This window comes from Prosthecobacter fluviatilis, assembly GCF_055388355.1.
The window spans coordinates 3,100,859-3,158,529 of sequence record NZ_AP043782.1 but is presented as its reverse complement, the minus strand read 5'-3'; the positions used below and the strand labels follow the sequence as shown (position 1 = coordinate 3,158,529).

The window sequence follows — 57,671 nt, the reverse complement described above, 5'->3', positions numbered from 1 at the left end:
GAAAAAAGCTACGAGGTCTATCAGCGCAAGTGGGATGAAAAGCGGTTGTATGCCATCAAGAACGGCGGCCTGAGCGACCACTACGACTACCCGCTTCAGGTGGTTCATTTTGGGCATGATCTGACCTTCGTGGCTCTCAGTGGTGAGACATGCGTGGATTATTCACTCCGCCTGAAGCGCGAGTTCAAGGGGCCCGGAGCATTGTGGGTCGCAGGCTACAGCAACGACATCCTCGCCTACATCCCTAGCAGACGCGTGCTGCTGGAGGGCGGCTATGAGGCCTTTCGTTCCCTGATGTACTGGTCCAACCCGCTGCATCCAGACAAATTCGCGGACACCCTTGAGGAACGCATCATCTCCACGGCGCAGAAGATGATGAAGTAATGGTTCGCCTCGGCAGGTGAAGATCAGGCGTTCGCTACAAATACTTCCTTGCATCGGTGCGGCATTCTTAGCCATGCTGTGCGCATGATCCGTTTTCTCGTTGTTCTCAGCCTCTGCCTGGCCGCCACCCTCCACGCCGAGGAAAAACGCCCCAACATCCTCTGGCTCATCGCCGAAGACTTCGGCCCGCACCTCGGCTGCTACGGCGCCAAGGAAGTCTCCACCCCGGTTCTCGATGCCCTCGCCGCCAAAGGCATGCGTTTCACCCGTTACTACACCACCGCCCCCGTCTGCTCCGCCAGCCGCTCCGCCTTCAATACCGGCATGTATCAGACCACCATCGGCGCGCACAATCACCGCTCCCATCGCGATGACGGCTTCACCCTGCCCGCAGGCGTGCAAGTCATCAGCGAGCGCATGCGCGAGGCTGGCTACTTCACCGCCAATGTCAAAGACCTGCCTCCCGAGGCCGGATTCAAAGGCAGCGGCAAGACCGACTGGAACTTCCAAGGGCCCGCCAAACCCTTCGACTCCTCCAATTGGGACGACCTCAAGCAGCACCAGCCTTTCTACGCGCAGCTCAATTTCCAGGAAACCCACCGCACCTTCCACGCCCCACCCCACGCCGATCCCGCCAAGGTGGAGATCCCTCCCTACTACCCCGATCACGAAGTCACCCGCAAAGACATGGCGCAGTACCTCGACGCCGCCACTGAGCTTGACCGCAAGATCGGCAAAGTGATGGAGCTCCTCCAGCGCGATGGTCTCATGGAAAACACCGTCATCTGCTTCATGGGAGATCACGGCGCCGCTCACGTCCGTGCCAAGCAGTTCTGCTACGAGGAAGGGCTGAACACCCCTCTCATAATGAGCTGGCCCTCCGGCATCCCTGCGCCTGCAGGCTACGAAGCAGGAAAAGTCAGCGATCGACTCCTCATGTCCATCGACCTCACCGCCACCACCCTCGGCTGGGCCGGCATCGCCAAACCCGAGGGCATGCAGGGCAGGGTGTTCATGGGGGCTGCAGCCGAGCCCGCACGCGAGTACGTCTTTGGCGCACGCGATCGCTGCGACGAGACGGTATTCCGCTTCCGCACCGTGCGCGATGCACGCTACCGCTACATCCGCAACTTCACCCCTGACCGTCCCTTCCTCCAGCACAATGCCTACAAGGAGAAGCAGTATCCCGGGTGGAACCTCATCAAGGAACTCGCCGCTCAGGACAAGCTCACACCCGCCCAGGCCGCGCTAGCCGCTCCCACCATGCCCGAGGAGGAGCTCTACGACCTTCAGGAGGACCCTCATGAGATTCACAATCTCGCCAAATCAAACATCCCCGAGCACCGCGCCGCCCGCGAGCGCCTGAGCTCCGTCCTCAGTGAATGGATTGAGCGCACGAATGACCAGGGAAGAATCCCTGAGCCTGAAGAGGTGGCCAAAAACGAAGGCCGCACCAAGGAGGCCCCTCCGGCCAAAAAAGGAAAGGCAAAGAAGAAAAAGGACTGAATGCGGAATTCAGAATGACGAACGCCCCGGCTCTGCCATGCTGCGCGCCGTGAAGCTGCTACCCAACCATCGTGCGCATGACGCACAGCACCTCATCCAGCGCTGGCGCATGCTCGCGCGCAGCGCAGGCTGCAGGGTCAAGGTCCTCTGCGTGGTCAAAGACATGCCCGTCATCGTGCTTGAGTCAAAGGCAGCGCAGGCAGGAGCACCGGCCATCTACCTCTCCACGGGAGTGCACGGAGACGAGGCTGGCTCTGCCTGGGGCTTGCTCGCCTGGGCGGAGAAGCATGTCGCCACCATCAAGACCGGCTCGTTCCTGATCGCCCCCTGCCTCAATCCGGTGGGGCTCATTTTAAATACGCGGATCGACCATCGCGGCTTCGACATCAACCGCCGCTTCCACATGTCCGACGACGAGATCTGCGGCCCCTGGCAGCAGTGGATCACCGGCCGCGCCATGCGCTTCGGCCTCTGCCTCCATGAAGATTACGATGCCCAGGGCATCTATCTCTATGAGCTCAATCAGGCGTCCCAGACCACGGGGCATCAGATCATCGAGCGCTGCGCACGCGTCATCGGCCCTGATCCGCGCAAAAGCATCGACGGCCGCCGTGCCGACAGGGGCGTCATCCGCCGCCGCAATCTCCCCACCAACCTGCCCGGCATGCCCGAGGCCGTGGAGCTTCATGTACGTGGCTGTCCGGTTACGCTGACCTTCGAGTCTCCCTCGGAGTTTGCCCTCGACAAGCGTGTCCAGGTGCAGGTGCGCTTTGTGGAGGCCGCCTTGTCCATCTTGGGCTGAAACCATGCGCGCCACTCTGCTCCAGCGACTTCTGCTGCTGACGCTTCTTGTCGTCGGCAGCAGCTGCGCATCGGTGAAAAAAATCACCTCAGGCCGTGGCGTGCTGTGCGCTGACGACTGGGTCAGCTACGATGGCAAGACCATGCCATGGAAAGCCTGGCCCGTTCCAGCAGGCACAAAGCCTCGCGGCGTGGTCATCGCCGTGCATGGCCTCAGCGGGGCCAAGTCGGACTTCTGGTATCTCGGCGAGCAGCTTCCGCTGCGTGGCTACACCGTGTACTCCTACGATCTGCGCGGGCAGGGAAACGACCCCGTCGTCTCTGAGAGGGGAGACATCCAGAGCGCCAAAACCTGGCAGAAAGACCTCGCCACCTTCCATGCTCTCATCAGGCGCAGGCACCCGCGCACCCCGGTCTTTTGGTATGGCGAAAGCCTCGGCAGCCTCATCGCTCTGCACACAGCCGCAGACCTGCTCGGCAACTGGTCCGACCCCGACGGCATCATTCTCGCCTCTCCTGTGGCCGGGCTGCGCATGACGCTCACAGGTTTCCAGCGTTTCGTTCTCGAAACCGCCGCACGGCTTTCCCCGCGCTCGCGCTACTCCCTTGGAGAGCTGGCGGGTGTGGACGAGTCCAAGATCCAGGTCACCTCCCACTCCACCCACGGCGGGCAGATGGCCGTCACCCCGCATCACGTCAGCGCCTTCTCCCTGCGCCTGCTTTCCTCCATCGGCGGCATGCTCGATGCCAATGCAGAATCAGCCCGTCGCCTGAAGATGCCGGTGCTCTTTGTCGCCTCGCCCAATGATGTCATGTCCTCGGCAGACCAGATTCAGAGTCTCTTTGCGCAGATCCGCAGCCGCGACAAAAAACTGCTCTGGTACACGCGTTCCTACCACCTCCTGCTGCACGATGTTCAGCGCCAGGAGGTCGTGCACGATGTGACCCGCTGGCTCGACCGCCACATAGAATGATCATCGCCGCAGAACCGTCATGACGCTCGAAACCGCCATCCTTGACGCGCTCGCCCGCAGTGCGCTGCCATTAAAAGCCGCTGATATCTCCAAGCTCATCAAGCCCGCGCTAGGCAAAGCCGCCTCCCCCAAAGCCGTGGCTGCCGCACTGGACGCTCAGGCCTCCACCGGCTCGCTCACTCGCATCCTCGCAGGCACTGCCGCCAAGCCGCAGCCTCTTTTCACTCTTCAAAGTCCAGAGGACGCCACCGCCGCCTTTTTGAAAAGCTGGGTGCACGCCTCCGCCAAAGAACAGCCTGCAGCCAAGCTCCAGACCAAGCTGCCCGTGGGTTTGCAATCCTTCTTTGAGGCCGCCCTGGCGCAGCTCGCCTCCGCAGGCGATGCCTTCGTTCAGACTGGCGGCAAGAGGCTGATTCACGCCCGCAGGCCACGCCCCACACAGACTCTCAGCGCTGCCCAGCGCATCGCTTTGCAGAAAATCCTTCAGACGGTGAATGGCGCACGCTCTCAGCCTGCATCGCTGGAGGACTTGCTCGCCTGGCTGGATCAGGAGCCACCCTCCACGCCCCCTCCACAGTCCACCTCCGTCATCGCGCCCTCGGAGTCGGACCTGCAAACCTGGTACGAGCTCGACCGCATCCGCTCCTCCACCATGATGATCCCCATCCCTGCCACCTTCGCCCGCTACCAGGCCTGGGCCGCAGAATGTGGAGGCGTGGCTGACATTCAGGTTTTCCGAAGGTTTATCGAGAAGCTTTACAACGATGGCCGCCTCCTGTTAGAACCCTGTGAACGACCGCAAGACCTCCCGGAACATGAGCGCGCCCTGCTTGTCCCGATGTCTCTCGGTCCTCCCGGCTACTCCTGGTGCTGGCTCTCCTGACCCAGCGCTTTTTCCTCCCGAATCTTAAACCGACTCCCGAGACCATGTCCCTGTATGCTGCTCTAAATCCCTTCACCTCCACCAGTGTGGGCGAAAACGACTTGTGGAACGCCGCCTCCTTCATGGACGTGCCACACATCCATTCGGTCCCTTTTGACTCGCTCCGTGTGGTGGAGGACCAGGTTCGCGCTCAGCATCGCAGCCAGGTCCGCTTTGTGCGCGGTGCGGGCGGTTCTGGAAAGTCTCACCTCTTCTCCCGGCTGCGTCGTGAGTGTGCCGACAGCATTTTTTACGCTTATGCGCCGAATCCGCCGCTGCAGCCCGAGGCCTTGGAAAATTTCATCCTCTCCCGCTTTGTCAGCAGCATGCGCCATCCCGCCCGCAGCAGGGAGGGCAGGGAGGCCCCCTACAGCCAGCTCCGCCTGCTCGCCTATGCTCTGCTCAAGCCCGTCGTCGAGCAGGACTTCACCTTTCCCCAGCTTCACGAGGCCTGGGCCTCGATCAGGCTGGAGACCCGCAAGGACATGATCCACCAGGCCGTCCAGCTTCTGGAGGCCGAGCATCCCATGGTCCCTCGCAGCATCCTGCGCTGCCTGCTCAACATCCTGAGAGACGACAAGGAGCATCTCGCCGCGCAGTGGCTCTCCGGTGCCGCTTACCTCACCGAGGCCGAGCTGAAATACCTCGGTGTCGTCGAGCCTCTCGCCCGGGCGGAGATGGGCATCGTCATCCAGCTTTTTGGAAAGCTCGCCGCCCAGGCTGGCGCCCCCGTCGTGCTCGTCCTCGACCAGCTTGATCTCGTCGTCACCCAGCCGCAGCTCGATGAAATGCAGCGTCTGCTCTTCGCTCTCATTGATCAAAGCCAAAACTGGGTCGTGCTCATCGGTCTCGTGGCCGAGCGCTACGCCGCTTGGGATGCCGCGCTCACCCAGGCCCTGCGTGGCCGCGTGGGGGTTCCGGACTCCAATGCCCCGCTCGGCTTCCGCCTCCCGGTCATCGACGTGCTGCCCATCGCCAGTGAGCAGAAGCGTCTGCTGCTCAGCTGCCGCCTCGAAAGTCCCCCTCTCGTGGAGCAGCGTAAAAAAGACGGCATCACATCCTCCATCCATCCTTTGCAGGAGGAAGACATCGCGCGTCTCACTGCCGGTGGGGCCATCTCACCGCGCCATCTGCTTGCTGCGGCGGCAGAGGTTTACGCCATGCGCACCAGCACTTCGTCGCTGCCGCCGGAGGTGGTCGCCGCAGTGAGTGTTCAGCCAGTGGTCGCCCTGCCGCCTCCCGTGCCACAGCAGGTCATGCCTGCTCAGTTCAGAGCACCTGTGGCGGTGGCAGTTCCGGTGGCGGAATTCGCCGCCGCTCCTGCTCTCGCTGCCATCCCTGCGCCTTCCGCAGTTCAGCTGCCACCGCCCCCCGCTTTTCTTCCTGCCGTTTCAGTCGTGCCACGTCAGAGCCTCGCAGAAAAGGTGGACTCCCTCCTCCAGGACGCCGTCCAGGCGGCCAAGGCCGAGGCAGGCTCCCCGAGCGCCATCGACCTCGGTGAGCGCACCCGCGACCTCATCGAGCTCATGGTCGCTCCCACCGTGACCATCAGCGAGGGCGATATCCGCAAAACCTATGATAACTTCGACGGTGCTGACCGCTGGTTCCAGTGGGGCGGCAGTCAGGTGCGTGTTGTCACCAGCGATGCCATGCGCGGCAGTTTCATCGCCGTGCTCGAGCGGCTCAAGGAGGCCGCTGGAGACACGCTGCTTCTTCGCAATGACATCGCACCCGTCTCCGGCCAGCTCACCATGGAGCTGCTCAATGCCTTCAAGGCAAAGAACATCTTCCATCACATGCCCGCCTCGGAGGCCGCCGTGCTTTCGGCCCTTGGTCGCATGCTGGCCGCTCAGCGTGAAGGCTCCTACGACCAGCTCGCCACCGAGCCTCCTGCCACCAGGGAAAACGTGCTCGCCGCTCTGCGCGGACACCCGCTGCTTCGCGGTCTTAGGCTTTGGGACATGATCCAGAAGGCCCATGCCCCCAAGGCCGCGCCTCCCGCGCCTCCGCCCACCTCCGTGCTGTCCTCCATCATCCGGCAGCCCGCACCCGTCGTCGTCGCCGCCCCTCCCGTCGTGGCCGTCGCACCACCGGCGCTCCCTGTGGCCAGACCGCAACCTCCGCCGCTGGCCGCTGGCATGGTCAAGCCCGTGGCCAAACCGCCGTCCGCGCCCATGTCCAAGCCAGTCGCCAGGCCCGTCGCACCGCCCACGGCCAAGCCGCCCGCGCCCCCTGCAGCCAAGCCGCCCACGGTCATCGCACGCCCGCCCATGACCAAGCTGCCCCCTCCCTCGCACGGCACCGCCGCCTGAGTCACTTGGCATGCTTTTAAGGCTACAAAGCCATGGTGCGTTACGTTAACCGCGCACCATGAAAGCATTCGTCGTCCTCCTGCTCTGCACCTTCGCGTTTCAGCTTTTTGCAGCGGAGGCAAAACGTCCCAACATTCTCTTCATCTACGCCGACGACCAGTCCACCAAAACGGTGGGCTGCTATCCCGGCTCCTGGCCCTGGGTCAAGACGCCCAACATCGATGCCCTCGCTCAGAACGGTGTGCGCTTTCATGCCGCCTACCTCGGCTCCTGGTGCATGCCCTCCCGCGCCACCATGCTTACCGGGCGCTTCCCGCATGGCATCGAGTCCATGTCCATGGAGGGCAAATACCCCGGCAGCACGTACGATCCCAAACAATGCCCTTTCATCCCCGCAGAGATGCGCAGGCAGGGCTACCACACCGCGCAGATCGGCAAATGGCACACCGGCACCGACACCGGCTGGGGCCGCGACTGGGACCACCAGATCGTCTGGAATCGTCCCCTCCATCCCGAAAACGCCGGCGCCTACTATGAAACGCAGATCATGAGCGTGGACGGCAAGGAGCAGACCATCGAAGGCTATCCCGCAGACAACTACACGCAGTGGTCCGCAGACTACATTCGCGGCAAAAATCGCGACACCGCCAAGCCCTGGTATCTCTGGGTCTGCTACGGCAGTGTCCACGGTCCCTCCACGCCCGCCAAACGCCACAAGGGCACCTACAAAAACGCCGAGGTTCTCCTCCCCACCGACATTTTCCCCCCACGCCCAGACAAGCCCGACTACCTCAACAAGACTCAGGCATGGTTCAAAGGCTCCGACGGCCACCCCATGGCAGGAAAAGGCGGCGAAGCCTTTGGCGAAAGCAAACGGGGCAAACGCTTCGACGACTGGGTCCGCCAGGTCAACGAATGCGTCCCCGCCATCGATGAAGGCGTCGGCCAGCTCATCGCCGCGCTCAAAGAATCAGGGCAGTACGAAAACACCCTCATCATCTACACCGCCGACCAGGGCTTCTCCATGGGAGAGCACGGCTTCCGCACCAAGCTCGCGCCTTATGACGCCAACTACCGCTCTCCGCTCATCATCAGCATGCCCTCCCGCTTTCCCTCTGGCAAAGTCTGCGCCGCCTCCGTCAATGCTCCTGATCTCGCCGCCACCTTTCTCTCCATCACCGGCGTCAAAGTCCCCTGGCAGACCCACGGTCGCGATCTGATTCCCCTGCTCGAAAAACCCGAAACCGCATGGCCGCACCCCTGCTACTACGAGCACATGGGCAACGAATACGGTTCCAAAGTCAGCCAGACCATTCTCACCGGTGCCAAGCAGGACAACCATCAAGGCGTTCCCCTCTACAGCGCCGTCGTGCAGGATCAGTTCAAGCTCGTCCACTACCTCGACGGCGTCTCCGGCCAAGAACTCTACGACCTCAAAAACGACCCCGATGAACTCAAAAACCTCATCAACGATTCCTCCCAAGCCAGCCGCATCAGTGAACTCCGCACCGCCATGAAAGCCGAGCTCAAGCGCACCCAGGCCGGCTTCATCGACTTCGTGAAGTAGCCCTGTTCCTGCGGAACAGGGAGGCCCTCCGCTTCATCCCAAGCCTCCTCGAACAACCTCAGTCCTCTCCCAGCATTGTGCCCCCCAAACCTGCACCGACATCGTGAAATAAAGCACGGCCCCACTCCGGATCGTAGGATGGGTGTGACGACAGCCCGCCCGTCCACCAGCGCCCTCTCATGCTCACATCATACTCGCCCGTCCAGCGTGAAGTGGTCCGCACTCTCCGAGTGCGGTTCTCGAAAGTCGCCTCCGCAGAAAACCAGCTCAAACCCATAGCTGCAAACCAATCTCTGCGAAATACGCTTCCATTCTATTCGCTCCCGAACCCGCACCAGCTCCAACGGGGCTGAGGATTTAGCCCAGGGCGCTGCGCAGCAAGCCCTGGGTCAATCGCGCAAGAACCCGGGGCAGCAAACCCGGCGCTCTGCCGCACCACGCCGGGTTCCAGCAGCGTCTGCACCGAGTTCCGCAGCATGCTTTTGCCGCGGACATCCAAGCGCACATGGTATGATCGTAGTCTCCGCAAATCATGGCAGTCGTCTCTGACATACAGACCCGTTTACGACTGCGCATCGTGTAAACCTCAAGGCTTCAGCTGCAGCTTCTTCCCCGGCAGCAGAAACATCCTTCCCGCCTCATTGCAGATCAGCAGGTTTGGCCCATCACCACCCAGCATCGTGCCCACAGCGCCTGTCTCATGCGCGCCACCGGGCTGCACCACCTTGCCCTCCTCATCCTGAAACGTCAGCGGCCTCGCAAAGCGCATCGCTTCATTCGTTCCGCTGTTCAGCATCACCAGCGGCGTGCCCAGCGTCTTCTTCAGCTTCGCAGGCAGCGCGGAATCCACCAGCTTCCCCACCAGTCCGCCCACCACCGGGTTCTGCCCCAGCGCCGCCATCGGGTAGCCCGTCTCACGATCAGGAATGCAGCACACACGTCCCGTCCCGATCACAAAATCCAGTTTTCCATCCTGGTTCCAGTCAAAGAAGTCCAGCTTGCAGCGCCCGCTCATTCCACCCACGCCGCCGCTCGCACCTATTGGCTTCCCATCCTCCAGCAGCAGTTTCCCGCCGTCCTCCACATTGGAGTCATCGATCCGCCAGTACAGGTGGAACTGATCATCCCCGTCCACGATGGCCAGTGCCACACGCTCACCCACCTTCGCCAGCGCCGCACGGCACCGCCACATGCCGTGCAGATCCATCCCGTCACAATAGATCGGATGCGCCGCCTCCAGCTTCGGCTCCGTCTTCGTGCCACGATTCATGTAGATCATGTAGTTCCCCGTGATGTCACCCGTGATCAGATCCGGCAGCTCATCCCCGTTCCAGTCGATCACATTCGGCGAGAGGTACCCCCATCGCGCTTCCTGCAGCCCCTGCAGGCTTCCCGCATAGCCCGCTTGCACCTGAATCTCGCGCCCACCCGCCTTCACGCGCGTCGCGGGTAGAAACGTCGGCGCCTCGTTGCTGCCGGTGTTTTTAAAGAACAGCACAAACCCTTCCGAATTTCCCGCCAGAATGTCCAGCACCCCGTCCCCATCCCAGTCCACCGTTGTCGGAGAGGGCAGCGTGCCGGCATAAAGGTCCGCGTTTTCCTGCAATACCGAAACCGGCTCCGTAAAAATCGGCACCCCTGCTTTCGTAAACTTCCCCGTGAACCGGTAAAAATACAGCGATCCCTCCCCACACGCGATCAATCCTCCGCCATACGCGCACACGCTCGGGTTGATGCTCGGATGCCGCAGCGCATTCCCATCCTCACCCGCGATCAGCCGCTTCCTCTCCAGCTCAAATCCGCTCGGCGCTGTGTTGTGATAATGCACCAGATTCCCCTGCCGCGATCCCGTCACCACATCCCGCTCGTGTCCTTCCCCCAGGTTGATCGCCGTGATGCCATGCATCGAAAAATACACCTCGTTCTTCGTCGCCGTGATCTGCCTCGCCTTGCCGTCCGCCGTCACTCCCATCAGATAGCGATATCTCAGCTCTCCCACTGCAATGCCCGATGAGTTGTACGGCCGCCACTCCTCCGTGTTCGGGCTCCCCTCCGCTCCCTTTCCGCCGTTCGACATCTCAAACGCCAGATCATATCCGCCATCCGCATTCACCAGCACCCCCAGGCTCCCAGGCGATTTCACCGCGCCCGGCAGCTTCGTGCGTTTCGTTTCCCGAAACTCCACCTTCTCCCGGTCAAACTCCGTCGTCACCACCTCATCCTTGTCGATCCATAGCCCGACGATCGCACCATCCTTCCCCTGAAACACACTCCCCTTGTCCTTAAACGCGCACTTCACCTCCACCGGCTGTGCAAACACCGGCGCTCCCGTCTCAGCGGTGTCCACCCAGCGAAACAAATGCACCGCCTGCGGTCCGCCGTAGCCCGCCACAAACAAATCATCCTCTCTCCCCCCAAACACCTTCGCATGCCCCAGTACATGGTGGTTCAGATTCACCAGCGCCAGCGGCCCGCGCCCATTCTTCGCCGCCGATGCCAGCGCCTTCGTTCCCTTGGGCAGATGAGGTTCAGCAGCCAGGCAGGCAGTGGCAAGAAAGGGGAGAAGAAAAAGCAGTTTCATTTCAAATTAAAGTCACCTCAGACCAGAGTCCTTGGCAATCGCCCCTAACGCTCCGTCTTCCACCCCGTTATCCAAGATTATCCCTCGTCACAGGCACAATCTTGAACCCCGCATGCGCATCTTTGACTCGAAGCCCTCACGCTCACTACACTCCTCATTTCGTCCTTCGAATAGACTCGTGCCATAATGCATTGAAAACGGGTCTGTTTTGGAGCCAATGAAAGTTCGGCTTCTGTAGTAAAGACGTTGTGTTCAGGTGGCGATTCCAAGGCAAATCAGGCAGCCAGTGCTCGCGTGCCTGCCATACGTAGGATGGGTGTGGCGACAGCCCGCCCGTCCATCAGCGTTCCGCAAACATCGGTGCTTGCGAACACCCTCGTGGTCGGGTGATATGGCGGAGAGCGCATTGGAGCAAAGAAACGGTTGCGACGCCAAACACATCCAGCCTGTTGCCGGATGTGCCACGCCGCCCATGGCGGTTGATCCTCTCCTAACCAGTGCGCTTTCGTATTGATCCCCACATGCTCTTGGCACTGCACATGTCGTGCGTTGCTTCAAAATCTACTTCGCAGTCCCCGGCGGCGTCAGCTTGCACGACTGCCACGCCAGAAACCGCCACTTGCCTTCCTCAAGCCTCCATACTGCCAGAAAGGCCAGCGTTGGTTCCAGGGTGCCTGCCTCCGTCCCAATCTTCAGCTTCGCGCTCCCCGTCATCAGCGCGATCCCCGGTGCTGGAAACGTAAACTTCCTCTCCACATAGTCGATCTCCTGGTACTTCGTCTTGCCCGCCACCAGTACATCAATAAACGACGTCTTTGTGTCCACCACACCCGTCGAATGAGCGTAGCGCAGTTCATCCGAAAAGATGGCTCCCAGTTTGTCACGCTCCGGCGCTTTCATCGCCGCCACACGCGCATCATCCGCCGCCTGCACCGCGGCCACCGGCGCCTCTTCGGCAAAGGAGAGGATTGAGATCAGGCAGATGAGAGAGGTCAGCAGTGTCTTCATGGTTTGGATGTTTGGGAGGTTAGTTGTTTCACAATAAAATTCCAGATGTCGTCATACCCTTTGGTGGGATGACCCGGATACTTCACATGGCAGACGGCCCCTGCCGCAAGCGCCAGTTTCTGAAATCCGACAGCCCATGCCGGCGAGTGCACATCGTAGTTGTTCTGCGTCAGGGGCTTGTGCACTTCAGTCTTCTTCCCGTTGGTGTCGATCTTGGTCTCCACGATGTCCTCCGGCTTGGTCATTCCCCACTCGTTCTCAAAATACATCGGCGCGGCATTCTGGCTCAGCAGCCAGTCCGGCGACCACTTCTTGATGACCGGCAGCAGTTCATCGCGGCGCTTCAGAGATTCCTCAAAGCTGCAGCCCAGTGCCGGTGCGCCCCATTGCACTCCTGGCACCCATTCCTGCATCCGCTTCGGGTCGATCGTCGGCTGGCAGCGATACGCCGCCACGCACGTCACCAGTTCCGGTGCCTGGCACCCCACATACAGCGCCGGCAGCGCCCCCTGCGATCCCCCGCCCAGCGCGATTCGCTTCGGATCCAGCTTCCACCTCTCCGCATTCTCCACCACAAACTTCACCGCGCTCATCGCATCTTCCAGCACATACGAGATCGGCTCCTTCACCTTGTCCGCCGTCGCATCCTCCATCGTCCTCACCTCCACCGCGATCACGGCAATCCCATGCGGAAAAAAGCGGTTCACATCCACCGCGTGTTTGGACGCCTTCCAGATCCCGCCAAACCAAATTAGGGCGGGGAAGGGGCCCTCTCCCTTCGGCGGCACATGAATGTCGATCAGCTGATGCGCATGCGCTCCATACGGCACGTCTGCATGCGTCGGCTTGGGCGGCTCCGCCCCATGCGCTACAGCCATCGCAAACGCGGCAATCAGTAAGCAAATTCTCATGGCTGTTTCGCTTGGGTTTTCTTCAGATACTCAGAGGGCGTCATAAACTGAACGTTCTTCGATTTCAGAAACTCAATGATCCCGGTAAACCCCGCCCAGCGCTTGTCATCCCATTGATCAGGATGTCCCTGCAGCACCAGCACCTCCTTCTTCGCCGCCTTCGCCTCATAGAACGTTTTAAACTTCTCCAGGTCTGGCACAAACGTCGGGTTCTCCAGTGCCATCACACGCGGGATGCTCAGCCGCTTGTAGTACTTCGGCTTCTCAGGTCCATACAGCCAGATCGTCACCTCCGGCACCAGCTCCATCGCTTCATCCGTCGCCTCCGTGGTCCCGCTCCAGTGCGGGCCAAAGGCCGGCAGTGTGAATCCCAGCTTCTCCTTCGCCAGCTTTTCCCCCTTCGCCAAAATCGCCCGCTGCTCCTCAGCCGTCCCATGCTCAAACTCACCCGGCTCGCTCGCTGTCTTCATGTGGTAGCCGTGCATCCAGAACTCAATCTGCCCCGCCGCCTGCACATCCTTCAGCCACTGAAAATACATCGCATTGTCCTTCTCCAACGACTCCGTGATGATCCCAAACGACCCCTTGATCTGATTCGCCACCAGATAGTCATGCACCTTCAGCCACCGGTCTGAAACCGGCTTCGTTCCCACCCTTCGTGCAATGACATCATCCAGCTTCAGCAAAATGATCTGCTGGGCTTGTGCTCCGCAGGTGAGGAGCATCCAAAAAACAGCGCAGTTAAAGAGAAGGGTCCGAAGCATGGTGCAAAAAATCAAGGCGCTCAGTGATCGGCGTGTTTCAAAACAAAGTCCACCAGCTCCCGACACTCAAAAAATGAAGGTCCTACCTTGTGCCCCTCTCCAGGAATGACCTTCACCTCGATCTGCCCCCCGCCTGCCTTGTACCGTTCCTGCAGAAGCGAGGTGTTCAGATCCAGAGGCACCACCACATCCGAATCCCCGTGCACCGAAAACATCGGCACCTTGTTCGCCAGCAGCCCCTGCAGATTGTCCACCGGATTAAACTCCCTCAGCCTCGCATTCAGCTCCTCTTCAGACAGGCCGTAGTCAGCCAGCGTCTGCACCTTCGAGTTCTTCATCGGCCAGCTTGCCAGATTGCACACCGGATAAATCCCCACCCACGCACGCACCTTGTCCGGATTCCGAAACGCCCACGCCAGCGTCATCATCCCGCCCCGGCTCTGGCCCAGCAGAATCGGCTTTGGCGAGTAGCCACGCCTCACCATCTCCTCATAAAAAAGCGAAAACTTCGCCGTGCTTCCTGGCGCACCCCTCACCTCCCCCAGATCATAACCCGCAAGGCTGATCCCCGCCTTCATGAAGGCATCGAAATACATCTTCCGTCCCGCCAGAGACACGCCTTTCAAAGTCGGCGCATACCACACCCACGGCTTCCCTGGCGCTGATGCAGGGGCCGCATAGAGGAATGCCTTGTTTCCTTCGACATCAAAAGTATCCGCCATCCTCGGCAGATTGTCCTGTGCTATCGCAGACAGTGTGAGACCGGTGACTAGGGCGAGAAAAATACGGGTGTTCATACAAAGAGAGATCAAGGCAGGGTTTTCAGCCAAGCGAGATTTAAAACATAATGGTTCTTGCTGGTGATGAGCTGGATGTTTCCATCGCGTGTCTGCGTCGCAGAGAGGTAGCCGCACGGCTCCGCCATTGTGTCACTGAGCGTGAACATCACTCGGTCAATCCCATTCACAGACTGCTCCTTGCCTCCGGGTGTGATCAGCCGGCGTACCGGCCACGACTTGCCCTCATCAAACGACACCGCCGCAAACATTCCGTATCCCTTGAACTCTCCTGCCTTGGAGGCAAACATCATCCCCTTCCGGTTCTTCCAGTCACGCCATTGATCCGTAAAGCTGCACAAAAGAATGCCCCCTTCTTTCAGGCGGATCATCACCGCACGTTGCACGCTGCTGATCGCCGGAAATTCACTGGCGGCATAGCTCCAGGTCTTCCCCAGATCGCTGCTGTAGCTGATCGGAGTTTTCATCTCAAACTTCGCCTGATCCTCAGGCGGATCATTGCGGCTGAACGCCATCAGCCGACCGTCATTCAGTTGCACGATCGGCGCATGAATTCCGGGATGGCGGAATCCTTTGCCACCCGGCCTGAAGTCACTTGCTCGCTTCTTTACATCGTTAAAGCCCCACGTCTTGCCCTCATCACGGCTGAAGACCAGGCTGCACTGCCTCGAATCATGCGTGATGACCATCGTCCCATCTGCGAGTCGGATCATCTGATTGCCAAACTCACCACCCGGCTCCAGCAAAAGAGGCACAGACCAGCTCGCGCCGTTGTCTGTCGAAGTCCTCACCAGGTTTTCATCACGACCTTTCACCAGATGGTACAAGGTCGATTTCCCATCCCACCAGATCTTCGGCCCATGGTCGTTCACATCCGCACCATCCCAGAAGGGCGATGCCGGTTCCCATTCGCTGGCACCGCGCCGCAGACGGCTCGCTACATTGCAAAGCTCCGCGCCTCCTTCATCCACGCAGGAGTACCACACCGCCAGCAAATCACCGTTTGGGCACTCCGCGATTCCAGGGCTGTGATTGTGACTGAAATAAAGCGGTCCAAACGAATCCTTCTCGATCTTCACATACGGCTTCGGCCCCATAAAGACCGGCCTCTGCTGCTTTGCCGGCACAATCTCCGCCACCTCCTGGCTCACCTTCTGCGCATTCAAAGGCGGCGGTGCAGGCGACAGCATCTTGCCCGCAGGCATCTCCCCCATCACTACACGAAACCCCACCCGGTTGCTGCCAGTCTGCGGCAGCCAAGCCGCGCGGTTCGCCGAGCGCAGCATGCGCACAAAGCTGGAATGATGCCCGCCTCGGAAGACACGGAAATCCCCCGCACTCCGTCCCAGCGGATCCGTCTGCTCACCTGCTTCATAAGGCCCGTGCCAGTCCAGGCACCATTCCGCCACATTCCCATGCATGTCATGCAGCCCCCAGGCATTCGCCGCCGTCTGCGCCACCCGCAGTCCGGTCTTCGCCCCTTTGCGGTAGGGCGGTGGCATCGTGCCAGTCGTGAAATAGCGCTCCGCATAGCCGATGTCGCTCCACCACGGCTGAAAGCCATCCGGCAGGCTGTCGCCGGTATGAAACAGCGTCGTCGTTCCCGCCCGGCACGCATACTCCCACTCCGCCTCCGTTGGCAGCCGGTAGGTCTTGCCTTCTTTCTTCGAGAGCCATTCGCAGAACTTCACCGCCTCATCCCACGTCACACCACTCACAGCGGTATCATCAGACTCCTTCGCATGAAACCCCGGCACGTATTGCCGGTACTGCCCCACAGTCACCTCGGTCACGCCCATTTGAAAAGCCTGCGTGATCACCACCCGATGCGCAGGCTTCTCATCCCAGTCCGCATCATCAAACTTCTCCGGATGCTTCGTCATCTTGTAATCCGCCGCCGGTCCATTCTGCCCCATTACAAATGACCCCGCCTCAATGCGCACCAGCTTCATGCCGATGGAGTTCGTGATCGTATCCGCTGCCAGCCCCGTGAATGAGGCAAGCAGGAAAGCCGCAAGGCAGGCAGGTGTTTGGTATCTCATGTCAGTCATCATGTGTGATTCTCCCACTAGGGCTTCGTTTTCCCCCGGCTCTTCTCAAAAGCCTCCTCCATCAGCTGCGGCTCCCGCGTGTGGTGCACACCACCCTGCGCGTCCGCCAGTCGGTTGATTACCTGTTTCAGTTTGCTGCCTTCACTCACCAGCTTTCCAGCCTTGATGTCAGCCTCCGTGACCTTCGCAAAGAGGATCTCCTGCTCTCCCAGTTCATAGCGCCCTCGGTCATACGTCACATAGATAAAACCATTCGCTCCCTCAGTGCCGTCGGGGTAGCTCACGTGCTTGCGCTCATCCAGTAAGAGCTTGTGTGGCCAGCTCTTGCCATCGTCCTCAGACAGCATTGCCGTCATGCGGTCACGTCCGCGCGGCACATCATTCACCACCATCAGCAGGGCGCCGGATTTGAGCCGCCGCAGAAAGAAGCGCGTGTTCACCCCGCGTTCCTTCGTAAACGGCCCCTCGTTCACCCAAGTCGCTCCATGATCAAATGACTCCGCCTGCGCAATCCCATACGTCGTCCGCGCCATCATCAGCAGGCTGCCATCCTTGCGCTCCACCGCCATATGCTCCGCAAAGGACACATCCTTCACGCTTAGCTTCGAGAAAAATTCAAAACTCTTTCCCTGGTCGTGCGACACATAAAACTGCGTTCGCGTTCCCTGTTTAACCTCCTGGCTGTTGTCGATCGGCCGCAGCCAGGCTCCGTTGGACAGCACCGTCGGCTTGTTCAGCCCCAGCCCAAAGCCCGCAAACACAGGCGCATTCCACTTGGGCATCGGGTCATCAGGGTTCTCACAGCAGAATCCCCACTCCGAGCGGATGCCATCCGCATGTTTCACCTTCAGAATGCGAAACACAAACCACCACAGCCGCCCCTGCGGATCGATCCACACGTGCGGATCCCCCGTGCTCCCGTCAAAGAAAGTCGTTGGATCATACACCGCCACTGGGTCCGACCACGTCACTCCGTCATCGCCACTGGTCACCAGCAGCGCGTAGTTCCCGTTGCTCCCTTCGCTCAGCGGCCCCGCATACCACGTGGCCCACAGGCGGCCCTTCGCCGTTCGCTCGATGCTCGGTATGCCCTGCCACGTCCGCAGTCTTGGAAAATACCTCGGCCCCGGATCCACCTTGATCACCGGCGGCGTCTTCGCGGTGATGCCATAATCATCCGCCGAGAGCACCGCTGTCTTGGGCGTCTCCGCTGAGACGGTTGCTGCCACGAGGGCAAGCAAAATCAGAAAAATAGGTTTCATCGTCAGCTCACAGCTTCGTCCCGTTCATCTTCGTCCACGGGCTCCACGCCCCCATCGCATGCTGCAGGATCTTCCGCTTCCAGATCTTGTTCATGCAGAAGGCATACAGCGTGTCCTTGTCCTTTCCGCCGATCGCCACTGCCGTCACACGGCTGCGGTCCGGCACAGGCAGAATGATCTGCGTCGGTCCATCATCCGCACTGATCTGCACCCCGCTCTTCGTTGCAATGAACTGCCGTCCCTCGATCGAGTAGCACAGGCATTCCGGCCCCGCGTCGTCATCCCAGTCCGCCACATGCAGATGGAAAAAGCGCTCCTTGTTCTTCAGCGTGCCATCGTCATTGATCTGGTAGCTGTACGCCCACTTCGAGTGTCCTTCAGCCACAGACAGCAGCCACTGGTCAGGCCGGTACGCCATCCCCGTCGCAAACTTGATCCCCCTGTCCAGCAGTGTCTTCTTCCCGTCCTTGATCAGCCACACCGTGCCCTCTTCCCTCGGCTTCTCACCGTTGGTCGTCACGTACAGGTTGCCGTTCGGCATTGCCAAAATCGAATGCCCCAGAATGTCCTCCATCACCACGCTGCCAGCTCCAGTGGCATCAAAAGACATCAGCTTCCCCGACTTCTCCGAGATCGTGTACACCTTCCCATCCACACCCACGCTCACACAGTGCGCATTCACATCCTTCGCGAACTCGCTCACCTTTCCGTCCAGTTCAATGCGGTGGATCTTGTTGTTGCTTGTGTCCGCAAAGTACACCTCCCCCTTCTCATTGCATGAAGGTCCGCGCGTGCTCTTAAAGCCCTCCGCCAGCAGCTCCCATCCTTCGCCGGGAATGATCACCTCTTGCGCTCTCGGCGCACTCGGTCCCGCCTTCACACGTTCCGGCCAGCCCTTCCACAGAAAGGCCATCGCCTCCAGATAGTTCTCTGCATACCCCGCCACATGGCGTCCTTCGATGCTCCGAAACTGGTAGTCATACCCCGAAAACTTCAGCGCCTTGTCCATCTCCAGATCCAGCAGATACCAGTCGCCCGCGCAGTTCTCCATGTCATGCGTCGCTGTCGTCAGATACGCACGGATCGGCTTCGCTTCAAACTTCCGCACCATCGTCGGAAACTCATGCCCGCCACGGAAGGCCACCCAGCTCCCGCTCGCCGCATACACCCTGCTGAAGGCCTCCGGCCTGTGCCAGGCCGCTGTAAAGGCCGCGATGCCCCCGCTGCTCCCGCCCGAGATACATCGGTCATTCCCATCCGTCGAAAGATTCAGCCCAAACTCCTTCGCCACAAACGGCAGCAGCTCGTCGTGTAGAAAGCGCACATTCTCATCGCCCACACCATCATACTCCAGATCGCGATTCCGCCGGTCCACCGTCCCCTTCATCGGCGCTGGCAGCGTGCCCGGCTTCACAAAGACGCCAATCGTCACCGGCATCTCCTTCGTCGCGATCAGCGTCTCCATGAAGGTCTTCTCGCGTGGATTGTACCCGTCGGTCTTCACATACACACACGCAGGCTTGGTGCCGTCATACTGCGCCGGGATAAAGACCGTCACATCACGCACCGTGCCCGGAAACACCTTGCTCTGGTTAAACTGCGTCTGCTTGATCGTCCCCGGCAGAATCTCCTCCGGCTTGATGGCCACCGGCACATACGATGGCGCAGCCGCCTCTGTCGCCGCACCCGCGATCCCCGTTCCCGCCAGCGCTTGAATCTGCCACTGCAGATGCTGATCGCCCGGCCTGTGCTGCCAGAGGTCGATCTTCGCCCCGGCCTCCTTCTTGCCTCCTAAATGATCCAGCCCCATGCCCGGCGCATGCTTGGGTTCCAGCGCATAGCTCCCGTTTTCCTGCTTCGTGATCGACCACAGCTGCGCGTCTGATTTTCGATCCTTTTCTACAATGATCCTCTCTCCGTTTTTCTTGCCATCATTCGCCACCGTCAGCACCAGCTCCTTTTGCGCCACAGGCATCAGTTGAAACCACCCATCCCCATGCGGCTGAATGACCCACTTCTGATTCGCCTCACCCTTCGGCTTTTGAATCGAGACAATGCTTCCGGCTTTGGCCCCCTCGGTTGCCTCCAGCACATACTCCGGCGCACTCACAGGCACGAGCTGAAAAGCTCCCCAGTCCTCGGCTCGGGTCACGGTGGTAAAGGCCGCCAGCAGCAGCGCGGCTCGTGTGGTAAATCTGATCATGGTATGTTGCGTTGGGAGTGATGATGAAAGGTCAAAGCACATGGCTCACAGAGACCGAGGCTACTTTGTCGGCGCCTCCACCGCCACATCCGCTTCAGGCACCAGCACGATCGGCACGTCCGCACCTTTGAGGTGTTTGTCGAAAAAGTTCTGCATCAGCTGGATCACGGCAGGTTTGCCAAACGCAGGCCCGCCATGCCCGGAGCCCGGCAGCGTCTGCAGCCACGTCTCCACCCCCTGGGCCTTCAGTGCGTCGGCAAACTCCACGCTCTGCGCATACGGCACCAGCGTGTCATGCGTGCCATGCAGGATCAGGAAAGGCGGGTTGTCCTTGCTGATGTAGTGCACCGGACTCACGGCTTCTGACTTCGGCTTGTCATCCAGCCTCGTTCCGATCAGCTCCGAATACGGATCCTTCGGCGTGTTAAACTCAAAGATGTTCTTCACATTTTTGTCCTCCGCCGCCTGCTGCACCACCGTGCTGAAATCCGACGGCCCAAAGATGTCGCACACCGCCTGCACCCGGTCAGACTGCTCCTCATTCCCGCCAATTTTAGGAAACACATTTTTCCCGCCCGCCGTGCCCACCAGCGACGACAAATGCCCGCCCGCCGAGCCGCCGATCACCCCCACATGCTCAATATCCAGATTGTACTTCCTGGCATGCGCACGCAGCCAGCGTATCGCCGCCTGGCAGTCCTGGATCTGCGCCGGAAATTTCGCCTTCTGGCTGAAGCGATACTCCACGCTCGCCACAGCATACCCCTTCAAAACCATGCCCGCCACCCCGCATGGAAACTTGCTGCCTCCCATCCACCCCCCGCCATGGATGTGCACGATCAGCGGCATCGGTTTCTCCGCCGCCTTCTCAGGCAGGTAAAGGTCCAGTTTCTGCGCCTCGTCTCCCTGCGGAACGTAGGAGATGTCTTTCTCCATCTTGATCCCCGCCGGCAGGCTCGGTGCCTTGCTCTGCGCAAACGCAGAATCACACGCCAGCAAAGCAGCACAGGCTGCGACAATCACACGGCAGGTAGCCGGGGAGAAAAAAAGAGTTTTCATGAGTGCTACCTCAAACGCTCCACATCGCCCTTCCTAGCGGAAAAGCGGTCGAGTTTCCCCAACCTGCCGCACTGCCCGGCGCGGAGTGGTCCGCACTCTCCGAGTGCGGCTTCCATCCTGTCATGGCCAGCATCCGCAAAACTCTCTCATTTCCCCATTGGAGCCGTCCAAAACGTACCCTCGATCGCCCGGTCATCCTCCTTCGGTCCATTGTAATAATACACCGTCAGCACTCTGCCATCTGGCCTCACCAAACTCCGCGGATACCCCAGATCCCCGTCAAACCCATCCTCCCGCAGCACGATCTCCGGCCCCCACGTCACCCCGCCATCCTCGCTGATGCACGCCCGCATGCCCGAGGGCTTGTGGCGGTAGCCATAGCTGAAGGCCACACGTCCATCCTGCAGCTGCACCAGGGCGGGTGGATTGCCTCCCATCTTGGTCACCGCCTTGCCAGTCATCGTCCACGTCTTGCCCATGTCCGCGCTGCGCCACGCCTCGATGAATCCCGACACCTTCGGATCAGACCGCCGGATCATCGTCAGCAGCGTCCCATCCTTCAGCTTCAAAGACGAAGGCATGATCGCATACCCGCCTTCCACCGGCTCAGGCCCGATCAGCGACACCAGTTTCCAGCTCATTCCGCCATCCGTCGTCCTCGCGCAAAACACACGCCCCTCCTTGCCATCGTTTTTCTTGCCACAGCTCCCAAACATCAGGCAGTCGTGCTTGCCCAGAATGATCAAATCCGTGCGCGTGCAGATGCGGTCCACTCCCTCCACCGCAAACGAGTACGGCCCCTGCCATGTCTTGCAGCGGTCCAGGCTCGTGTAAAACCACGAGGGGCCTGCATGCAGGCTGCCAAAGCGAAACATCAGCACCGAATCCGGTGCGGTGAAATCAAACGGCGCAGTCAGCGGCGCAGGCTTCGCCTCCTTGCTGGGATCTGCAAACGGCAGGTTCTCCTCCGTCTTCCACGTCTTGCCACCATCCACGCTACGCGCCTGGATTTCATAGCTCGGCTTCGTCCGGTCGATCCGGTGATCCGTCGTCGTCTGCTTGTACCACGTGGAGGTAAATCCCACCACCAGCTCATCTCCCCACTGCCACAGCCCACGATTGGCAGGCCAGCCACCGTAGCGCCCCGGCTCCTTGTAGATGATCACATTTTGTTTTTGATCCGCAGGCAGCGCGAGGGTGGGTGCCGCCGCTTTCTTCTTCGCGGAGTCAGCGATCTCCAGTTTCGCATCGTCAGCGGCAAAGACGTTCAGGGTCAGGATCGGTGCCACAAAGAGGGCACGGAGGATGGGATGGGGGTATGTCATAAAGCCTTTAAAAAAGAAGGTGGAATGAACTGCGCTGCGTCGCGCCGCTCCTCACGGAGCCGCCGGTTTCAGGTCTGGCAGGCTCAGCTTGCCAAAGCGGATCGCACGCCGGTGGCGCTTGGCATCTCCGCTGTCCCACACCGCACGAAATTCACCCGGCCCCACCTCGATCAGCGTGGGGTAGGAATTGTGAATGCCTTCATCAAAGAAGTTCTGCTCCGGCCCCCACGCGCCATCAGCGCTGCCCACCTTGTATCGCAGCGCCATTCGGCTGAAGGTCGGGCCGTCATTGTACACATACAGCAGCCTGCCATCGCCGCTGCGGCCATACCAGGCTTCTGAAACAGTATTCCACAGCTCCGGCTCTTCCTGTGCCACGCTCCAGGTGCGCCCGCCATCCGCGCTGCTGCTGGACCACGCACGCGGCGGATTCAGTGCTCCTCCATCCATCAGCTTCCCCTCGGGCACTCCCGTCGAGGTGCGCATCACCATCTTCAGCCGCCCCTGCTTGGCATCCATCACCGCGATCTGCCCTTCATGTAAAAAGGCCTCTTTCCCCTTCGGCAGGGGCACATAGCCGCCCAGGTGCCAGTCCAGCAGGCTGGTGCTTCGAAGCACAAAATGCTCCCTCGTGCCATGCGGATCAGCACGCCGCGTGTTGCGGTGCGCGGGCATCACATACACCGGATGCCCGTCTTCCTCGATGCGTCGGATCTCCCCCAGGATCACCAGAGGTCCCGTGTAGTGCATCGCCAGCTCCACCGGATTCCACGAGCGCCCCCCGTCACCGCTGTACGCTGCCGCCAGGTGCGAGTCCTCGCTGTCCGCATAGTTCAGCGGGCACCTCATCGCAAAGCACCACAGCACCTCCTGTCCTGGTGGTTTGTACAGCACCGCATTGCAGTAGCCAAATTGCATGGCCCCATGCCGCTCCGTGCTGTCAAAGATCGTGCTCGGAATGCTCCAGCTCTGTCCGTCGTCGGTGGACACCACCGCATCAATGCTCCCCATGTCCGTCTTTCCGGCGATGCCCAGCTGGTACGCTGCCACCAGATGCTTATCCTTCCACAGCGCCAGGCTCGGCTGTCCCAGCAGCGCTGCCCGCGGCTCCTGTTCGGCGGTGCGTATCACGCGCACGTCACGCACATCTCCCGTTTCTGCCGCGTAGAGGCACGGTAGCACCATGGACAGGCCGGTGGCAAGGAGACAGCTTTTCATGCGATGAGAGCGAATTGTGGTGAAGGGTGCGTTTCTGTTCTGTCGCGTTTCAGGTCATCCTTTCGACTGCGCACTCCACAGGCTGAGATGGCGAAACTGCGCCCCTTCACCGCGCGCCACCATGCCGATCCGGCCCTTGCGGTCTTTGAAGCGCTCATGCCGCGCTTCCAAAGTGTGATCATCTACTCGCGCCAGCCAGCGGTCACCGCAGACTTCGACGGTGATGCGGTGCCACGCCTCAGGATCGAGCTTCACTTCGATCTTCGTCAGTTCCTCACGGCGCGTTTCCTTGGCGATCCCGCTCATCTTTTGAATCCAGATGGCCGTAGGCGTGATCACGACACGTCCCTGATGCAGGTTCGGCTTGTTCGTGTCACGGCACACAAACCCGATCTGCGGCGAGGCTCCGAGTTTGAATTCACCAGTCAGCACATAGTCTCCCAGCTCCACCAGATGCTCGCACACCGCCTCATGCCCGTTCGGGCGGTTCTTGCTCGGCCCCTCCTGCTTCGCATACGCCGCACCATCCACAATGCTCCACGTGCCGATGCCTGCTCGCCAGCCATCCATGCCAGGCTGCCCTTCCTTCGCAAAGGACTCGGGCCGGTCAAATTTCTCAGCAGCCACCAGTTCTGTCGTCTGGCAGATTTGGGTGGCAGGCGCAGCAGGCGTTTCGGCCGCCGCTTGCTGCAGGCACATCAGTGCCAGGAGGAGGGAAAGAGATTTCATCAGGGGCGGTTCAGGGATTCAGCAGATGATTGCGGCGTGCCTTCCAGTACGCCGCCAGGTGGTAGACGATCCCGCAGCTCGAATTATGCGCGTAGTCAAACCGCCGCAGTAGATCCGCCAGCGCGGTCTGCTGCGCTGCGGAGAGCGCGCCGGGCTCGACCATGAGAAGGATCAGTGCGGACTCCCCGGCTTCACGCGTGATGTGCCAGATCTCGCGAAACGGCCCCCACTGCGGATTCGGGTAGCCTTTTTGATTCTTCCACTCAGGCACTTTCCGCCAGTCCGGCCCGGTCATCCGCATTTCATCCGCACTCTTTTTGCCAATCTGCGCACGCACGCTGTCAAAACGTTTCGCCGCCAGGTCGCGCACATGCATCATCCGTTCATAAATCGTGGCCTTCAGCGCGGCATCCGGCTCCAGTTCATGCAGCACCTCCAGCGAGCACTGCATCTGCAGCAGCGCATAGGCTGGCTTGTTCTCGCCAGGTGCGGCTGATTGCGCGATGGCCTCTGCCGCATGGCGCCTCCAGGCTTCACGGTAGCGCTCTTCACGCGTCACATCCCATGCCGCCGCATAAATCATCGGCAGCCTTGCGGCTTCATGCGCCTGCACATTCCACATGCGGCAGATGCCCAGCGGGCAGCGCGTCCCATCCGCACGGCAGAAATCATAGTCATTCTCCGGCGTCACAAAGGCCAGCATCCGCTCCGCCACGTCTCCCAGCACCACACGGATCTCCTTCTTCATCGCCTCATCCGCCAGCGGGCTGCGGTAATACTGCCACAGCCCATGCACAAAGTGGGTCACTTGGTCACGCGACGAATTGATGTAAACACTCTTCGCATCCTCCGGGCACACATTGCGCGCCACAAAGCCCCGCACCCCATGCACAGTGGTGCACAGCTTCAGCCCCGCAAACACACTCGCCGCCTTCTCTCGCAGTCCCTCCTCGCCTGTCACGGCAAAGCGGTCGCACAGCACACTCAGCATCGCCCCGCCCAGGATCGCGCCATCCTCCATGCCCGTGCTGTATCCACACGGGTTCGGATACTGCCTTTTCACCTCTTCAGCCGTCGGCAGATGCGCCTGTTCCTTGCCCTTGTCGTAGCTGCTCAGGTAGTCGCCAAACGTCTGCACCTGCGGCAGATAAAAGCGGCTCCACGTGACATCCCATGCCTGTGCAATCTGGGTGGAAAGCCCCGGCTCCTCAGCGGGCGCAAGGCTCGCACAGGTCGTGGCAAAGATTAAAGCTAAAAGCGGGCGTGGTTGCATGCGCACGGTGAATTACTGGGGCCACTTTCCGTCGACCATGGGTTTCAGCTCCAGCTTGGCCGGATCAATCACCACATGCTTCGCCTTCTGGCGCTTCCACGTGTATGTCATGTGCACCAGCCCGTCGCTCGTCTGAATGATCGCCGGATAGCTGAATTCCTTCTTCGGCTCGTCTTCCAGCACAAGTGCCGCTTCCCAGGTCTGCCCATCCTTGCTCACCGCCAGGTTCAGCGGGCTGCGGCCTTTGGCGGTATGGTTGTAGATCAGCAGATGCCTCCCATCCTTCAGCGTCACCGCATCCGTTCCCGAATTCGGATTCGGCAGTTCCGTTAGCGAGATCTCACCCCAGGTCTTGCCAAGGTCATTGGAGCTGATCTGGAAGACTTTCCCCTGCCGCGTCCGGCCGATGGCCTGAATCTTCTCACCACCCAGCTCCAGAATGCTCGGCTGGATCGCACTCACCTTCAGCCCGTCGTGCAGCAGTTCCGTGCGCTGCCACGTTTTGCCCAGGTCGCTCGTCCGCTCAAAGTAGATCGCCCACGCGCTCGGCTTGGTGTCAGTCTCATTGCTCGTCGGGCACAGGATGTCGCCATTCGGCAGTTGCACCGGCTTGTTCTTGATCGGGCCAAAGATTCCCTTCGGCAGCTTCTGCGCCGCCGACCACGTCTTGCCGCCATCCGTCGAGGTCTTTAGCTCACCCCACCACGTGCTGGGGGAGGGGCCCACCTTGTAAAACAGCATCAGCGGAGCATTGCGCGGCTGAAACAGCACAGGATTCCACGTCGGGTGGCGCGTGCCATCCGGTTGCACGCCATTGGCCGTTTCAACACTCTCCGTCCACTTCCCATCCACCAGTCGTGACACCCAGATGCACACATCCGGATTTTTCTCCGCCGTGCCGCCAAACCACGCCGAAACCATCCCCGTCGGCGTCTCCACGATCGTCGTCGCATGCACCGAGGGGTACGGCCCTGTGTCATAGATGTACTCCGTCTTCAGCACTCCTGGCTGCGGTTTGGCAGCTCCCAGCCATTCCCAGGAGGTCAGCTCATGCGTCCGGTCCAGCTTGTGCCACACCACCACCGCCGCCTGCTTTGGCGTGCTGCCATCCAGCACATTCAGCACCAGCTTGAAGTTCATTCCGGCCACCACCTGGCTTTCTGCACTTGCGATGCCTTCCATCTTCAGCTTCGGATCCTTCGTCTTCACCGCAAACTCCGCAGCGGCAAGCGCCTCCTTGTCTCTTGGAGAAAGGACGCTGAAACCTCCGGGTATCTGTGCGTGGAGATCGCATTGGATCAGCAGGAAGATGGCAAGGTAGAGTAGCGAGACAAATTTCATTGTGTTTGGGTTTTAAGAGATCAATCCCAGCTTCACAAGCCTTTCACGAATCATCGCCCTTTCAGGCTCACGGAATCGCTGAAACGGCTCCGCCATGTGGTCTTCGCAGATGCCCAGCAGCGACAGCCCGCACTTGATCCCCTTGATGATCGCGGACTTGTGCCTGCCCACCGTATAAATGCTCCCCGCCAGCTGCATCACCTGCGCATGCAGTTCGCGCGTGCGCTTCAAATCTTGAGCTGCGGCCGCCTGATACATTTCCACATACAGCCTCGGGTTCAGATTCGCCCCACCGTTGATGCCCCCATGCCCTCCCAGCAGCACCGCTTCCGCAGTGAGTTCCTCAGGCCCCACCAGCACGCTCCAGTCCGCACGCTGTTTCGCCACCTCAATCAGCCGGTGAAAGTAGATCATGTCACAGGAGCTGTCCTTCACCCCGCAGACACCAGGCATGTCTAGCGCCCGGCGCACCAGGTCGATCTCAAAGCTCACCTTTGTCAGACCCGGCATGTTGTACAAAAACATCGGCAGCGGCATCTCCGCCACCAGATCCTGGATGTACTCCTGCATCTCCGGCGGCGCGGCAGGGAAGTAGTAGGGCGGCGCGGTCACCACATGCGTCGCTCCGGCCTCCGCGCTGTGCTTGGCCAGGTTCACACTCTCCGTAAATGAAGTGTCCGTGATCCCCACCAGCACCGGCACACGTCCCGCAGTCTGCTTGCAGGTGCGCTCGATCAGCTCACGGCGCAGCCGGTAGCTCAGGCTCGGGCCTTCACCTGTGGTCCCGAGAATGAACAGGCCGGAGACACCTCCACCGATCAGATGCTCGATCAGCCGCTCCAAACCGGCGCAGTCAAGTGTGTCGCGATCACGCAATGGGGTGACGAGTGGGGGAATGATGCCGCTAAGTGGTTGGGACATGCCTGAAAAGGGACTCGGGACCGGCCTTCAAGGCAACCACTCACTGCGTTGAATGTTTGCCAACGGCATGACGATTCTTGACTCTTTCTCGCAAGAATCTCCGCATTCACGGCTTTGAAAGTTGTCCCCCAACCATGCCAGCCACCGACCAGGCAGACTATTTCTCCAAGCAAGTCGTGCGTACGCGCCGCTTTTTCCTTCCAGACTGGGAGAAGCGCCCGCATGACGAGATGCATCTCTGCCTCGTTGGCGGTGGCTGCGAGTGGTGCGCACCCGACTTCGTCGTGGACCGCCGCAGCTTTCCGTTCATGGCCTTTGAGTTCGTTTCCAAAGGGCGCGGCAGCGTCACGCTGGCAGATCAGGCACACGAGCTGGAGGCCGGCCACGCCTTTATCTTCGACTCCACCACGCCCCAGGTCATCCGCAGCGCTGCGGACGACCCCATGGTGAAGTACTTCTTCAACTTCACCGGCCAGCGCGCTCTCCGGCTGATGAGCGATCTTGATCTCCCGCCCGGCAGCGTTCTCCGTGTTGCAGATGCCTCCCGCGTGGTCTCCCTGCTGGAGGAGGTCATCGACCACGCGCTGCGCGGCGGCCGCTTCGGTCTGCGGGCCGCATCCGCCGCACTCGAGCACGCCCTCGTTCTCTGCGCAGACTCCCGCCAGTCCGCCACCACCAAGATCGACCCCGCCTACGCCACCTACCTCCGCTGCCGTGGCCATCTCCTGCGCAATTACCCGGTGCTCAGCAGCATCGAGCAGGCCGCCAAAGCCTGCCACGTCTCCGCCGCCTACTTCACCCGGCTGTTTCAGCGCTACGACACCGAAACACCCCTCGCCTGCCTCACCCGGCTCAAGCTCTCCCAGGCCGCCATCAAGCTCCGTCAGCCCGATGCCCTCGTGAAAGCTGTCGCCGCCGAGCTCGGTTACAAGTCCGCCGCACATTTCTCGCGCGCATTCAAATCTTGGAGTGGAAGATCGCCTCGTGGTGGTTGAAATGCGAAAAGAACGTTGCATGTTCATTTGTCCACCATTTCCCTCCACCCATGCTTTCCTTCCTCAAAATCCGCAATCTGGCCCTCGTTGAAGATGTGACCTGGGATTTGGCGGCCGGTTTGATCGGAGTCACAGGCGAGACCGGCGCGGGTAAATCCATCATCGTGGGCGCCTTGAAGCTGATTTTGGGCGAACGCGCAGACCGCAGCCTCATCCGCAACGGCCAGGACGCCTGCACGGTCGAGGCCAGCTTCCACCTCAAAAACACCGCTGCCATCGACGCCGTGCTCGAAGAGGCCGGACTCGACCCCTGCCAGGATGGCGAGCTCCTCATCAAGCGCACCATCAGTGCCAGCGGGGCGAATAAACAGTTCGTCAATTGCTCCCCCGTCACCATCCAGGTGCTCAAGAGCCTCGGCGAATTCCTCGTCGATCTTCACGGCCCCCACGATCACCAGTCGCTGAACTCCCGCGAGCGCCAGCTCGAGATGCTCGACAAATACTCTGGCATCGAAGACCTCCTGGGCAAATACCAGGCCGCCTGGAAGCTCTGGCGCACCGCAGCCACCGAGCTCGATGAACTCGAAAACTCCGAGCGCGCCAGCAGCCAGCAGATCGACATGCTCAAATTCCAGGCCAACGAGATCGCCGCCGCCAACCTCAAACCCGGCGAGGAGGAGGAGATCGAAGCCCGCCACCGCATCGCCGCCAACGGCGCACGCCTCGCCGAGCTCTGCGGCAGCATCACCAGCCGCCTCAGCGAGGGAGAGGGCAGCATCATCGACGGCCTCCGCGAGCTCGGCCGCAGCATCCACGAGCTGGAAAAAATCGACCCCGCCACCGCCACCATGTTTGAAGGCTTCAAGTCGGCTCAAATCGAACTGACCGAGTTGGAAAGCAGCGTGCAGGACTACGCAGACGATCTGGAAATCGACGGCGCTGAGCTGGACAAGCTCGAAAGCCGCATCCACACCATCCAGACCCTCAAGCGCAAATACGGCCGCACCATCGCCGAGATACTCGAGTTCCTCGCCGAAACCGAGCGCAAGCTCGCCAAAATGGAAAACCGCGGCGAGGAGATTGCCAGACTGCAGCAGCTCGTCAAAGAACGCGAAGCCGATGTCCTCAAGCTCGGCAAACAGCTCTCAAAGAAGCGCACCGATGCCGCCCCCAAACTCGCCAAGGAAGTCGCCACACACCTCGCAGACCTCGGCTTCAAGCGCAGCGTTTTCGAGGCACAGCTCGCAGTTTTGCCTGCTCCCGAGCGCAACGGCCTCGAAGAAGTGGACTTCCACTTCGCGCCCAATCCCGGCGAACCCTCCAAACCCCTCCGCCTCACCGCCTCCAGCGGCGAAATGTCCCGCGTGCTTCTCGCCGTGAAAAGCGCCCTCGCCAAGCAGGACGCGGTTCCCCTCCTCGTCTTTGATGAAATCGACGCCAATGTCGGCGGCAATATTGCCGAGGCTGTCGGCCGCAAGATGGCCGCTCTGGGGGCCACGCATCAGGTCATCGCCATCACGCACTTCCCGCAGGTCGCCTCGCTCGCGCAAAGCCACTTCGTCGTCACCAAGGAAATCACTGGCAACACCACCCGCTCACAGATCCAGCCCGTCAGCGACGAGCAGCGTGTCAATGAGCTCGCACGCATGCTTGGCGGCAGTGCCGAGAGCGCGCGCGTGCATGCCCTCAGCCTGCTCAAAGGCGCTGCCTGAGCCTACACCATCAAGGCCATGCGTGGCGGGCGGCCCTTCACACGGCTCAGCGTGGCACGCAGGGCCAGTGATCCCAGCTGCGTCTGCGGATTCCAGCCCTTGGGGGCCTTCTTTGCGGCGCTGGTCCAGACCATCCCGCCGGCGATCCACTGCTGGCGGAAATCATCGTAGCTGACGCCCTTGTCGTCGTCAGTGACGCCAAACTGGAATCCGCAGCACGCGCAGATTTCCATCGATGCGCCCCCGGTGCGGTTGCGTGGCGGCTCTGCGAGCTTGTCATAGCCGCAGACGGGGCAGAAGTTGGGGTTTGTTTTCATGGTTGGTTGTTTGGAATTTTCGCAGGGCTTTGGTCAGCGTTCGAAAAAGCGAAGATGGGTTGCCTTCACTGTTTGCCCGGGCTGGCGTTGCCAGTAGCTGACACTGCCAGGCTTGAAAAAAGTCTTGGTCCTGCCGGCGTTGTTGTATGCACCAAATACGCCCGTCGCCGGATCAAAGACGCGCAGCGTTCCGTCTGTGCGGTCCAGCTTCATCGGCAGATCCTCAGTGCGGGCACGCTGGAGAAATCGCCACGCCTGGGCCGCGTACTCTTCCGGCGATTTGCTCCCGAAGTCGCGCCCATGGCGGTCATAGTGATCCTGCAGTGAGTCCAGGTGTCCCCACGTCTCGCGGGCACTCGGAGCTTTTGCCGCGGCGTCCGTCTGCTCCCTGTCCTTTTTCCCCGGGGCGATGACATCCAGCACACGACGCACCAGCGAAGGCTGGGGCGTTGCAGTCGCCGCCGCAGCTCCTGCAGTGGTGAAGGACCCTCCCGCCAGTCGCGTCCGAGCGCTGCCGACGCTGAAGTAATACGTGGTGGCCGGAGTCAGGGCTTCCAGCTTGATCGTATGCTCCCGCGTCACCGCACCTTCCGCCTTGCGGTCAAGCGCCGCAGCGGTCTGCCCGTATTGCAGTCGCGTGCCGCATTCCACATCGGTGCGCCACTGGATGGTGGCGGTGCTCTCAGTGGTTGTCGTCTGCACTGGCCCGGTCAGTTCAACAGCACGGATCAGCGTGCCACTAAGACACGCAATCATGCAGACAACCCAATGACCGAAAGTTCTCATTATAAATGTGACACTCGATGCATCTATAGTGTGACAGTCTTAAGGGAAGACCGTTCAAACAGTGAGATGCACATGCCCTTCCATTCGCTCATCTCACGTATGAGTCAATACACTCTCGCAAAACGATATGAATCGTCCTGGCTGAATAAATGTTTTACAAGTTTAGGCTAAATGCCTAATTCTTGTGCTGCTTGGCGGTGTCGCGGGAGGCGCGATCACCGGCAGCTTGAATCCTTGAGAATCAAGCAGAATACCGTCCATGCCGCTCTCCGCTCATCCATTTCCATGCAGACTCGATGTGCTCCCGCGGGTCTTTGTGAAGCGCTTCCCACTGAATAATTTCTTTAGCCAATTTAGGCTCTGCGATGAGCTCTGAGGGGTCTCCCGCACGGCGCGGCCCAAAACTCACAGGAATTTTCTTCCCCGTCACCTCTTCCGCCGTCGTGATGATTTCCTTCACACTGAACCCTCTTCCCGTGCCCAGATTGACCGCGACTGTTTCACCGCCTTTTCTCAGATAGCTCAATGCCAGCGCATGGGCTGAGGCCAGATCACACACATGGATGTAATCGCGAATGCACGTGCCATCAGGCGTCGCATAGTCGGTGCCAAACACCGTGATGTTTTCGATCTCCCCCGTCGCCGCCATCAAAATTCGCGGGATCAGATGCGTCTCAGGATTGTGATCTTCACCAATCTCACCGCTCGGATGGCATCCGCTCGCATTGAAGTATCTCAGAAACACACTTTTCAGCCCCCACGCATGGCCGCAGTCGCGCAGCACTCGCTCCAGCATCCACTTGCTCGCACCATACGGATTCACCGGCGCTTGCGGATGTGTTTCATCGATCGGGATTCTCACCGGGTCGCCATACGTTGCGCAGGTGGACGAAAAAATGAAACGTTTGCACCCGTGGCGCTGCATGGCTTCAAGAAGCGTCAGCGGTGCGGCAAGATTGTTCCGGTAATACTTCAGGGGATCAGTCACCGATTCCCCCACGTACGCAAACGCCGCGAAATGCAGCACTGCCTCCGGCTGGTGCTCCGAGAAAACTTTCTCCAGCAGCGCGGCGTCGGCCATGTCTCCTTCCACAAAGCTCACCCGGTCCAGGGGCAGCGCCTCACGATGTCCGAAGACAAGGTTGTCCAGCACCACCACACGTTCGTTTTGTTCCAGCAAATGACGCACGGTGTGCGAGCCGATGTAACCTGCGCCGCCGGTGATGAGGAGTGTTCCTTTTGACATGGGGGTAAATACAGCAGCCGTGGAGCCTGCTGCCAAACAAAGATTGTCTTAAATTCATCTGAGCAAATGATCCGGCCTCACTTGCCCTCCTGCTTCTTCTCCAGGGCCGATTTCATCACCTCCAGCTGGCTGTTCACCTTTTTCGATTCAGACGTCAGGCGCTCCATGAGCACCTTCACCACTTCACGGCTGTTCTTGTTGAAGCCCAGGATGAAGATCATGCCAAAGAACAGCAGCCACCCGGGGCCAAACTGAAATTTTTTGTTCGGAGAGGCACTCATGGCGCTTTAGGCAGCGGAACCTGCACCGGATGCATCAGGTAGGCAATCAGATCGCGCACCTGCTCCGGGCCAAAGGCCAGCAGCAGACCCTCCGGCATCATGGAAAGCGGCGACGCCTCCTGCTTGGTGATGTCCGCACGGTCCAGCGTCATCGTCTCCGTCATCGTCCGCAGCGTGATCGTGCGCGCATTCGACTCCGTCACCACCCCGCTCAGCACTCGCCCGTCCTTGTGCGTCAGCAGGCTCATGCGGTAGTCCGCGCTCACCACCCCGCTCGGGTCCGCAATGTTCTCCAGCAGATAGTCCAGATTCGCACGTCCAGATCCCGTCAGGTCAGGCCCGATCTTCCCGCCCTGCCCATACATCATGTGGCACGATCCGCAGATCGCCGTGAAGAGCATTCGCCCCTGGCTCAGGTTCGCCTTCGCCAGCGTCGCTGGCGTCAGCTGCTTCTTCACCTTCTCGATCAGCTCCTTTTTGTCCGCAGCCGACTCCCGCAGCTCGCCCCACGCCTCCACCAGCTCCTTGCTCAGCGCCTCATCTTTAAACGCCGCGATCTGCCGCGCATGGAACGCGCTCAAGTCCGCTCTTGGGATCTTGCCCGCCGACATGTCCTTCAGCAGCGCCCTCGCAAAAGCCGGGCGCGACACCAGCGTGTCGATCACCGTCGTCCGCTCCGCTGGTGCAAATTTCTTGTAGCTCGCCGCCAGCCTCGTGCCGATCTCCGGATCATCAAACAGCGCCAGCCCGCGCACTGCCGTCACATTCAGCCCCCGCACCTCCAGCAGCTGCGTGCAGATCGCGCGCAGATCATCCGGCTTGTTCTCGATCAGCGTCTTCAGCGCAGCCTCTCGCGCCGCCAGATCCGCCTTCTCATCCAGCGCCATCTTCTTCACATCATCCAGCGCCCTTCCATCGCCAAACAGGATGCTCAGCTCCTGCACGAGCTTCCTGTCCGCCTCCGCCTTGCCCGCCGTGCTGGCAAATCCATCCCACGCCTCCGGCTTCGCCGCCTTCCGTATCCCCTTAAATGCCTCCGCCATCCCCTCAAGAATCATCCCCGCCTGCTCCGCCTTCGCACCCGCCAGCAGCGCATTCAGTGCCTCCGGCTGTGTCGCCAGGCTCCGCGTCATCCACTTCAGCGTCTTCGGCCACATGCACTCCTTCGCCAGCTTCACCAGCGCCATCGGGTCCTGCTTTGCCAGCGGCGAAATGCCATACCATACCAGATACGGCAGGAAGGGGTCGTTCGCGTCCTCCGCATGTGCCAGCAGCGCCGCTCCCAGCTCCGCGCGCTTGCTCACCGGCAGCCGCTGCAGCGTGCTCGCCAGCGTCAGCCTCACAAAGCTCGACTTCTCCTCCCGCGCCATCTTCACCGCATCAAATCCCAGCTCCGGATAAACCGCTCCTTCCATCGGCCCCGGAATCGCATCCAGCGGCGAGAACTGCGTCAGCTCACGGATCGCCAGCGCACGCGCATGCTCGTCGGCCGAGTTCAGGTCCGCCTTAGGCCACGCCTTCTTCCACGCAAACGGCACCTCCGCCTTCTTTGCCTCACCATGGCTCACGCGGAAAATGCGCCCGCTCGTGCGGTGCACCCCTGTGGACTCATGGCACTCGCCCGTGTCACTCCAGTCCAGGATGAACCCGCTGCCATCCGGCCCCGTGCTGATCTCAATTCCCCGGAACCACGGATCATCGCTCAGAAACACATCCGGCTCATGCTTGCCCACATACCCGCTCCCGTTGCGCTCCAGCCGCTCCACATTTGCGCGGCGGCCATGCATGTTCAGCGTGAAAAGCTTCCCTTGGTACTCCTTCGGCCACTGCTCCGCTTGATAAATCATCATCCCGATGTGCGCATGCCCGCCGCCCAGGCTGTTCGCCTTCCCATCGCGCGATGCCGTCCAGCTCCCGCTCCGGTCGTAGTGGTAGTGATCCGCGATCGTGTCCAGCTTCTCATACACATACGGGTTCGCATTGCTCGAGTCCATCAGGTGCGCCCCGTGGATCAGGTGCCACAGATGCCCCGTCACCGTGTTGATGAAAAACATCTCCCCGTTCGCATCCCAGTCATGCCCCCACGGGTTCGTCGTCCCATGCGTCAGCACCTCCACCACTTTCTTCTCCGGGTGGTAGCGCCAGATCCCGCCCTTCATCGGCACACGCTTCTCCTCCGCCGTTCCCGGCACACCCAGCTTCCCTGGGCAAGAGTGCCCGCAGCGTCCATACAGCCATCCATCGGGCGCCAGGCGCAGCCCGTTGGCAAAGTTGTGGTAGTTGTCCTTTGCCACCGTAAACCCATCCAGCACCACCTCTGGCTCGCCATCCGGCACATCGTCATGATTCCGGTCCGCGATGAAGAGCACCTGCGGCGGGCACATCAGCCACACCCCGTCGCGTCCCACCTCCACGCTCGTCAGCATCTGCACATCCTCGGTAAAGACCTTCCGCGTCTCCGCCACACCGTCCCAGTCCTTGTCTTCGAGGATAATGACGCGGTCCTTCAGGCTCAGGTCAAAGCGCTTCGTCCGCTCCGCATACGTGTAGTTCTCCGCCACCCACATGCGGCCACGCGTGTCCCAGCTCATCCCCACCGGATTCTGCACATCCGGCTCCGCCGCAAACAGCGTCGCCTTAAATCCCTCCGGCACCTTCAGCATCTTCAGCGCCTCCCCAGCCGGCGTCGGCTGCGGATTCCCCGGATCACTGTTATACAGCGCAGGAAAATCAGCAGCAGACGCGAGCGACGAAAAGAGCAGGGCAAACAATACAGGCTTCATGGGAGCCCAAAGCCTATTGCGGACTCCCCCCCTGACAAGACCCTCCACAAATTATTAATCCGCCAAATGTGCCTCCATCGCAGCTCGCTTGTCTTGACACAAAGTCTGCGTCGCCCTCAGTCTCAACTCAACCGCCAGCCGTTTTCTGATGCACCTGCTCGCCCATGCGGCCTCCCAATTCATGATGTTGCTAGGCAAAGTGTACCTTCTCTCAGTTCCAATGGCCTTGCTTTCCGCTCTGTTGCTTGGGTGGCCGCGCCGACGCTCGTTCGCCAAATGGCTCGCCTTCGCATCACTTGTCATATCACTGCCTGTACTGGGCATTCTGCCGTTCCTGCCTTCTGTTCTTGGTGGCGATGCCGCAGGCGTGGTTTTGCTGTTGCTGGTATCCCCCTGCATATCTGCGGTAGTGTTGATCATGGTGAAACGATTGCAAAAAGGATGACTGGCAGAATTGCCCGGTAGGTTTCGATCACTCTCTGTCACATCGCCGCAGCCCAGCGCGGCGTGAACCGCTCATTCCATAGGTCGTCTGGATCCTCGCCCTCTACACACGCTGCATCATTCCTCCAGCTGATCCCCCAAGGGAATCCCAGCAGGTAGCCAGGAGGGCGCAGCCCCCTGGAAAGCTCACACCTCTCCCTCACCCAAGATCGCATACCGGAGGCATGCCAGCATCCCACACGCCTCCGTCAAATAGTCGTAAACCACTTTTAGCCCTCTCTCTGCTCATCAGCCCCAAAGGGGCGTCGGATTCAGCCCAGGGAGCAGTCGCGCAGCGACAAGCCCTGGGTCAACCGTACAAACACCCGGGGAAGCAAACCCAGCGCTTCGCCACCCCACACCAGGCCCCAGCAGCGTCTGCACTGCGTCCCGCCACGCATCTGCTCCGCAAACACCCATCGCCCTCGCCTCACCATTCGCTGCCTCCAAATCTCTCATTCGCCCCATCACCCTCTCCACTCCCACACCTCCGGCCAACAACCGTCAACGATCGTAAACAACCTCTAGCTCTCTAATTCGCTGCTCATCAGCCCCAAAGGGGCGTCGGATTCAGCCCAGGGAGCAGTCGCGCAGCGACAAGCCCTGGGTCAACCGTACAAACACCCGGGGAAGCAAACCCAGCGCTTCGCCACCCCACACCAGGCCCCAGCAGCGTCTGCACTGCGTCCCGCCACGCATCTGCTCCGCAAACACCCATCGCCCTCGCCTCACCATTCGCTGCCTCCAAATCTCTCATTCGCCCCATCACCCTCTCCACTCCCACACCTCCGGCCAACAACCGTCAACAATCGTAAACAACGGTCAACTCCCCCCTCACCCCCGAATCAGCCACACCGCCGCAAACGCCGTCAGCCAGAACAGCACATTCTCAAACACCTTCTGCGGCAGCCGCTTCAAAATCCACCACCCAATCACGACCCCCACCACCACGCACGGCATCAGTGTCACATTCGTCATCAGCGACCTCCCATTGATGATCCCCAGATCCGTGCTGAACGGCACCTTGAACAGATTGATGAAAAGAAAGAACCGGCTGAACACCCCCAGGTACTCCTTCTTCTCCAGGTGCTGCGCCAGCAGGTACACCGTCATCACCGGCCCCGCCGCATTCGCCAGCATCGTCACCACCCCGGCCAGAAACCCCATCGACCACGTGAAGACCTTGTGCTCTGTCAGCGCCAGAAAATCCTGCCGCCTCTTGTTCAGCACGTAGTTAAAGACCAGCAGCACAATGATGATCCACCCGATCACAATGCGCGCCATCGAGTTGTCAAACTTCCCCAGCAGCAGCCACCCCACCACCACCCCCGCAATCGCCGGCGGCACCATCGGCACGATCCGCCGCCAGCTCCCCCCCTTGCGGTTGATGATGAACCCCATGAAATCCGCCGCGATCAGCATCGGCAGGATCACCCCCACCGACTGCTTCGCCCCAAAGATCTGCGCCATCAGCACTACATTCAGCGTCGACGTCCCCGACAGCCCCGCCTTCGACATCCCGATGCACATCGCCCCCAGCGCCGCCAGCACAAGTTGCCAGGTGTCTGCGGGCAGGAGCGTGTGTTCAGTAAGCCAGTTCATCGGGCCCTGACGAATGCCGCATGCCACATCCCTCACAAGCCCCGATTCACTCCTCCATCACTTTTTCCCACACCGCCGCCATTCCAGCCCTGCGCGGCGGGGTCCGCACTCTCCGAGTGCGGCTCCCATCTCGTTCCTCCATCCACAGCTCTCACTACACCCATGACAGCCAGCCCGTGAAGTACGACGGGCACTCCTTGTATGATGGGGTTGTTCTGCAATCGTGATTGCGGCTAAGCTGGCCGCAGGCTGGATGCTGCGGCAGGCTGGCCCTTTACACCAACCTGCCGCAGAGCGTTCCGGGGAGCCTGCGGGCACTCAAGGCCCTTGGAGGCCGTCGGACAGCAAAGCACCCGGGACGCCAGAACAGACGGTAACTCGAACAGTTGAAAGAGCCTCCGCTTGACCTTGGTCCCGTGGAGAAGCTCGCATTGGCAAGGAAGAGTCCTCATAACCATCCATCCCATCCATCGTCATGAATGATGTCCATCCCCCGTCCGTTGTCTACGTCGGCGTTGATGTCAGCGCCAAGCATCTCGATCTCGCCGGACTATCCCGGCTCAAGCAGGTGCCTAACACTCCAGCAGGCCACCAGCGGCTGCTGCACAGCCTCCCTGCCAACGCCCACGTCATCGTAGAGGCCAGCGGTGCCTGCGAGCATGCGCTGTGGATCACTCTGCTCAAAGCCGCCGTGAAAGTCAGCCGTGTCAATCCCGCCAAGGTGCGCCACTACGCACGGGCCAATGGTCGCCTGGCCAAGACTGACGCATTGGATGCGCAGCTGCTGGTTCTCTTTGGCCAGGGGCTCTCACCGCAGCCTGACGTGCTGCCTTCGGAACAGATGCTGGAGCTGCAAAGCCTTGTCAGCCGCCGCGAACAGCTTGTCGCCGTGCATGCCACCCAGCAGGTCCAGCACCAGCAGCTGCAAAATGATGCGCTCAAAACTCAGGCCAGGCAGCTCATGGACTTCATGGAGCAGCAGATCAAGGCACTGGAAAAGAACATGGCCGTCCTGGTGAACTCAGCGGAACTGCGGGAGCGGTCTCAGCGCATGCAGCAGCTGCCCGGGGTCGGCACGGTCACCAGCGCCACCTTGCTGGCCTTGATGCCGGAACTCGGCCTGCACAGCGACGCTCGCATCTGCGCTCTGGCAGGCCTTGCACCGCATCCCTATGACAGCGGTCCGATGAAGGGCCAGCGCCACATCCAGGGTGGTCGCTGGAGAGTCAGGCGCGTGCTCTACATGACGGCCATCTGCTCCCTGAGCCACAACCCCATCCTCAAAGAACACTACAAACGTCTACGTCAACGCGGCAAACCTGCGAAGGTCGCCATCACAGCTCTCATGCGCAAAATCCTCTGCGTGCTCAACAAACTCCTCACCCAACCCAACTTCACACTTGCGTCGTAACACAGTTGCTGTCTGTCGATCAACGCGCCGCAAACACACTGACACCCGACTGACCCAGCTCATTCGGAGGCATGACGGTCATAGATGACACTCAGCAGCGCCAATCTTCCACCACCTCACCAACTCCACACCACCCTAGCAGCAACCAAACTCATATACCCACTCTTCACCTCCGCCCCCTCTGCCTCATCGCCCCTCTGCGGCAAAACCGAACGTCCCCACGTTCTCTAGACCGGAAACTCCCCCTACAGCGCCATCAGCGGTGCCGGCACCAGAAACGCATGCTGCTCCAGAAGGCTCCACGCCCCGTTCCATGACACATACGGCATGAAGTACACAAACACCGTGTACGCTACCGCCACCGGCACCATCCCCAGCCTCGCCGTCCATCGTGCAAACCAGTGCCTCGGCTGCTCATGCCTCATCGCCCGGCTCATCGCCCACCCCGTCAGCACGCGCGCAGGAAAAATGAAAGTCACAAACAGCAGGCTCGGCAGCCACGCCAGCTCCTTCGGCGTCAGCTCGATCTTCAGAAGATACAGCGGCATCGCAAACAGCAGCGTGATGAGCAGCGAAAACCAAAACGCCAGCGGTGCCCGTAGAAACAGCCGCCGCACCTCGCGCAGCTCAAACATCGCACCAAACCGCCCGCTCTCCGCAAACCGCGCCTGCAGAAACGGCAGGTGAATCGCCACCAGCAGCAGCAGCAGTCCTCCCAGTAGAGACAGCAGCACAGATCCCCCCACCGGCAGCCGCGTCGCCGCCAGCAGAATGCCCACCGGCACGATCAGCCACACCAGCGCCCCTATAAACCCGCGCAGCCCCAGCCAGAAATAAGTCGGCAGATGCAGCCCCACCACGTAGTCCGTGATCCGGCTCTGCACCCCCTCAAACTTTTGCCCCGTCCGCAACCATCGCACAAAGCGCAGCGGCTGCGGCCAGAGGAAATGCCGCAGTTTCCCCCCGCGCACGCACGACCAGGAAAGGTGCGCCAGCGTGATCACGATCACCACCACCAGCCCCGCATGCCACGCTCGCGCCACCCCGCTGCCCGGGGCGATCAGTTCCGCATCCTTCCACATCTTCGAAACCAGCCTCGCAGGCCACACCACGATCCACGTTCCCGCCGTTAGGCTTCCCAGCACCGCCGCCTTCCGCACGCCGATGAACCCATCCCGGAATCGTCCCGTCCTCGCCACCGTCCCGCTCGCCTGCAGCAGATACCCCAGGCTCAGAAAATTCAGCACCGGCACCACCGAGCACCCCGCCACCAGCACCAGCAGCGCCACAAAGCCAAACACCCACTCCAGTCCCGCCCCCACCTTCTCAAAAAAGCCCCGCCGCTTCACCATCGGCTCCGCCACTGTACTGCTGTCATTCCCGCCCTTCACCGCCAGCGGTCCACCGCTCTGAAGGGAGCGCGGGCACTCCTGCCCGCCTCCGTTCTGCAGTTCCGCATCCAGCCGGTCCGGTCCTTTTCTCTCAGCCTCCTCAATCATGCTCCCCTTTGCCCCACCATCAGCCAATGGCTGTGGCGAAGAGGACAAAAGCGTGACAGGCGGCAGCGTGAGCTCGGACATGATAGTGCGGCTATGAAAGCGCTGGGAGCACAGATAGTTGCAAATTTCCTGGAGAAACCAAAGATAACCCTGTGTGTTAGATAAGGGTTCGCTTCAAAAGCCCCCTCATGAACTCCGTTTCCTCCACCCCCAGCTGGCTGCTCTGGCTGCGCAATGCCGTCATCCTCGGTGCGCTGGCTTTGGGTGTCTGCTGGGGCGTCGCAGAGCTCCTCGCACCTCCGCTGCAGGTGTCCGGCAGTATCTCACGTCTCTCCAAAGTCACCCCGCCAGACGTCCAGCTCGCAGCCGCCAAGGTGGACGCAGAGTTCGCCAAGGACTGGGCGCAGAAGCAGCTCCAGCCCGTCGCCAGGGCGGACGATCTCACCATCGTCAGGCGGCTCTCACTCGCGCTCACCGGCAGCATTCCTTCCCTTGAGGAAATCCGCATGCTGGAGGCATTGAAACAGCCGGACCTGCCCCAGTGGTGGCTTTCCCGCCTGCTCTCCGACCGCCGCACCAGCAACTACCTCGCCGAGCGCCTCGCACGCGTGTACGTCGGCATCGAAAACGGCCAGCTCCTCATCTATCGCCGCCGTCGCCTCGTCGAGTGGCTCAGCGATGCCATCCAGCAAAACCGCCCCTACGATCAGATCGCCCGTTCCTTGATCGACTCTCACGGCATCTGGACCACCAACCCAGAAGTCAACTTCGTCTCAGTCACCCGCGAAAACAACAAAGGCCCCGACGAGGTCAAGCTCGCCGCCAAAGTCAGCCGCGCCTTCCTCGGCGTCCGCATCGACTGCGTCCAGTGTCACGACGGCAAGCTCGGCAGCACCTGGAAGCAGACCGATTTCCATCAGCTAGCCGCCTTCTTCGGTCAGGCCGACTTTTCACTCAACGGCCTCCGCGACGACCCCAAGCTCAGCTACAAAGTCCGCTACCTCGGCCAGACCGAGGAGGCCAAGGTCTCCCCCCTCGTGCCTTGGAAGCCCGAGCTGCTGCCCGCCAAAGGAGAGCCCCGCGCCAGACTCGCCGCCTGGGTCACCGCCAAAGAAAACAAAGCCTTCGCTCGCAGCATCGTGAACCGCATGTGGGCACTCCTCTTCAATCGTCCCTTGGTCTCCCCCGTGGATGAAATCCCCCTCGATGGCCCATTCCCTCCAGGCATGGAACTTCTCGCCGATGACTTCACCGCGCACCGCTACGACCTCCATCGCCTCATCCGCGTCATCGTCAGCACCCGTGCCTTCCAGATGTCCAGCCAGTCGGCGGACCCCGGTCATCCCGTCACCACCGCAGCGGAAAACGCCTGGGCCGCCTTTCCCGTCACCCGCCTCCGTCCCGAGCAGATGGCCGGCAGCGTCATCCAGGCCGCCTCCCTCAGCACCATCGACTCCGACACCCACGTTCTCTTCCGCATCAAACGCGACCTCGACGTCGCCAACTTCGTCAAACGCTACGGCGACTCCGGCGAGGACAATTTCGAAGACTCCGGCGGCACCATTCCTCAGCGCCTGCTGCTCATGAATGGAAACATGATCACCAACAACACCTCCGGAAATCCCTTCATCAACGCCAGCACCCGCATCAGCATGCTCGCCCCTGACACCGCCTCCGCCGTCGAGGCCGCCTACCTCTCCATCTTCACCCGCCGCCCCACCCCGGCGGAGGCCCGGCACTTCACCGGATTCCTCGCCTCTGCCCGCAGCCTCCAGGCCCGCAGCAACGCCATGTCCGACCTCTACTGGACACTCATGAACGCCACCGAGTTCTCCTGGAACCATTAACCCATAGGGGCACAAACCCTCCCCAATTTCTGAATTCATCATTCCTAAAAATTCGCGGTCATTCGCGCCCATTCGCGTTTTGAATTCTGATTTTGCCGGCGGTCTCAGTCCTCGAAATCCTGCACCCCCATTCCCCCCACAGCCTCAGAGCCGCCCGCCAAAGTAGCCCAGTTGCGCCGCAACTGGGACTCTCCCCAACAAGCCCCTCCACCCTCGCATATCCATCCGGGCTTTCCCCCCTCCTGCCTTTCTCATACCCCATTCTAATTTCGTCGTCTCGTCTCCTCATTCCGCCCGCGCCTGCCATGAACACCTCTCCCTGCCAAGGCCCTGACCACCTCACCCGCCGCTCCCTCCTTCGCGGCACCACCGCCGCAGGCCTCTCCTGGCTCACCCCTCTGGCCGACATCCTCGCCACCGAAGCCGCCACCGCCTCCTCCGGCAAACCCGCACGTTCCGTCATCCTTCTCTGGCTCGGCGGCGCCGCTTCCCAGCTCGACACCTTCGATCCCCACCCCGAAACCAAAATCGGCGGCGGCGTCAAAGCCATCCCCACCGCCATCAAAGGCGTCAGCTTCGCCTCCGGTCTCGAACAGACCGCCAGCGTCATGCAGGACGTCTCCCTCATCCGCTCCATGGTCAGCAAAGAGGGCGACCACGAGCGCGCCTTCTACAACATCAAGACCGGCTACCGACCCGATCCCACGCTCATCCATCCCAGCATCGGCGCCATCGTCTGCCACGAGCTGCCGGAAGCCAAAATCGAAATCCCCACCCACGTCTCCATCCTCCCCAATCAATGGCCCGCCCGCGGCGGTTTCTTCGGCGCCAAATACGACGCCTTCCAGATGTACGACCCCAAGTCCCCCGTGCCCGATGTCAAAGCACGCGTGAACGACAAACGCCTCGACCAGCGCATGGAAGGCCTCTCCGTGGTCGAGCAAGCCTTCGCCCGTGGCCGCGAGCCCGACATGGATCAGTCCAAAACCCTGCACCAGCTCTCCATGCAGCGTGCTCGCAAGATGATGTCTTCAGAACAACTGAAAGCCTTCAATGTTAGCGATGCTCCCGCCAAGGATCTCAATGCCTATGGTGACACCCCCTTCGGCCGCAGTTGCTTCGCCGCCGTCCGCCTCATCCAGGCCGGCGTCCGCTGCGTCGAGGTCACCCTCAATGGCTGGGACACCCACGCCAACAACCTCGAAGGTCAGGCTGCCCAGGTCAAAATCCTCGACGCCGCCTACGCCTCCCTCATTCGCGACCTCAAAAAGCTCGGCCTCCTCCAAAGCACCATCGTCGTCTGCGGCGGCGAATTCGGCCGCACCCCCAAGATCAACAACGTCGGCGGCCGTGACCACTGGCCCCATGCTTTCAGCATGCTCGTCGCCGGCGGCGGCTTCGCCGGTGGCCGCGTCATCGGCACCACCGACCCTCAGGGCGAGAAAAAAGAGCCCGAACACCCCGTCCTCGTCGAAGACCTCCACGCCACCATCCAAGATCTCCTCGGCATCGACTACTCCAAAGAAGTCATGACCCCCGTCGGCCGCCCTATGGCCCTCAGCAAAGGCGAGCCCGTCAAAGAACTGCAGGCTGGTGCATGATCACTTCTCCGCGCTCTCAAACGGACTGCCCTCAATGATCTGCTTTTGCTGCTGCTCCGGTGTGGCCACAGGGTCAGGATTGAGCGTCATGATGTAGGCCACCACATTGCGCAGCATCTGCTCGTCCTCGATGAAGAGCTTCGTCATCTGCACCATCTTGGCCCCGTTCACGTCGTTCTTCATCGCGCCGCGTTTCCCCGACTTAAACTTTTTAAGCTGCTCCTCCAGGTACCAGCTCTGGCGGCCAATCAACGGGGGGCTCCCGAAGGTCATCTCTCCGCTGGCATTGTACCGGTGGCATTCCATGCAGCGCTCGTGAAAGAGCTGCATGCCTTCCATCGCGTTCGTGTTGGCCAGCTCACGGTTCTGCCCAGTCGGAACCACCATGGGCATTTTTTCAACATACTCGATCACCGCCTTGATTTGCTCAGGCTGCAAGGCCTTGGCTATGGACGCCATCATGAATGACTGAGGGTCGGATGCATCATGTCCCCGGCGGCCTTCGCGCAAATTGGCAAACTGGGTGGTCATGTACCAGCCTGGCATCGCCGCGATGGATGGAGATTTCAGCTCCAGCTTCCCTTCGCCAGCAGTGCCGTGGCACTGGGCGCACACCGTCTGGAAGATCACCTTGCCATCCGTGGATTGGGTGGAGGCCACCGCAGGTGGCACTGGATCTGCCGAAAGCGCCACCCCGCCAATACCGAAGAGCATGGACGTCAGAAGATGAAGGCGGTTGATTTTCATGGGGCAAATTAACGCCGTATGTTGCACGCGGGTTACAACAATGCTGCCCGCCCACGGATTTTGCCAAATCCGACACACCCGCGGACAATTTTGTCCTACACTTGCGCCGGCTTCATGCCTGTGCCTTTCTGCCGCATGGCCTCACTCCCAGCGAACGTCGTCGAACTCACCCAGGCTCTCGTCCGCATCCCTTCGGTGAACCCGGATGGAGACCCTGGCACCGACGGCATCGGCGAGGAAGCCTGCGCCCGGTACGTCGCCGACTTCCTCCGCGCCTCCGGCGCCGAAGCCATCTTGGAAGAAGTGGAGCCTGGTCGCCCCAATGTCATTGGGCGCTTCCCGACGCAACCAGGTGCAAAACCTCGCATCCTCTTCGCTCCCCACACCGACACCGTCAGCGTCGGCGGCATGACCATCGATCCCTTTGGCGGTGAGCTTCGCGATGGCAAAATTTGGGGCAGGGGAGCCTCAGACACCAAGGGCCCCATGGCCTCCATGCTCTGGGCTCTCCACGAGATGCGCCACGAAATCCCCTCGCTTCCCGTCGAAGTCCACTTCGTCGGCTTCATGTCCGAGGAGAGCGCACAGCTTGGTTCTCAACACTTTGCGAAGCATCACGGCCGCTACGACCTCGCCATCATCGGGGAACCGACCAGCCTGAAGACCGTCTTCCGCCACAAAGGCTGCCTCTGGGCGGATGTGCACACCACCGGAGTGGCAGTGCATGGAGCCACCCCTGAACTGGGCGTGAATGCCATCGTGAAAATGGCAAAGCTCGTGCAGGCGATCGATACCGAGTTCCGTGAGATCCTTTCCGAAGCCGGAGGCGCGGATGAATGGCTTGGCTTTAGCACCATCAACTTGGGCATGGTCCAAGGCGGCACGCGGAGCAATATTGTGGCAGATTCCTGCAAATTGCGGGTGGACATTCGCACCACCCCCGGACTGCAGCGTGCAGGCGGAGCACTGGCGTTGCTGACTGAGTTTGTGCACCGGCATGACAACACCGCCAGAGTGACCGTGGCCAGCGAGGCCTTCCATCTTGATACCGATCCTTCGAACCCCTTCGTGCAGAAGCTGATCGCCGCCGGGGCCAGTTTGACCGGGGCACCTTGGTTCTGCGATGCGGCTTTCCTGGCTGCGGCGGGCACACCTGCCATTGCGATCGGTCCTGGCTCAATCGCCCAGGCGCATACCAAGGACGAGTTCATCGCCGTGCAGGATCTTGAGGATGGGGTGGCGTTTTTCCGGCGATTCCTGGCAAGTCTTGGCTGATGGGCGCAAAAAACCCGGGACTCATCAGATGAATCCCGGGTTTGAAGATGCTGAAGGTTACGGGAGAGAGGTTTCGCCCATCAGGTAGCGGTCGCACTCGCGTGCGGCGCCACGGCCTTCGTTGAAGGCCCAGACGACAAGAGACTGGCCACGGCGGCAGTCACCGGCGGCAAAGATGCCGGGGATGCTGGTGGTGTACTTGCCGTGCTCAGCCTTGATATTGCTGCGCGGGTCGCGTTCCACGTTGAGAGCGTCAAGCAGAGGCTGTTCAGGCCCAAGGAAGCCCATGGCGAGGAGCACGAGTTCGGCTGGCAGGACTTTTTCAGTTCCTGCCACCTTCTGCGGGCCGAAGTTGCCTTTTTCGTCCTTCTTCCATTCCACATCGACGACGTGGACGGCCTTCACGTTGCCGTCGGCATCGCCTTCGAAGTGGGTGGCGGTGGTGAGATAGACGCGGGGATCATCGCCGAACTTGGCGGCAGCTTCTTCCTGGCCGTAGTCCATCTTGTAGGTCTTGGGCCATTCGGGCCAGGGATTGTTGGCGGCGCGGGTGAGCGGCGGCTTGGCCATGATTTCCAGCTGGGTGACCGTGGTGCAGCCGTGGCGCACACTGGTGCCCACGCAGTCAGTGCCGGTGTCGCCGCCACCGATGATGACGACGTTTTTGCCCTTGGCGGAAATGTAGGGGCTGGCAGGATCCAGCACCGCCTTGGTGTTGGCGGTGAGGAAGTCCATGGCGAAGTGGATGCCCTTGAGCTCACGGCCCGGGATCGGGAGATCGCGCGGCTTGGTGGCGCCGGTGCAGACGACCACGGCGTCGAAATCCTTGGTGAGCTGCTCGGCAGTGATGTCGGTGCCGACGCTGACGCCGCACTTGAAGACCACGCCTTCATCTTCCAGCAGCTTCACGCGGCGGAGGACGACTTCCTTCTTGTCGAGCTTCATGTTTGGGATGCCATACATGAGGAGGCCGCCCGGACGGTCGGCACGTTCAAAGACGGTGACGGTGTGGCCCGCTTTGTTGAGCTGGGCGGCAGCGGTCAGGCCGGCAGGGCCGGAACCGATGACCGCGACTTTCTTGCCCGTGCGCCTGGCAGGAGGCTCGGGCTTCACCCAGCCTTCTTCCCAGCCCTTGTCGATGATGCTGACCTCGATGTTCTTGATTGTCACCGGGGGCTCGTGAATGCCGAGCACGCAGGAGCCTTCGCAGGGGGCGGGGCAGACGCGGCCGGTGAACTCCGGGAAGTTGTTCGTCTTGTGCAGACGGTCCAGCGCCTCCTTCCAGAGGCCGCGATACACAAGGTCGTTCCACTCGGGGATGACGTTGTTGATCGGGCAACCGCTGGCCATGCCGCTGATGAGAGTGCCGCTGTGGCAGAAAGGAATGCCGCAGTCCATGCAGCGCGCGCCCTGGTTTTTCAGGCGCTGCTCTGGCAGGTGCAGGTGGAACTCCTTCCAATCTTTGACGCGCTCAAGCGGGTCGCGGTCGGCGGGGATTTCGCGTTCGAATTCGATGAAGCCGGTTGGTTTTCCCATGGTCTCTTGTCTTTAAAAAGGTGATGTCTGTTGGTGTGTGACGCGTGATGTCGATGCTAGCTGCCGCCGATACGGGCGACGTCGCGGGCGTTGGCTTCGAAGGCGGCGTTGAGGGCGTCGTCGCCGGTGAGGCCGTCGTCCTTGGCCTTCTTGATGGCCTGGAGCACTCGCTTGTAATCCTTGGGCATCACTTTGACAAACTTGGGCACCATCTGCTCCCAGAGGGCGAGAACCTTGAAGGCTTTCTGGCTCTTGGTGAGGTCGGCGTGCTTCTTGATCAGCTCGTAGAGGCTGTCGATTTCTTCCTTGTCTTCGAGTTTTTCGAGACCGGCCATCTGCGTGTTGCAGCGGGTGGCAAAGTCGCCCTCCTCATCGAGCACATAGGCTTCGCCACCGCTCATGCCTGCGGCGAAGTTGCGTCCGGTGGTGCCGAGCACGACCACACGACCACCGGTCATATATTCGCAGCCGTGGTCACCCACGCCTTCGACGACGGTGTCCACGCCCGAGTTACGGACGGCGAAGCGTTCACCAGCTCTGCCGCGCAGGAAGAGCTCGCCGCTAGTCGCGCCATAGAGCGCGGTGTTGCCGGCGATGATGTTGTCTTCGGCGGCAAAGTCGGAACCTTCCGGCGGGTAGATGATGATGCGGCCGCCGCTGAGGCCCTTGCCGATGTAGTCGTTGCCGTCGCCTTCCAGCTCAAGGGTGACACCCTTCGGAACGAAGGCGCCGAAGCTCTGGCCGGCGGTGCCGTTGAACTTGATGTGAACGGTGTCGTCCGGCAGGCCGTGCCAGTGGCGCTTGGTGATCTCGTTGCCGAGGATCGTGCCGACGGTGCGGTTGACGTTGCGGATTTTGACGTTGGCAGTGACTTTTTCACCCTTCTCGATGGCGGGTTTGCACAGGTCGAGGAGCGTGGTGATGTCCAGCGAACGGTCGATGCCGTGATCCTGGATTTCGGTGCAGTAGCGACCGACTTCAGGGCCGACGTCCGGCTGGTAAAGCAGGTTGGAAAGGTCAATGCCGCGAGCCTTCCAGTGGTCGATGGCGTCGCGGGCTTCCAGCACTTCCGTGCGGCCCACCATTTCCTGCAGCGTGCGGAAGCCGAGCTGGGCCATGAGCTCACGCACTTCCTGGGCGATGAACTTCATGAAATTGGCAGCATGCTCAGGATCGCCGCTGAACTTGGCGCGCAGCTGAGGGTCCTGGGTGGCGACACCCACAGGGCAGGTGTTCAGATGGCAGACGCGCATCATGATGCAGCCCAGGGTTACAAGAGGAGCAGTGGCGAAACCGAACTCCTCAGCACCGAGCAAGGCGGCGATGACCACGTCACGGCCGGTCTTCATCTGACCGTCCGCCTCAACGACGATGCGGCTGCGGAGATTGTTGAGGACGAGGGTCTGGTGGGTTTCGGCGAGACCGAGCTCCCAAGGAAGACCGGCGTGCTTCACGGAGGTCTGCGGGGAGGCACCGGTGCCGCCGTCGAAACCGGAGATCAGCACGACGTCGGAGTGGGCTTTGGCCACACCTGCGGCGATGGTGCCGACGCCGACTTCGGACACGAGCTTGACGCTGACGCGGGCTTCGCGGTTGGCGTTCTTCAGGTCGTGGATGAGCTGGGCAAGGTCCTCGATGGAGTAGATGTCATGGTGTGGAGGCGGCGAGATGAGGCCGACGCCCGGCGTGGAGCCGCGCACCTTGGCGATCCAGGGATACACCTTTGTGCCAGGAAGCTGGCCGCCTTCACCGGGCTTGGCGCCCTGGGCCATCTTGATCTGGATTTCCTTGGCCTGGGACAGGTAGAGGCTGGTGACGCCGAAACGACCGGATGCCACCTGCTTGATGGCGCTGTTCTTGGAGTCGCCCTTCTCGTTGGTCCAGGTGTAGCGTTCGGGGTCTTCGCCGCCTTCGCCCGTGTTGGAACGACCGCCGATGCGGTTCATGGCGATGGCGAGGGATTCGTGCGCCTCCTTGGAGATGGAGCCGTAGCTCATGGCGCCCGTCTTGAAGCGCTTCATGATGGACTCGATGGGTTCCACTTCCTCGATCGGAATGGATTTGCGAGCCTTGAAGTCCAGCAGGCCACGCAGGGTGTAGAACTGCTTGATCTGCGTATTCACCAGCGCGGTGTACTGCTTGAAGGTCTCGTAGCTGCCGGTGCGGACCGCTTTCTGAAGCGTGTGGATGGTGAGCGGGTTGAAAAGGTGGGCCTCACCTTCCTTGCGCCACTGATAGTCGCCGCCGACGTCGAGGGCGTGCACCTGGGAGTCGCGCTCAGGGAAGCCACGCAGGTGGCGCTGGATGGCCTCTTCGGCGATGACCTTGATGTCGCTGCCTTCGATGCGGGTGGCGGTCCAGCTGAAGTACCTGTCCACCACGCTCTTGCTGAGACCCACGGCCTCGAAGATCTGCGCGCCGCGGTAGCTCTGCATCGTGGAGATGCCGATCTTGGAAGCGACCTTGATGACGCCCTTGGTGGCGGCTTTGATGAAGTTGTACACCGCTGTCTTGTGGTCCACATTGACCAGCAGGCCCTGGCGGATCATGTCATCCAGGGTTTCAAAGGCGAGGTAAGGATTGATGGCACCGCAGCCGTAGCCGATGAGGGTGCAGAAGTGATGCACTTCACGGGGTTCGCCGGACTCCAGCACGAGATCGCACTGAGTGCGGGTGCCTTTGCGGATGAGGTGATGGTGCAACCCGCCCACGGCGAGTAGCGCCGGGATGGCAGCCTTGTCAGCGCACACACCGCGGTCTGAAAGGATGAGGATGTTCCAGCCCTGGGTGACGAGCTCGTCTGCCTTGGCGCAGATGTCGGCCATGGCTTTTTCCAGACCAACAGCGCCCTGCTTGGGATCAAACAGGATGTTGATGGTGGCGGCTTTGAACTGGCCATGGGCCACGTTTTTCAGCTTGGCCAGGTCCTCATTGCTGAGGATCGGCGTCTTGAGCTCGATGAGGTGGCAGCTTTCAGGCTTCGGATCAAGCAGGTTGCCTTCAGCACCGATGGTGGTGATCGGCGAGGTGACGATTTCTTCGCGGATACAGTCGATTGGAGGATTCGTGACCTGGGCGAAGAGCTGCTTGAAGTAGTCGTAGAGCAGCTTGGATTTGTTGGAGAGGACCGCCAGAGGAATGTCGGTGCCCATGGAGCCGATGGCTTCCACGCCTTCACGGCCCATGGGGACCATGAGCTTGCGGAGGTCTTCAAAGCTGTAGCCAAAGGCCTGCTGGCGCTGCAGCATGGTCTCGTGGTCCGGCGGAGCCACAGGCTCGCCGTCCTTGATGTCTGCCAGCTTCACGAGGTGCTTGTCCAGCCAGTCGCGGTAGGGCTTTTCAGCGGCGATTTTGGCCTTGATTTCATCATCAGGGACGATGCGGCCTTCTTCCATGTTCACGATGAACATCTTGCCGGGCTGCAGGCGTCCTTTGAGCTTCACGTTTTCAGGAGCGATGGGGAGCACGCCGGCTTCAGAAGCCATGATGACGAGGTCGTCCTTGGTGACGTAGTAGCGGGAGGGGCGCAGACCATTGCGGTCCAGGGTGGCACCCATCATGGTGCCGTCCGTGAAGGCCACGGAAGCCGGGCCGTCCCAAGGTTCCATGAGGCAGGAGTGGTACTCATAGAAGGCCTTGCGCTGGTCATCCATCGACTCATGGCCGCTCCAGGGCTCTGGAATCATCATCATCATGGCATGCGGCAGTGAGCGGCCGCCCATGACGAGAAGCTCGAGCACGTTGTCGAACATGGCGGAGTCGGAGCCGCTTTCGTTGACGATGGGGAAGAGCTTCTTGACGTCTGGGAAGAGAGGGCTGGCCAGCAGGGACTGACGGGCCTTCATCCAGCTGATGTTGCCACGCAGCGTGTTGATTTCGCCGTTGTGGGCGATGTAGCGATAGGGATGGGAACGCTCCCAGCTCGGGAAGGTGTTGGTGGAGAAACGGGAGTGCACCAGCGCCAGGGCGGACTCCATGTCCGGATCCTGAAGGTCGAGGAAATACTGGCCCACCTGCTCAGGCATGAGCATGCCCTTGTAAACGAGCGTGCGGGAGGAGAGGCTGGAGCAGTACCAGAAGCTGTCTGCGTCGGCCGTGCGGATGGCGGTCACCGCGCGCTTGCGGATGATGTAGAGCTTGCGCTCAAAGGTCTGCTGGTCGGGGCAGTCTGCACTGCGCTGCAAGAAGGCCATGCGCATGAAGGGCTCGCTGGCTTTTGCCGAGAGGCCGATCATCGAGTTGTTCACCGGCACGTCACGCCAGCCGAGCACTTTCTGGCCTTCTTCTTCGGCCACTTGTTCAAAGATACGTGCGGCCGCGTCGCGCTGGGCTTTGTCTGGCGAGCAGTAGGCCATGGCAACGCCGTAGTGACCTTCTGCGGGGAGAGTGATGCCGAGCGGGGCGGTGACTTTGCGCAGGAACTTGTCCGGCACCTGCATGAGGATGCCCGCTCCGTCTCCCGTATTTTTTTCGCTGCCGACTGCGCCGCGGTGATCGAGATTGATAAGAATCGTCAGCCCCTGTTGTACTATGGAGTGAGAACGTTTGCCTTTCATCTGACAAATGAAGCCGACGCCGCAGGCGTCGTGCTCGAATTGCGGATCGTAAAGGCCTTGTTTCGGGGGAAGTCCGTAGTTTCTCATTTTTGCGTCAAAAGGGGGTCGGCACTTAGGCCATTCCAGGGAGTAAATCAACCAGCATTCTATTTGCCAAGAACACGCTTATTTTACGACTGTGAAACATTCCAAGATGTTTTTGGGGGCTGGAAGGGGTTCATCCGCCTTGCATCGGGGCGGGCAAGCCGCTAGAAAAAGCGCATGGTGCGTCTCACAATTCTCGGCAGCGGCAGTTCGGGGAACTGTGCTGTCATCTCGACGGAGCGCACCACCCTCCTGGTGGATGCCGGGCTGAGCGCCAAGCAAATCTGCCTGCGGCTGGAGGCTTGCGGCTTCTCGCTGGAGAGTCTGGACGGCATTCTGCTCACGCATGAGCACCAGGACCACACGGGGGGGCTGGAGGTGCTGAGCCGCAAACGGCAGGTGCCGCTTTTCTGCACGGCGCTGACGCAGGAGACGCTGGCGGGGAATCTCAAATTCCGCCAGACGCCCACCTGGCGGCTGATGACCACGGGGGCGGCTTTCGAATTTCAAGACCTGCGGATCGAGTCCTTCCCAGTCCCGCATGATGCGGTTGACCCGGTGGGTTTTGTGATCGCGGACGAGGAATCCCGCCTGGGGATACTGAGCGACGTGGGGTACGTGACCAACCTGATCAAGGACCGCCTCAGGAATGCCGACAGCCTGTTTATCGAGGCAAATTACGACACGCAGCTGCTGGAAAACGACACCAAGCGCCCCTGGTCCACCAAGCAGCGCATCAGCTCACGCCACGGGCATCTTTCCAATGAGCAAGCCGCCGAGCTGGTGCGGGAGGTGGCGCATCCTGGTCTCAGCCATGTGGTGCTGGGGCATCTGAGCGATGACTGCAACGACCCGGCCACCGCTTCCAGGTACATCCGCCAGGCGCTGGATGCAGCAGGGGCCGTCGATGCCAAGGTGCACTGCGCGGAGCGGCACAAGCCCACCCCGACGATCGAAGTGGTGCGCCGACGCAGCAGCGGTGTGAGTTTTTGTGTGGCGGCTTCAGCGGATTCCACCGGGCAGCTGGCCCTCTTTTAACCATGAAAAAGATCATTCTTCGCGGCCTGCTGGTTCTGGTTCTCATTGAGGGGCTATGGCTGGCATGGTGGGTTTTTGGGCGTTCTCCAGAGGCACAGGTGAGGGCGGCGCAGGCGAACCTGATCGAGGCGGTCGAAAAGCGCGACTGGAAGACCCTAGAGAGGCTGATCGCGCCCAATTATACGGATGCCTATGGCCACAACCGCGACACGGCGATCCAGGATGGGCGCAAATATCTCAGCGGATTCTTCACGCTGACCTTGAAGACCGACAAGACCACGGTCCGGGCTGCCCAAAAGCAGGGGCTGGTGACCACGATGCTGCGACTCGAAGGCAATGGCGTAGGCTACAGCCAGATGATCTCAGGGTACGTGAATCAGTTCACGGAGCCGTGGGCGTTTCACTGGAGCAATCCCGGCCGCTGGCCATGGAACTGGCAGGTGAGCCTGATCCATCACGACCAGCTTGTCATCCCGCCCCACGAATAGCGGTGCCGGGCGGCCTCATGGTACGCCGTGGCCCTTGGCGGCCTCCCAAAGGCCGTACCAGTCTTCGCGGTCCAGCCTGATGTCCGCGGCTTTGACCACGGCCTGAATGCGTTCCAATTTATTGGTGCCGATGATGGGCAGCGGGCAGGAAGGGTGGGCCATGATCCAGGCGTAGGCGAGCTGATCGAGCGTGGCTCCGTTGTATTTGGCGGAAAGCTCGGCGGCTTTGGCATGGAGACGGGCGGCGGCGGGATCTGTCTTGTCCATCAGGACACCTTTGGCCAGTGGGGACCAGGCCATGGGCAGGATGCGGTGGCGCTGGCACTGGTCTGCGGTGCCGTCGAATATCGGATCCATGTGAAGGAGGCTGAACTCGATCTGGTTTGTGACCAGAGGCTGGTCCATGCGTGAGTTCAGCAGGTCAAACTGGTGTGTGTTGTAGTTGGAAACTCCGGCGCTGCGGATTTTGCCGTCTTTGAGCAGTTTGTTCAGTCCCTCGGCGGTTTCATCCGCGCTGGTCAGCCAGTCGGGGCGGTGAACGAGGAGCAGGTCGATTTCATCAATGCCCATGAAGCGCAGAGACTTTTCGGCACTTTTGATGATGCGTGCGGCAGTGACATTGTAGTGGGCCACTTTGCGATCGGGGTGGAACTCGCAGGGAATGTAGATGCCGCATTTGGTGACGATCTCGATCTTGCTGCGAAAGGCAGGGTCCAGCCTGAGGGCGCTGCCGATGGCCTCCTCGACCTTGTAAACTCCATAGATTTCCGCCGTGTCCAAGGTGGTGATGCCCATGTCTGCGCAGGCTTTGAAGCGGCTGAGGAGGGCCTGCGGGGAGCAGTTGGCGGGGTCTGCATCGTCGAGAATGCGCCAAGTGCCGTAGATGAGGCGTGAAAACTCAGGGCCGTTGGGGGCGATTTTCTGGCGGGTGATCATGGTGGGAGGTCGATCTTTGCTGGCCTTGCCCCGTCCGACAAACAAAAAAACGGCATCTCATGCGAGATGCCGCTTCAAAATGGGAATGGAAAAAAGCCTGCCGCTTACTTCGTCAGGGCGCTGACCTTGACGGCAAGGCGGCTCTTGAGACGGGAGGAGGTGTTTTTCTTGAGGACGTTGGTCTTGGCGGCCTTGTCTGTGGCGGAGGCGAACTCGCTCAGGCTGGCGGCTGCGGCGGCTGCGTCCTTCTTGTCGATAGCGGCGATCACCTTCTTGCGCAGGGTGCGGATGCGGCTTTTCACCGTCTGGTTGTGAGCGGTGCGAGCCGTCGTTTTGCGGATGTCTTTTTCTGCGGAGCGGATGTTGGCCATAAAAGGGGCGGGGGGAAAGGGCGGCGAGAATAGGGCGACACCCCCCTTCTGTCAAATTGGAATCCTGCCCGTGTATAACCTGGCAGGTTTTGCTTGGCTCCGGCGGGCAATTCCGGTAGAACCTTCACATACCACCCATGATCGAAGTCGAAATCTACGCGCCCGGTCTCCGTTCCGAGTCCAATGTGATGCAGCTCCGCAATCAAATGGACCACTTTCCCAAGGTCCGTTACAAGGTGGATGCCCGTCATGACCTGGTCTATTTCGAGATCGACAGGCCGGGGGACATCAGCCAGATGGAGATTCACCAGATTTTCGACGCCATCGACCTGCAGCCCCGTTTTGTGGGGCAGATACCCGAGGAACTGCGTACCGGGCAGACCACGCGGCTGGCCTAGGCTGGCGGCTCTGAGAGTGCCTTGGCAGCCTGCTTCATGCGGCCCAGCACGTAGTAAACGGTCTGGCTGCGCAGGCGGACGAGATCCGCGCCGATGATGCGCGGGATGAAGTCCTGCGGCACTGCCAGCACCTGGGCAAGGGGGCAGCCATTCAGGCCGCGACAGAGGATGGTGGTGAGCGCCTTGGTCAAAGTCTGCACCCTGGGCCCCAGGCTGATGGCAAAGTGAACGTGGTCTCCGTGCTCCAGCCGTGCGTGCACTCCGACGGTGTCTGTGCATTCCGCATCATGGCGAATGTCCTCAAGGTCGAATTTTTCGCCTTGGTGGGGCGCGCAGGACTCTGCGGCGGCAGCGAAGTCGATCAAATTGTCCCGCCTCTCGCCTTCCGGGAGGGATTCGAAAAAGGAGATCAGTTCGCCAAGCGCGGGGGGATAGTCGGCCATGCCCTTATTTCTTGGCCGGTTTCAGCGCCAAATCCACCACGGGCATGGCGGAGAAGGTCTGCCACTGGGCCTCGCTCTCCGCCTGGGTGGCCACGCCATCATGAACCCAGAGGGCGTAGCGCACGCGCAGCTTTTTTTCCTCGGTGACTTCCACGGGGGTGTCCAGGCTCAGGCAGCAGCCCATCCAGCCGTCATTGCGCACATGGAAGGCGGTGGGGTTGTGCGGATTCATGGGGTGGTTCATGAGGGTGATGCCGCCGAAGCCGTCGGCGTCATTGGTGATGCGCCCGCTGTAGTCGCACCAGCGCGCGGGCTTGCGAAAAACGGCTTCCTCATTGAGCAGCCCCTCGGAGTTGAGGATGCGGCCGCCGCCATCATGCACGCCGATGCTCCTGGCCATGCGGACTGCCACCAGTCCGAAGCCGGTGGCGCCCAAGGTGGCGGTTTTGCCCTTGGGCGGGGAGAGCTCCAGATCGATGATCATGAACCAGCTTTTTGCTCCGTCGATGGGGCGGATCTCTGTGCGCCGGACCTCGATGAGCTGCACAGATTTGTCCGCCTCGCTGATCCAGTGGTTGACCATGCGCATGGAGGCGTGTTCGTCGGTGTCTTCGTAGCCTTCGCGGGAAACCTCCACATTCACGATGCGGCCCTGTTTTTTGGCGTAGTCGCCCCAGAAGTCGAGGTCGTTGACCATGTTGTGAGACACCCAGACGCTGTTGTGGTGGGAATGGGTGAGCGGATCGTGCGGGTGGCCCATGCGGGTGAGGCTCACATCCCGGGAGGCCCGGACGGGGTAGCAGAAGGGCCGCATGTCCTGAGGGTCGAAATGCATGGCGGAGAGCTCACGACCATCGAGCTGGAACGAGGTGACATGGTGGGGCAGCGGCACCGCCTGCATGCGGGGGATGGGCTTGGCGGAAGGCAGCTGGGCCAGGGCGGCTGTGGTGGAGATGAGGAGAAGGGTCGGGAATTTCAGCATTTCTTCAGAACGCGAATGCATGCGCTCATTTTCCATTCTCGGTTCTTCCATTTCGCCGGGAACTCGCCAGACTTTCGCCTCCACCCACCATGAAGCACCTACTTCTATCCCTCCTCTTCGCCACCGCGTCGTTTGCGGCCACGATTCCTGAAGCCGCCAAAGTCGGCCAGTTCTTTGCCGGCTGCCAGGCCTACAGCTTCCGCATGTACAATGTGTTTGAAGCCATCGACAAAACTGCGCAATGCGGCGGCAAGACGATTGAGTTTTACCCAGGGCAGAAGTTTTCCACGGCCAAGCCGGACGCGAAGTGGGACCACAATGCGACGCCGGAAATGATCGACGAGG

Annotated in this window: 47 protein-coding genes (2 of these 47 running past the window's edge); 18 read left to right on the top strand and 29 right to left on the bottom strand. The window is 60.9% G+C overall.

What is annotated here, in order from left to right; all coding sequences use genetic code 11:
* The 7 genes from ACZ5WW_RS12125 to ACZ5WW_RS12095 all read left to right on the top strand — a co-directional run.
* Positions 1–384, top strand: partial view of a neutral/alkaline non-lysosomal ceramidase N-terminal domain-containing protein gene (locus tag ACZ5WW_RS12125; protein ID WP_377167877.1) — the 3' portion only. It extends 1,002 nt beyond the left edge of the window; only the last 384 of its 1,386 coding nucleotides appear in the window; its start codon lies off the left edge, out of view; it ends in the stop codon at positions 382–384.
* 84 nt (positions 385–468) lie between these two features.
* Complete coding sequence (locus ACZ5WW_RS12120; protein ID WP_377167874.1) at positions 469–1,890, top strand: sulfatase family protein; 1,422 nt, start codon at positions 469–471, stop codon at positions 1,888–1,890.
* Between the two features lie 49 nt (positions 1,891–1,939).
* Positions 1,940–2,692, top strand: coding sequence for a M14 family metallopeptidase (locus tag ACZ5WW_RS12115; protein ID WP_377167871.1), 753 nt, complete (start codon positions 1,940–1,942; stop codon positions 2,690–2,692).
* Positions 2,693–2,696: 4 nt separating this feature from the next.
* Positions 2,697–3,665, top strand: coding sequence for an alpha/beta fold hydrolase (locus tag ACZ5WW_RS12110; protein WP_377167868.1), 969 nt, complete (start codon positions 2,697–2,699; stop codon positions 3,663–3,665).
* Positions 3,666–3,684: 19 nt separating this feature from the next.
* Positions 3,685–4,548: a hypothetical protein gene (locus ACZ5WW_RS12105; protein WP_377167866.1), complete on the top strand. Its 864-nt coding sequence runs from the start codon at positions 3,685–3,687 to the stop codon at positions 4,546–4,548.
* A gap of 44 nt (positions 4,549–4,592) precedes the next feature.
* Complete coding sequence (locus ACZ5WW_RS12100; protein ID WP_377167863.1) at positions 4,593–6,899, top strand: hypothetical protein; 2,307 nt, start codon at positions 4,593–4,595, stop codon at positions 6,897–6,899.
* A 58-nt stretch (positions 6,900–6,957) separates the two neighbouring features.
* Positions 6,958–8,466: a sulfatase-like hydrolase/transferase gene (locus tag ACZ5WW_RS12095; protein WP_377167860.1), complete on the top strand. Its 1,509-nt coding sequence runs from the start codon at positions 6,958–6,960 to the stop codon at positions 8,464–8,466.
* Between the two features lie 586 nt (positions 8,467–9,052).
* Here the strand turns inward: ACZ5WW_RS12095 and ACZ5WW_RS12090 are convergent.
* The 15 genes from ACZ5WW_RS12090 to ACZ5WW_RS12020 form a co-directional block, all read right to left on the bottom strand.
* Positions 9,053–11,047: an FG-GAP repeat domain-containing protein gene (locus ACZ5WW_RS12090; protein ID WP_377167857.1), complete on the bottom strand. Its 1,995-nt coding sequence runs from the start codon at positions 11,045–11,047 to the stop codon at positions 9,053–9,055.
* Positions 11,048–11,608: 561 nt separating this feature from the next.
* Positions 11,609–12,055 carry a nuclear transport factor 2 family protein gene (locus ACZ5WW_RS12085; protein ID WP_377167854.1) on the bottom strand — a complete coding sequence of 149 codons (447 nt, stop codon included), beginning with the start codon at positions 12,053–12,055 and terminating at the stop codon, positions 11,609–11,611.
* Positions 12,052–12,966, bottom strand: coding sequence for a hypothetical protein (locus ACZ5WW_RS12080; RefSeq protein WP_377167851.1), 915 nt, complete (start codon positions 12,964–12,966; stop codon positions 12,052–12,054). The genes ACZ5WW_RS12085 and ACZ5WW_RS12080 overlap by 4 nt, the downstream gene beginning before the upstream one ends.
* Entirely contained in the window at positions 12,963–13,730 is a 768-nt protein-coding gene (locus tag ACZ5WW_RS12075) for a DUF2334 domain-containing protein (RefSeq protein WP_377167848.1), read from the bottom strand. The genes ACZ5WW_RS12080 and ACZ5WW_RS12075 overlap by 4 nt, the downstream gene beginning before the upstream one ends.
* Before the next feature lie 20 nt (positions 13,731–13,750).
* Positions 13,751–14,527: an alpha/beta hydrolase family protein gene (locus ACZ5WW_RS12070; protein WP_377167845.1), complete on the bottom strand. Its 777-nt coding sequence runs from the start codon at positions 14,525–14,527 to the stop codon at positions 13,751–13,753.
* 11 nt (positions 14,528–14,538) lie between these two features.
* Positions 14,539–16,569: an SUMF1/EgtB/PvdO family nonheme iron enzyme gene (locus ACZ5WW_RS12065; RefSeq protein WP_377167842.1), complete on the bottom strand. Its 2,031-nt coding sequence runs from the start codon at positions 16,567–16,569 to the stop codon at positions 14,539–14,541.
* Between the two features lie 26 nt (positions 16,570–16,595).
* Positions 16,596–17,840 carry a sialidase family protein gene (locus ACZ5WW_RS12060; protein WP_377167839.1) on the bottom strand — a complete coding sequence of 415 codons (1,245 nt, stop codon included), beginning with the start codon at positions 17,838–17,840 and terminating at the stop codon, positions 16,596–16,598.
* Between the two features lie 7 nt (positions 17,841–17,847).
* The gene (locus ACZ5WW_RS12055; RefSeq protein WP_377167836.1) at positions 17,848–20,043 is read right to left on the bottom strand and encodes an RICIN domain-containing protein; all 2,196 of its coding nucleotides are present in this window, start codon (positions 20,041–20,043) and stop codon (positions 17,848–17,850) included.
* Positions 20,044–20,103: 60 nt separating this feature from the next.
* The gene (locus ACZ5WW_RS12050; RefSeq protein WP_377167833.1) at positions 20,104–21,102 is read right to left on the bottom strand and encodes an alpha/beta hydrolase fold domain-containing protein; all 999 of its coding nucleotides are present in this window, start codon (positions 21,100–21,102) and stop codon (positions 20,104–20,106) included.
* Positions 21,103–21,248: 146 nt separating this feature from the next.
* On the bottom strand, positions 21,249–22,427 hold the full coding sequence (locus ACZ5WW_RS12045) for a sialidase family protein (RefSeq protein WP_377167830.1): 1,179 nt from the start codon (positions 22,425–22,427) through the stop codon (positions 21,249–21,251).
* 51 nt (positions 22,428–22,478) lie between these two features.
* Entirely contained in the window at positions 22,479–23,645 is a 1,167-nt protein-coding gene (locus tag ACZ5WW_RS12040) for a sialidase family protein (protein WP_377167827.1), read from the bottom strand.
* A 54-nt stretch (positions 23,646–23,699) separates the two neighbouring features.
* On the bottom strand, positions 23,700–24,374 hold the full coding sequence (locus ACZ5WW_RS12035) for a hypothetical protein (protein WP_377167824.1): 675 nt from the start codon (positions 24,372–24,374) through the stop codon (positions 23,700–23,702).
* A 10-nt stretch (positions 24,375–24,384) separates the two neighbouring features.
* Positions 24,385–25,647, bottom strand: a complete 1,263-nt coding sequence (locus ACZ5WW_RS12030; RefSeq protein WP_377167821.1) for a hypothetical protein — start codon at positions 25,645–25,647, stop codon at positions 24,385–24,387.
* 12 nt (positions 25,648–25,659) lie between these two features.
* Complete coding sequence (locus ACZ5WW_RS12025; RefSeq protein WP_377167818.1) at positions 25,660–26,988, bottom strand: exo-alpha-sialidase; 1,329 nt, start codon at positions 26,986–26,988, stop codon at positions 25,660–25,662.
* A gap of 12 nt (positions 26,989–27,000) precedes the next feature.
* A complete protein-coding gene (locus ACZ5WW_RS12020) occupies positions 27,001–27,909 on the bottom strand; it encodes a dihydrodipicolinate synthase family protein (RefSeq protein ID WP_377167815.1) in 909 nt (302 codons plus the stop codon).
* Between the two features lie 134 nt (positions 27,910–28,043).
* Here ACZ5WW_RS12020 and ACZ5WW_RS12015 point away from each other — a divergent pair, with 134 nt between their 5' ends.
* Both ACZ5WW_RS12015 and recN read left to right on the top strand, forming a co-directional pair.
* On the top strand, positions 28,044–28,904 hold the full coding sequence (locus tag ACZ5WW_RS12015; protein ID WP_377167812.1) for a helix-turn-helix transcriptional regulator: 861 nt from the start codon (positions 28,044–28,046) through the stop codon (positions 28,902–28,904).
* Between the two features lie 50 nt (positions 28,905–28,954).
* Complete coding sequence (gene recN, locus ACZ5WW_RS12010) at positions 28,955–30,616, top strand: DNA repair protein RecN (protein ID WP_377167809.1); 1,662 nt, start codon at positions 28,955–28,957, stop codon at positions 30,614–30,616.
* Positions 30,617–30,618: 2 nt separating this feature from the next.
* Here the strand turns inward: recN and ACZ5WW_RS12005 are convergent, their stop codons facing one another.
* From ACZ5WW_RS12005 to ACZ5WW_RS11985, 5 genes are all read right to left on the bottom strand, one after another.
* Positions 30,619–30,933 carry a hypothetical protein gene (locus ACZ5WW_RS12005; protein WP_377167806.1) on the bottom strand — a complete coding sequence of 105 codons (315 nt, stop codon included), beginning with the start codon at positions 30,931–30,933 and terminating at the stop codon, positions 30,619–30,621.
* A 33-nt stretch (positions 30,934–30,966) separates the two neighbouring features.
* Positions 30,967–31,689 carry a fibronectin type III domain-containing protein gene (locus ACZ5WW_RS12000; RefSeq protein WP_377167803.1) on the bottom strand — a complete coding sequence of 241 codons (723 nt, stop codon included), beginning with the start codon at positions 31,687–31,689 and terminating at the stop codon, positions 30,967–30,969.
* A 271-nt stretch (positions 31,690–31,960) separates the two neighbouring features.
* Positions 31,961–32,965, bottom strand: a complete 1,005-nt coding sequence (galE, locus tag ACZ5WW_RS11995; RefSeq protein WP_377167800.1) for a UDP-glucose 4-epimerase GalE — start codon at positions 32,963–32,965, stop codon at positions 31,961–31,963.
* Between the two features lie 77 nt (positions 32,966–33,042).
* The gene (locus tag ACZ5WW_RS11990) at positions 33,043–33,246 is read right to left on the bottom strand and encodes a hypothetical protein (protein WP_377167797.1); all 204 of its coding nucleotides are present in this window, start codon (positions 33,244–33,246) and stop codon (positions 33,043–33,045) included.
* Positions 33,243–36,029 (bottom strand): PVC-type heme-binding CxxCH protein, encoded by a 2,787-nt coding sequence (locus ACZ5WW_RS11985; protein WP_377167794.1) that lies wholly within the window; start codon positions 36,027–36,029, stop codon positions 33,243–33,245. The genes ACZ5WW_RS11990 and ACZ5WW_RS11985 overlap by 4 nt, the downstream gene beginning before the upstream one ends.
* A 148-nt stretch (positions 36,030–36,177) precedes the next feature.
* Between ACZ5WW_RS11985 and ACZ5WW_RS11980 the strand changes: the two genes are divergently transcribed.
* On the top strand, positions 36,178–36,474 hold the full coding sequence (locus tag ACZ5WW_RS11980) for a hypothetical protein (protein WP_377167791.1): 297 nt from the start codon (positions 36,178–36,180) through the stop codon (positions 36,472–36,474).
* 872 nt (positions 36,475–37,346) lie between these two features.
* On the opposite strand, the gene ACZ5WW_RS11975 is transcribed toward ACZ5WW_RS11980, so the two are convergent.
* Positions 37,347–38,114 (bottom strand): sulfite exporter TauE/SafE family protein, encoded by a 768-nt coding sequence (locus tag ACZ5WW_RS11975; RefSeq protein ID WP_377167789.1) that lies wholly within the window; start codon positions 38,112–38,114, stop codon positions 37,347–37,349.
* 475 nt (positions 38,115–38,589) lie between these two features.
* Between ACZ5WW_RS11975 and ACZ5WW_RS11970 the strand changes: the two genes are divergently transcribed.
* The gene (locus ACZ5WW_RS11970) at positions 38,590–39,525 is read left to right on the top strand and encodes an IS110 family RNA-guided transposase (protein WP_377172271.1); all 936 of its coding nucleotides are present in this window, start codon (positions 38,590–38,592) and stop codon (positions 39,523–39,525) included.
* Positions 39,526–39,770: 245 nt separating this feature from the next.
* Here ACZ5WW_RS11970 and ACZ5WW_RS11965 read toward each other — a convergent pair whose 3' ends face one another.
* Positions 39,771–41,105: a DUF4013 domain-containing protein gene (locus ACZ5WW_RS11965; RefSeq protein WP_377170884.1), complete on the bottom strand. Its 1,335-nt coding sequence runs from the start codon at positions 41,103–41,105 to the stop codon at positions 39,771–39,773.
* Between the two features lie 107 nt (positions 41,106–41,212).
* On the opposite strand from ACZ5WW_RS11965, the gene ACZ5WW_RS11960 reads away from it, so the two are divergent.
* Together ACZ5WW_RS11960 and ACZ5WW_RS11955 are read left to right on the top strand one after the other, a co-directional pair.
* Positions 41,213–42,871 (top strand): DUF1549 domain-containing protein, encoded by a 1,659-nt coding sequence (locus tag ACZ5WW_RS11960; protein WP_377170886.1) that lies wholly within the window; start codon positions 41,213–41,215, stop codon positions 42,869–42,871.
* A gap of 305 nt (positions 42,872–43,176) precedes the next feature.
* Complete coding sequence (locus ACZ5WW_RS11955) at positions 43,177–44,472, top strand: DUF1501 domain-containing protein (RefSeq protein WP_377170888.1); 1,296 nt, start codon at positions 43,177–43,179, stop codon at positions 44,470–44,472.
* On the opposite strand, the gene ACZ5WW_RS11950 is transcribed toward ACZ5WW_RS11955, so the two are convergent.
* Entirely contained in the window at positions 44,473–45,219 is a 747-nt protein-coding gene (locus ACZ5WW_RS11950) for a c-type cytochrome (RefSeq protein ID WP_377170890.1), read from the bottom strand. It abuts the gene before it with no gap.
* Positions 45,220–45,354: 135 nt separating this feature from the next.
* Between ACZ5WW_RS11950 and ACZ5WW_RS11945 the strand changes: the two genes are divergently transcribed.
* Positions 45,355–46,494, top strand: coding sequence for a M20 family metallopeptidase (locus ACZ5WW_RS11945; RefSeq protein ID WP_377170892.1), 1,140 nt, complete (start codon positions 45,355–45,357; stop codon positions 46,492–46,494).
* Positions 46,495–46,551: 57 nt separating this feature from the next.
* Here the strand turns inward: ACZ5WW_RS11945 and ACZ5WW_RS11940 are convergent, their stop codons facing one another.
* Both ACZ5WW_RS11940 and gltB read right to left on the bottom strand, forming a co-directional pair.
* Positions 46,552–48,030 (bottom strand): glutamate synthase subunit beta, encoded by a 1,479-nt coding sequence (locus ACZ5WW_RS11940; protein ID WP_377170894.1) that lies wholly within the window; start codon positions 48,028–48,030, stop codon positions 46,552–46,554.
* 56 nt (positions 48,031–48,086) lie between these two features.
* Positions 48,087–52,673: a glutamate synthase large subunit gene (gene gltB, locus ACZ5WW_RS11935; RefSeq protein ID WP_377170896.1), complete on the bottom strand. Its 4,587-nt coding sequence runs from the start codon at positions 52,671–52,673 to the stop codon at positions 48,087–48,089.
* Between the two features lie 174 nt (positions 52,674–52,847).
* Between gltB and ACZ5WW_RS11930 the strand changes: the two genes are divergently transcribed.
* On the top strand, positions 52,848–53,708 hold the full coding sequence (locus tag ACZ5WW_RS11930) for an MBL fold metallo-hydrolase (protein ID WP_377170898.1): 861 nt from the start codon (positions 52,848–52,850) through the stop codon (positions 53,706–53,708).
* A 2-nt stretch (positions 53,709–53,710) separates the two neighbouring features.
* The gene (locus ACZ5WW_RS11925) at positions 53,711–54,196 is read left to right on the top strand and encodes a hypothetical protein (RefSeq protein ID WP_377170900.1); all 486 of its coding nucleotides are present in this window, start codon (positions 53,711–53,713) and stop codon (positions 54,194–54,196) included.
* 15 nt (positions 54,197–54,211) lie between these two features.
* Here the strand turns inward: ACZ5WW_RS11925 and ACZ5WW_RS11920 are convergent, their stop codons facing one another.
* Positions 54,212–55,132, bottom strand: coding sequence for an aldo/keto reductase (locus tag ACZ5WW_RS11920; RefSeq protein WP_377170902.1), 921 nt, complete (start codon positions 55,130–55,132; stop codon positions 54,212–54,214).
* Positions 55,133–55,236: 104 nt separating this feature from the next.
* Positions 55,237–55,503 carry a 30S ribosomal protein S20 gene (gene rpsT, locus ACZ5WW_RS11915; RefSeq protein WP_377170904.1) on the bottom strand — a complete coding sequence of 89 codons (267 nt, stop codon included), beginning with the start codon at positions 55,501–55,503 and terminating at the stop codon, positions 55,237–55,239.
* A gap of 137 nt (positions 55,504–55,640) precedes the next feature.
* Between rpsT and ACZ5WW_RS11910 the strand changes: the two genes are divergently transcribed.
* Positions 55,641–55,901: a hypothetical protein gene (locus tag ACZ5WW_RS11910; protein WP_377170906.1), complete on the top strand. Its 261-nt coding sequence runs from the start codon at positions 55,641–55,643 to the stop codon at positions 55,899–55,901.
* On the opposite strand, the gene ACZ5WW_RS11905 is transcribed toward ACZ5WW_RS11910, so the two are convergent.
* On the bottom strand, positions 55,898–56,344 hold the full coding sequence (locus ACZ5WW_RS11905; protein ID WP_377170908.1) for a SufE family protein: 447 nt from the start codon (positions 56,342–56,344) through the stop codon (positions 55,898–55,900). The two genes, ACZ5WW_RS11910 and ACZ5WW_RS11905, sit on opposite strands and share 4 nt — an antisense overlap.
* A gap of 4 nt (positions 56,345–56,348) precedes the next feature.
* Entirely contained in the window at positions 56,349–57,326 is a 978-nt protein-coding gene (locus ACZ5WW_RS11900) for a DUF6807 domain-containing protein (protein WP_377170910.1), read from the bottom strand.
* Between the two features lie 89 nt (positions 57,327–57,415).
* Between ACZ5WW_RS11900 and ACZ5WW_RS11895 the strand changes: the two genes are divergently transcribed.
* On the top strand, positions 57,416–57,671 hold the 5' end (the start) of the coding sequence (locus ACZ5WW_RS11895) for a sugar phosphate isomerase/epimerase family protein (protein ID WP_377170912.1). The gene runs 596 nt beyond the window's last position; the window shows 256 of its 852 coding nt (coding positions 1–256); its start codon is at positions 57,416–57,418; its stop codon lies off the right edge, out of view.

Bases quoted from the DNA above. Each gene is read 5' to 3' on its own strand.
- ACZ5WW_RS12090 (WP_377167857.1), bottom strand. From the start codon at position 11,047: ATGAAACTGCTTTTTCTTCTCCCCTTTCTTGCCACTGCCTGCCTGGCT.
- ACZ5WW_RS12070 (WP_377167845.1), bottom strand. From the start codon at position 14,527: ATGAACACCCGTATTTTTCTCGCCCTAGTCACCGGTCTCACACTGTCT.
- ACZ5WW_RS12080 (WP_377167851.1), bottom strand. From the start codon at position 12,966: ATGAGAATTTGCTTACTGATTGCCGCGTTTGCGATGGCTGTAGCGCAT.
- recN (WP_377167809.1), top strand. From the start codon at position 28,955: ATGCTTTCCTTCCTCAAAATCCGCAATCTGGCCCTCGTTGAAGATGTG.
- ACZ5WW_RS12065 (WP_377167842.1), bottom strand. From the start codon at position 16,569: ATGAGATACCAAACACCTGCCTGCCTTGCGGCTTTCCTGCTTGCCTCA.
- ACZ5WW_RS12055 (WP_377167836.1), bottom strand. From the start codon at position 20,043: ATGATCAGATTTACCACACGAGCCGCGCTGCTGCTGGCGGCCTTTACC.
- ACZ5WW_RS12045 (WP_377167830.1), bottom strand. From the start codon at position 22,427: ATGACATACCCCCATCCCATCCTCCGTGCCCTCTTTGTGGCACCGATC.
- ACZ5WW_RS11945 (WP_377170892.1), top strand. From the start codon at position 45,355: ATGGCCTCACTCCCAGCGAACGTCGTCGAACTCACCCAGGCTCTCGTC.
- ACZ5WW_RS11965 (WP_377170884.1), bottom strand. From the start codon at position 41,105: ATGTCCGAGCTCACGCTGCCGCCTGTCACGCTTTTGTCCTCTTCGCCA.
- ACZ5WW_RS12000 (WP_377167803.1), bottom strand. From the start codon at position 31,689: ATGATTGCGTGTCTTAGTGGCACGCTGATCCGTGCTGTTGAACTGACC.
- galE (WP_377167800.1), bottom strand. From the start codon at position 32,965: ATGTCAAAAGGAACACTCCTCATCACCGGCGGCGCAGGTTACATCGGC.
- ACZ5WW_RS11950 (WP_377170890.1), bottom strand. From the start codon at position 45,219: ATGAAAATCAACCGCCTTCATCTTCTGACGTCCATGCTCTTCGGTATT.
- ACZ5WW_RS11930 (WP_377170898.1), top strand. From the start codon at position 52,848: ATGGTGCGTCTCACAATTCTCGGCAGCGGCAGTTCGGGGAACTGTGCT.
- rpsT (WP_377170904.1), bottom strand. From the start codon at position 55,503: ATGGCCAACATCCGCTCCGCAGAAAAAGACATCCGCAAAACGACGGCT.
- ACZ5WW_RS11975 (WP_377167789.1), bottom strand. From the start codon at position 38,114: ATGAACTGGCTTACTGAACACACGCTCCTGCCCGCAGACACCTGGCAA.
- ACZ5WW_RS12020 (WP_377167815.1), bottom strand. From the start codon at position 27,909: ATGTCCCAACCACTTAGCGGCATCATTCCCCCACTCGTCACCCCATTG.
- ACZ5WW_RS11990 (WP_377167797.1), bottom strand. From the start codon at position 33,246: ATGAGTGCCTCTCCGAACAAAAAATTTCAGTTTGGCCCCGGGTGGCTG.
- ACZ5WW_RS11970 (WP_377172271.1), top strand. From the start codon at position 38,590: ATGAATGATGTCCATCCCCCGTCCGTTGTCTACGTCGGCGTTGATGTC.
- gltB (WP_377170896.1), bottom strand. From the start codon at position 52,673: ATGAGAAACTACGGACTTCCCCCGAAACAAGGCCTTTACGATCCGCAA.
- ACZ5WW_RS12085 (WP_377167854.1), bottom strand. From the start codon at position 12,055: ATGAAGACACTGCTGACCTCTCTCATCTGCCTGATCTCAATCCTCTCC.
- ACZ5WW_RS12060 (WP_377167839.1), bottom strand. From the start codon at position 17,840: ATGAAACCTATTTTTCTGATTTTGCTTGCCCTCGTGGCAGCAACCGTC.
- ACZ5WW_RS11910 (WP_377170906.1), top strand. From the start codon at position 55,641: ATGATCGAAGTCGAAATCTACGCGCCCGGTCTCCGTTCCGAGTCCAAT.
- ACZ5WW_RS11985 (WP_377167794.1), bottom strand. From the start codon at position 36,029: ATGAAGCCTGTATTGTTTGCCCTGCTCTTTTCGTCGCTCGCGTCTGCT.
- ACZ5WW_RS12095 (WP_377167860.1), top strand. From the start codon at position 6,958: ATGAAAGCATTCGTCGTCCTCCTGCTCTGCACCTTCGCGTTTCAGCTT.
- ACZ5WW_RS11925 (WP_377170900.1), top strand. From the start codon at position 53,711: ATGAAAAAGATCATTCTTCGCGGCCTGCTGGTTCTGGTTCTCATTGAG.
- ACZ5WW_RS12005 (WP_377167806.1), bottom strand. From the start codon at position 30,933: ATGAAAACAAACCCCAACTTCTGCCCCGTCTGCGGCTATGACAAGCTC.
- ACZ5WW_RS11920 (WP_377170902.1), bottom strand. From the start codon at position 55,132: ATGATCACCCGCCAGAAAATCGCCCCCAACGGCCCTGAGTTTTCACGC.
- ACZ5WW_RS11955 (WP_377170888.1), top strand. From the start codon at position 43,177: ATGAACACCTCTCCCTGCCAAGGCCCTGACCACCTCACCCGCCGCTCC.
- ACZ5WW_RS12105 (WP_377167866.1), top strand. From the start codon at position 3,685: ATGACGCTCGAAACCGCCATCCTTGACGCGCTCGCCCGCAGTGCGCTG.
- ACZ5WW_RS12100 (WP_377167863.1), top strand. From the start codon at position 4,593: ATGTCCCTGTATGCTGCTCTAAATCCCTTCACCTCCACCAGTGTGGGC.
- ACZ5WW_RS12120 (WP_377167874.1), top strand. From the start codon at position 469: ATGATCCGTTTTCTCGTTGTTCTCAGCCTCTGCCTGGCCGCCACCCTC.
- ACZ5WW_RS11960 (WP_377170886.1), top strand. From the start codon at position 41,213: ATGAACTCCGTTTCCTCCACCCCCAGCTGGCTGCTCTGGCTGCGCAAT.
- ACZ5WW_RS11900 (WP_377170910.1), bottom strand. From the start codon at position 57,326: ATGCTGAAATTCCCGACCCTTCTCCTCATCTCCACCACAGCCGCCCTG.
- ACZ5WW_RS12075 (WP_377167848.1), bottom strand. From the start codon at position 13,730: ATGCTTCGGACCCTTCTCTTTAACTGCGCTGTTTTTTGGATGCTCCTC.
- ACZ5WW_RS11980 (WP_377167791.1), top strand. From the start codon at position 36,178: ATGCACCTGCTCGCCCATGCGGCCTCCCAATTCATGATGTTGCTAGGC.
- ACZ5WW_RS12040 (WP_377167827.1), bottom strand. From the start codon at position 23,645: ATGAAAAGCTGTCTCCTTGCCACCGGCCTGTCCATGGTGCTACCGTGC.
- ACZ5WW_RS12110 (WP_377167868.1), top strand. From the start codon at position 2,697: ATGCGCGCCACTCTGCTCCAGCGACTTCTGCTGCTGACGCTTCTTGTC.
- ACZ5WW_RS12030 (WP_377167821.1), bottom strand. From the start codon at position 25,647: ATGCAACCACGCCCGCTTTTAGCTTTAATCTTTGCCACGACCTGTGCG.
- ACZ5WW_RS12015 (WP_377167812.1), top strand. From the start codon at position 28,044: ATGCCAGCCACCGACCAGGCAGACTATTTCTCCAAGCAAGTCGTGCGT.
- ACZ5WW_RS12035 (WP_377167824.1), bottom strand. From the start codon at position 24,374: ATGAAATCTCTTTCCCTCCTCCTGGCACTGATGTGCCTGCAGCAAGCG.
- ACZ5WW_RS12025 (WP_377167818.1), bottom strand. From the start codon at position 26,988: ATGAAATTTGTCTCGCTACTCTACCTTGCCATCTTCCTGCTGATCCAA.
- ACZ5WW_RS12050 (WP_377167833.1), bottom strand. From the start codon at position 21,102: ATGAAAACTCTTTTTTTCTCCCCGGCTACCTGCCGTGTGATTGTCGCA.
- ACZ5WW_RS11940 (WP_377170894.1), bottom strand. From the start codon at position 48,030: ATGGGAAAACCAACCGGCTTCATCGAATTCGAACGCGAAATCCCCGCC.
- ACZ5WW_RS11905 (WP_377170908.1), bottom strand. From the start codon at position 56,344: ATGGCCGACTATCCCCCCGCGCTTGGCGAACTGATCTCCTTTTTCGAA.